Annotated in this window: 38 protein-coding genes and 2 pseudogenes; 9 read left to right on the top strand and 31 right to left on the bottom strand. The window is 72.3% G+C overall.

The features are described 5' to 3' along the window. Nucleotides 1-95, top strand: a pseudogene (locus AB0G14_RS27110) (aromatic acid decarboxylase); the annotation flags it as partial. 1 nt (nt 96) lies between these two features. Further along, nucleotides 97-1,905: pseudogene (locus AB0G14_RS27105) on the top strand (PhoX family phosphatase); the annotation flags it as partial. A 184-nt stretch (nt 1,906-2,089) separates the two neighbouring features. Here AB0G14_RS27105 and AB0G14_RS27100 read toward each other — a convergent pair. Then, on the bottom strand, nt 2,090-2,872 hold the full coding sequence (locus tag AB0G14_RS27100) for an IclR family transcriptional regulator C-terminal domain-containing protein (protein ID WP_357702056.1): 783 nt from the start codon (nt 2,870-2,872) through the stop codon (nt 2,090-2,092). A 154-nt stretch (nt 2,873-3,026) separates the two neighbouring features. Here AB0G14_RS27100 and AB0G14_RS27095 point away from each other — a divergent pair, with 154 nt between their 5' ends. Genes AB0G14_RS27095 through AB0G14_RS27085 form a run of 3 tightly spaced genes read left to right on the top strand, consistent with a single transcriptional unit; the run spans nt 3,027 to nt 5,086 of the window. Continuing rightward, complete coding sequence (locus tag AB0G14_RS27095; protein ID WP_357702053.1) at nt 3,027-4,208, top strand: MFS transporter; 1,182 nt, start codon at nt 3,027-3,029, stop codon at nt 4,206-4,208. Nucleotides 4,209-4,253: 45 nt separating this feature from the next. Further along, nucleotides 4,254-4,613 carry a hypothetical protein gene (locus tag AB0G14_RS27090; RefSeq protein WP_357452455.1) on the top strand — a complete coding sequence of 120 codons (360 nt, stop codon included), beginning with the start codon at nt 4,254-4,256 and terminating at the stop codon, nt 4,611-4,613. Next, entirely contained in the window at nt 4,610-5,086 is a 477-nt protein-coding gene (locus AB0G14_RS27085) for a hypothetical protein (protein ID WP_357702050.1), read from the top strand. The genes AB0G14_RS27090 and AB0G14_RS27085 overlap by 4 nt, the downstream gene beginning before the upstream one ends. A 46-nt stretch (nt 5,087-5,132) precedes the next feature. On the opposite strand, the gene AB0G14_RS27080 is transcribed toward AB0G14_RS27085, so the two are convergent. From AB0G14_RS27080 to mqnC, 22 genes are all read right to left on the bottom strand, one after another. Continuing rightward, complete coding sequence (locus tag AB0G14_RS27080; RefSeq protein ID WP_357702048.1) at nt 5,133-6,218, bottom strand: polyprenyl synthetase family protein; 1,086 nt, start codon at nt 6,216-6,218, stop codon at nt 5,133-5,135. 90 nt (nt 6,219-6,308) lie between these two features. Further along, a complete protein-coding gene (nuoN, locus tag AB0G14_RS27075) occupies nt 6,309-7,862 on the bottom strand; it encodes an NADH-quinone oxidoreductase subunit NuoN (protein WP_357702047.1) in 1,554 nt (517 codons plus the stop codon). Further along, on the bottom strand, nt 7,859-9,394 hold the full coding sequence (locus AB0G14_RS27070; RefSeq protein WP_357702044.1) for an NADH-quinone oxidoreductase subunit M: 1,536 nt from the start codon (nt 9,392-9,394) through the stop codon (nt 7,859-7,861). Before AB0G14_RS27070 ends, nuoN begins: the two co-directional genes overlap by 4 nt. 64 nt (nt 9,395-9,458) lie before the next feature. Next, nucleotides 9,459-11,417 carry an NADH-quinone oxidoreductase subunit L gene (gene nuoL, locus AB0G14_RS27065; protein WP_357702041.1) on the bottom strand — a complete coding sequence of 653 codons (1,959 nt, stop codon included), beginning with the start codon at nt 11,415-11,417 and terminating at the stop codon, nt 9,459-9,461. 11 nt (nt 11,418-11,428) lie between these two features. Beyond that, the gene (gene nuoK, locus AB0G14_RS27060; RefSeq protein ID WP_357702039.1) at nt 11,429-11,728 is read right to left on the bottom strand and encodes an NADH-quinone oxidoreductase subunit NuoK; all 300 of its coding nucleotides are present in this window, start codon (nt 11,726-11,728) and stop codon (nt 11,429-11,431) included. Then, the gene (locus tag AB0G14_RS27055; RefSeq protein WP_357702037.1) at nt 11,725-12,495 is read right to left on the bottom strand and encodes an NADH-quinone oxidoreductase subunit J; all 771 of its coding nucleotides are present in this window, start codon (nt 12,493-12,495) and stop codon (nt 11,725-11,727) included. Before AB0G14_RS27055 ends, nuoK begins: the two co-directional genes overlap by 4 nt. Further along, nucleotides 12,492-13,133, bottom strand: coding sequence for an NADH-quinone oxidoreductase subunit NuoI (gene nuoI / locus AB0G14_RS27050; protein ID WP_357702034.1), 642 nt, complete (start codon nt 13,131-13,133; stop codon nt 12,492-12,494). Before nuoI ends, AB0G14_RS27055 begins: the two co-directional genes overlap by 4 nt. A 1-nt stretch (nt 13,134) precedes the next feature. Continuing rightward, complete coding sequence (gene nuoH / locus AB0G14_RS27045; RefSeq protein WP_357702031.1) at nt 13,135-14,490, bottom strand: NADH-quinone oxidoreductase subunit NuoH; 1,356 nt, start codon at nt 14,488-14,490, stop codon at nt 13,135-13,137. After that, on the bottom strand, nt 14,487-16,997 hold the full coding sequence (locus AB0G14_RS27040) for an NADH-quinone oxidoreductase subunit G (protein ID WP_357702029.1): 2,511 nt from the start codon (nt 16,995-16,997) through the stop codon (nt 14,487-14,489). Before AB0G14_RS27040 ends, nuoH begins: the two co-directional genes overlap by 4 nt. Next, the gene (gene nuoF / locus AB0G14_RS27035) at nt 16,997-18,313 is read right to left on the bottom strand and encodes an NADH-quinone oxidoreductase subunit NuoF (RefSeq protein ID WP_357702027.1); all 1,317 of its coding nucleotides are present in this window, start codon (nt 18,311-18,313) and stop codon (nt 16,997-16,999) included. Before nuoF ends, AB0G14_RS27040 begins: the two co-directional genes overlap by 1 nt. Continuing rightward, nucleotides 18,310-19,470 carry an NADH-quinone oxidoreductase subunit NuoE gene (gene nuoE, locus AB0G14_RS27030; RefSeq protein ID WP_357702059.1) on the bottom strand — a complete coding sequence of 387 codons (1,161 nt, stop codon included), beginning with the start codon at nt 19,468-19,470 and terminating at the stop codon, nt 18,310-18,312. The genes nuoF and nuoE overlap by 4 nt, the downstream gene beginning before the upstream one ends. Before the next feature lie 106 nt (nt 19,471-19,576). Further along, nucleotides 19,577-20,902, bottom strand: coding sequence for an NADH-quinone oxidoreductase subunit D (locus AB0G14_RS27025; RefSeq protein ID WP_357702024.1), 1,326 nt, complete (start codon nt 20,900-20,902; stop codon nt 19,577-19,579). Further along, the gene (locus tag AB0G14_RS27020) at nt 20,899-21,633 is read right to left on the bottom strand and encodes an NADH-quinone oxidoreductase subunit C (protein ID WP_357702022.1); all 735 of its coding nucleotides are present in this window, start codon (nt 21,631-21,633) and stop codon (nt 20,899-20,901) included. The genes AB0G14_RS27025 and AB0G14_RS27020 overlap by 4 nt, the downstream gene beginning before the upstream one ends. Further along, nucleotides 21,630-22,304, bottom strand: coding sequence for an NADH-quinone oxidoreductase subunit B family protein (locus AB0G14_RS27015; protein ID WP_350701880.1), 675 nt, complete (start codon nt 22,302-22,304; stop codon nt 21,630-21,632). The genes AB0G14_RS27020 and AB0G14_RS27015 overlap by 4 nt, the downstream gene beginning before the upstream one ends. A gap of 14 nt (nt 22,305-22,318) precedes the next feature. Next, nucleotides 22,319-22,684, bottom strand: a complete 366-nt coding sequence (locus tag AB0G14_RS27010) for an NADH-quinone oxidoreductase subunit A (protein ID WP_350701881.1) — start codon at nt 22,682-22,684, stop codon at nt 22,319-22,321. Between the two features lie 134 nt (nt 22,685-22,818). After that, nucleotides 22,819-24,096: a geranylgeranyl reductase family protein gene (locus AB0G14_RS27005; protein ID WP_357702018.1), complete on the bottom strand. Its 1,278-nt coding sequence runs from the start codon at nt 24,094-24,096 to the stop codon at nt 22,819-22,821. Between the two features lie 181 nt (nt 24,097-24,277). Further along, nucleotides 24,278-24,508 carry a hypothetical protein gene (locus AB0G14_RS27000; protein ID WP_357702016.1) on the bottom strand — a complete coding sequence of 77 codons (231 nt, stop codon included), beginning with the start codon at nt 24,506-24,508 and terminating at the stop codon, nt 24,278-24,280. A gap of 178 nt (nt 24,509-24,686) precedes the next feature. Next, nucleotides 24,687-25,397 carry a demethylmenaquinone methyltransferase gene (locus tag AB0G14_RS26995; protein WP_357702014.1) on the bottom strand — a complete coding sequence of 237 codons (711 nt, stop codon included), beginning with the start codon at nt 25,395-25,397 and terminating at the stop codon, nt 24,687-24,689. A 108-nt stretch (nt 25,398-25,505) separates the two neighbouring features. Then, complete coding sequence (locus tag AB0G14_RS26990; RefSeq protein WP_357702012.1) at nt 25,506-26,729, bottom strand: cell wall anchor protein; 1,224 nt, start codon at nt 26,727-26,729, stop codon at nt 25,506-25,508. A 205-nt stretch (nt 26,730-26,934) separates the two neighbouring features. Then, nucleotides 26,935-28,149, bottom strand: coding sequence for an LPXTG cell wall anchor domain-containing protein (locus AB0G14_RS26985; protein ID WP_357702010.1), 1,215 nt, complete (start codon nt 28,147-28,149; stop codon nt 26,935-26,937). 236 nt (nt 28,150-28,385) lie between these two features. Then, nucleotides 28,386-29,558, bottom strand: coding sequence for an LPXTG cell wall anchor domain-containing protein (locus AB0G14_RS26980; RefSeq protein ID WP_357702008.1), 1,173 nt, complete (start codon nt 29,556-29,558; stop codon nt 28,386-28,388). A 343-nt stretch (nt 29,559-29,901) separates the two neighbouring features. Continuing rightward, nucleotides 29,902-31,092 carry a cyclic dehypoxanthinyl futalosine synthase gene (gene mqnC / locus AB0G14_RS26975; RefSeq protein ID WP_357702006.1) on the bottom strand — a complete coding sequence of 397 codons (1,191 nt, stop codon included), beginning with the start codon at nt 31,090-31,092 and terminating at the stop codon, nt 29,902-29,904. Nucleotides 31,093-31,239: 147 nt separating this feature from the next. Between mqnC and AB0G14_RS26970 the strand changes: the two genes are divergently transcribed. Further along, nucleotides 31,240-31,917 (top strand): hypothetical protein, encoded by a 678-nt coding sequence (locus AB0G14_RS26970; protein ID WP_357702004.1) that lies wholly within the window; start codon nt 31,240-31,242, stop codon nt 31,915-31,917. Between the two features lie 74 nt (nt 31,918-31,991). Here AB0G14_RS26970 and paaE read toward each other — a convergent pair whose 3' ends face one another. The 5 genes from paaE to paaA form a co-directional block, all read right to left on the bottom strand. After that, entirely contained in the window at nt 31,992-33,101 is a 1,110-nt protein-coding gene (gene paaE / locus AB0G14_RS26965) for a 1,2-phenylacetyl-CoA epoxidase subunit PaaE (protein ID WP_357702002.1), read from the bottom strand. Next, entirely contained in the window at nt 33,098-33,574 is a 477-nt protein-coding gene (gene paaD, locus AB0G14_RS26960; protein ID WP_357701999.1) for a 1,2-phenylacetyl-CoA epoxidase subunit PaaD, read from the bottom strand. The genes paaE and paaD overlap by 4 nt, the downstream gene beginning before the upstream one ends. Then, the gene (paaC, locus tag AB0G14_RS26955) at nt 33,571-34,296 is read right to left on the bottom strand and encodes a 1,2-phenylacetyl-CoA epoxidase subunit PaaC (RefSeq protein ID WP_357701997.1); all 726 of its coding nucleotides are present in this window, start codon (nt 34,294-34,296) and stop codon (nt 33,571-33,573) included. The genes paaD and paaC overlap by 4 nt, the downstream gene beginning before the upstream one ends. Before the next feature lie 76 nt (nt 34,297-34,372). Continuing rightward, nucleotides 34,373-34,684, bottom strand: coding sequence for a 1,2-phenylacetyl-CoA epoxidase subunit PaaB (paaB, locus tag AB0G14_RS26950; protein WP_357701994.1), 312 nt, complete (start codon nt 34,682-34,684; stop codon nt 34,373-34,375). Next, nucleotides 34,681-35,748 carry a 1,2-phenylacetyl-CoA epoxidase subunit PaaA gene (paaA, locus tag AB0G14_RS26945; RefSeq protein ID WP_357701992.1) on the bottom strand — a complete coding sequence of 356 codons (1,068 nt, stop codon included), beginning with the start codon at nt 35,746-35,748 and terminating at the stop codon, nt 34,681-34,683. Before paaA ends, paaB begins: the two co-directional genes overlap by 4 nt. A 360-nt stretch (nt 35,749-36,108) precedes the next feature. Here paaA and AB0G14_RS26940 point away from each other — a divergent pair, with 360 nt between their 5' ends. Continuing rightward, the gene (locus tag AB0G14_RS26940; protein ID WP_357701989.1) at nt 36,109-37,065 is read left to right on the top strand and encodes a hypothetical protein; all 957 of its coding nucleotides are present in this window, start codon (nt 36,109-36,111) and stop codon (nt 37,063-37,065) included. Beyond that, nucleotides 37,065-38,018, top strand: a complete 954-nt coding sequence (locus tag AB0G14_RS26935; RefSeq protein WP_357701987.1) for a hypothetical protein — start codon at nt 37,065-37,067, stop codon at nt 38,016-38,018. Before AB0G14_RS26940 ends, AB0G14_RS26935 begins: the two co-directional genes overlap by 1 nt. A gap of 37 nt (nt 38,019-38,055) precedes the next feature. Here AB0G14_RS26935 and AB0G14_RS26930 read toward each other — a convergent pair whose 3' ends face one another. The 3 genes from AB0G14_RS26930 to AB0G14_RS26920 are packed head-to-tail and all read right to left on the bottom strand — an operon-like array spanning nt 38,056 to nt 40,879. After that, nucleotides 38,056-38,907, bottom strand: a complete 852-nt coding sequence (locus AB0G14_RS26930; protein ID WP_357701985.1) for a menaquinone biosynthesis protein — start codon at nt 38,905-38,907, stop codon at nt 38,056-38,058. Nucleotides 38,908-38,940: 33 nt separating this feature from the next. After that, the gene (locus tag AB0G14_RS26925) at nt 38,941-40,254 is read right to left on the bottom strand and encodes an MFS transporter (protein ID WP_357701983.1); all 1,314 of its coding nucleotides are present in this window, start codon (nt 40,252-40,254) and stop codon (nt 38,941-38,943) included. A gap of 43 nt (nt 40,255-40,297) precedes the next feature. Then, nucleotides 40,298-40,879, bottom strand: coding sequence for a metalloregulator ArsR/SmtB family transcription factor (locus AB0G14_RS26920; RefSeq protein WP_357701980.1), 582 nt, complete (start codon nt 40,877-40,879; stop codon nt 40,298-40,300). A gap of 275 nt (nt 40,880-41,154) precedes the next feature. On the opposite strand from AB0G14_RS26920, the gene AB0G14_RS26915 reads away from it, so the two are divergent. Continuing rightward, on the top strand, nt 41,155-43,371 hold the full coding sequence (locus AB0G14_RS26915) for an AAA family ATPase (RefSeq protein WP_357701978.1): 2,217 nt from the start codon (nt 41,155-41,157) through the stop codon (nt 43,369-43,371). Nucleotides 43,372-43,493: the final 122 nt, after the last annotated feature.

The raw sequence follows: 43,493 nt of genomic DNA, 5'->3' as shown, positions 1-43,493 counted from the left end.
ACGCGGCGGCCGTCGTGCGGGCGCTGATCGACGCCGGGGAGCCGGTGGACCTGATCGTCTCCCGGGCCGCCCGGCTGACGGTCCTGGACGAGACCCGTCGGCAGCGGTGCGCTGACCTTCAAGCCGGTCCCGCCGAACACCCTGGACACCTTCGTCGTCCCCAACGGGTACGACCACGCGGTCGTCATCCGCTGGGGCGACCCGGTCGTCCCGGGCGCGCCCGAGTTCGACCTGCACGGCCAGACCGCCGCCGCGCAGGCCAAGCAGTTCGGCTACAACAACGACTTCGTCGGGGTGCTGCCGCTGGACGGGCGCGGGCAGCGGGCGCTGCTCGTGGTCAACCACGAGTACACCAACGAGGACCTGATGTTCCCCGGCTTCACCGGCCAGGACGCGCTGACCGTGGAGCAGCTCCGGGTCGCGATGGCCGCGCACGGCATGTCCGTGGTGGAGCTGGAGCGGGTCGAGGGCACCGGGCAGTGGCGGCCGGTCACCAAGGGCCGGCGGCCGTACAACCGGCGGATCACGGCGCTGGCCACGAAGTTCGAGCTGACCGGGCCGGCCGCCGGTTCGGCCCCCCTGAGGACCGCCGCCGACCCGAAGGGCCGCACGGTCGTCGGCACCCTCAACAACTGCGCCGGCGGGGTGACCCCGTGGGGCACGGTGCTCTCCGGCGAGGAGAACTTCAACCAGTACTTCGTCGGCGGCGACGGCGCGCCGGAGGCGGACAAGCCGAAGCTGGCCCGCTACGGCATCACCACCACCGCCCGTTACCCGAGCGGCAGCCGCAAGTGGGAGCGCGCCGACGAGCGGTTCGACCTGGCCAAGCACCCGAACGAGGCCAACCGGCACGGCTGGATCGTGGAGATCGACCCGTTCGACCCGGAGAGCCGCCCGCGCAAGCACACCGCGCTGGGCCGGTTCAAGCACGAGGGCGCGAACGTCATCGTCGCCGCCAGCGGACACGTGGTCGCGTACATGGGCGACGACGAGCGGTTCGACTACCTCTACAAGTTCGTCTCCGACAAGAAGTTCATGAAGGGCAACTCCTGGGTCGCCCGCAGGCACAACCTGACCCTGCTGGAGTCGGGCACCCTCTACGTCGCCCAGCTGGAGCAGACCAGCGCCGGCGAGATCGACGGTTCCGGCAAGCTCCCCACCGACGGCGCGTTCAACGGCCGGGGCCGCTGGATCAAGCTGGTCAGCGGCAACCGCTCGTACGTCGACGGGATGACCGCCGCCGACGTGCTGACCTTCACCCGGCTCGCCGGCGACAAGGTCGGGGCGACCAAGATGGACCGCCCGGAGGACGTCGAGCCGAGCCTGCTCACCGGCAAGGTGTACGTGGCGCTGACCAACAACACCGACCGGGGCAAGGCCGGCAAGCCGGCCGCCGACGAGGCCAACCCGCGCAACCTGAACAAGCACGGTCAGGTGCTGGAGCTGGTCGAGGACCGTGGCGACAACTCCGCCGAGACGTTCGCCTGGTCGCTGCCGATCGTCTGCGGCGACCCGACCGACCCGTCGACGTACTTCGGCGGGTACGACAAGGCGGCGGTCTCCCCGATCTCCTGCCCGGACAACGTGGCGTTCGACGCCACCGGGAACCTCTGGATCTCCACCGACGGCAACGCGCTGGGCAGCAACGACGGTCTCTTCGCGACCGCCGTCGAGGGGCCGGAGCGGGGCCACCTGAAGCAGTTCCTGACCGTGCCGGTGGGCGCGGAGGCCTGCGGCCCGTTCATCACCGGGGACAACCGCTCGGTCTTCGTGGCCGTGCAGCACCCGGGTGAGATCAGCGGCGCGTCGGTCGAGAAGCCGGCCTCGAACTGGCCGGACGGCGACTACGCCAAGCCCGGCGTGGTGGTGACCTGGCGTCTCGACGGCGGGCCGGTCGGCAGCTGACTCCTCCTCGGGCGGTCCGGCGCCGGACCGCCGCCGAGGGCCCTCTCCCAGCCGGGGTGAGGGCCCTCGGCCGTTACCGGGCACGGCGCGCCCGTCGAGCCGAATCGGCGGAGCCGGGCCGGGAACGGTCGGCGCGGCGGAGCCGGGCCGGGAACGGCCGCTGCGGCGGTGCCCGCCGGCCGGGTCAGCTCTCCGACGCCAGGCCGTCGGCGATGGCCCGGGCGGCGGTGAGCAGCTTCGCCCGGACCACCCGGGCGGAGGTCATCATCTCGCCGGCCGGCAGGGCGCAGGCCAGCACCACCCGGCGCTCCATGTCCTTGTCGGGGCTGACCAGCACCGCGGCGCACGCCACCCCCTGCCGGAACTGCCCCAGCTCCAGCTGCATGCCGCGCCGGTCGCCGGCGGCCAGGTCGGCCTCGAACGCCTCCGTGCTGGTCAGGGTGGCGGAGGTGAACGGGCGCATGCCGTACTCACGCAGGTAGCGGAAGCGCTGCTCGGCGGTCAGCGTGGCGAGCAGGGCCTTGCCCAGGGCGGTCGCGTGCGCCCCCTCGTCGAACCCGGGCACCAGGTCCTCCAGGTAGGGCGAGCGGGGGCCCTCGGCGACGGCCGTAACGGCCACCTGACCGCCCACGAACCGGCCCAGGTAGTGGCTGTAGCCCGTGTCCACGGCGGCCCGGCGCAGGCTCTCCCCGACCGCCGGCGGCCCCCGGAACGCCGTCACCAGCTCGCGGTAACGGTCGGCCACCTCCAGGCCCACGATGTACGTGCCGTCCTCGCGCCGGATCACGTAGCCCTCGTAGGCCAGGGTGCGGACCAGGTGGTAGGTCGTCGCCACGGTCAGCTCACACCGCCGGGCGATCTGCTTGACGGTCAGCCCCTTCGGGGCGCGACCGACCGACTCGAGCACTCGTAGCGCGCGGGACACGCTCCGGATGAGATCCGAAGGTTCCGCCAAGGGGTCGCGCACAACCACCTCCGCCGCCGGGGACTTACACCATATGAAATACAGGCCCGGTGCGAAATGCCTGTTCGGGTGGAGGATGCCAGATCGTGGCGGACAGCGCGTACCCGCACCGGCACGGTGCGTGACCTGAGACGACCTCGCGTAGGTTTGCCGCACCATGACCCGCCCCGCGCTCCACCCCGCCCCGGACGTCGCGCCGCCCCGTCCCGCCCGGGCCGCCGCCGGTGCCGTCGCCGTCACCATCGCCTCCGTCCTGCCGGTCTTCCTGGTCGGCGGGCTCGCCGTGCAGTTGGGCGACGACCTCGGCTTCTCCCCCGCCGGGCTGGGCCTGGCGGTCTCCGTCTACTTCGGGGTCGGGGCACTGGCGTCGGTGCCCTCCGGGAGGCTCGTCGACCGGTACGGGCCGGCGGTGGTGGCCCGCTGCGCCATCCTGCTCTCCGCCGGGGCGATGCTCGCCGTCGCCACCCTCGCCCGGTCGTACGCCGTGCTGGTGGGGCTGCTGGCGCTCAGTGCCGCCGCCAACGCCCTCGGCCAGCTCGCCAGCAACGCCGCGCTGGCCCGGCACGTGCCGGCGCGGCGGCAGGGGCTGTCGTTCGGGGTGAAGCAGGCCGCCATCCCCGTCTCCACCCTGCTGGCCGGCGCGGCGGTACCGACGGTCGCGCTGACCGCCGGCTGGCGGTGGGCGTTCGTGGTGGCCGCCGGGGCGGCCCTGGCGGCGCTGCCCGCCGTGCCCGCGCGGGAGCCGCGCCCGGGCCGGACGGCCGCGCCCGCCCGCGCCGGCCGCGCCACGGCGGCCCTGCTGGTGGTCGGGGCCGCCGCGATGCTCGCCGCGGCGGCCGCGAACGCGCTGGGCACCTTCGTGGTGGACTCCGCCGTCGACCGGGGGCTCACCCCCGGCCTGGCCGGGCTGACGCTGACCCTCGGCAGCGCGGTCTGCGTCACCGCGCGGGTCTGCGCGGGCTGGCTGGCGGACCGCCGCCCCGCCGGGCACGTGGCCGTCATCGCCGGCATGCTCGTGGTCGGTGCCGCCGGGCTGGGCCTGCTCGCCGTCGCCGGCCCGGCGCCGCTGGTCCTCGGCGTGGTGCTCGGCTTCGGCCTGGGCTGGGCGTGGCCGGGGCTGATGACGTTCGCGGTGGTCCGGCTGCACCCGCAGGCCCCGGCCGCCGCCACCTCGATCACCCAGACCGGGGTGTACGCGGGCGGCTGCCTCGGCCCGCTGGGCCTCGGCGGGGTTGCCGCCCACGCCGGCTACCCCGCGATGTGGCTCACCGCCGGGGCGGCCATGCTGGCCGCCGCCGCCCTGATGCTCACCGGCAGCCGGCTGCTCACCCGCCACTGAGCGGGCCGGGCCGATCCTGTCGGTGCCGACGGCTAGTTGTCGATCATGAATTCGTGGCACCACGCGCAGTCGGCGGCGCGCAAGTGGGGCGGCACCCCGGAGGACTACCTGCCGATCGAGGAGTTCATCGACTCCTCCAAACAGATCATCGGGGACGTCCGGCACCGCGCGATGTACCACCACACCGCCGGCATCTACCTCTGCCAGCGGATCTTCGGCGACACCCTGCAGGTCGGCCGCAAGCGCGTCCCGGTCCGCCTGATCGCCGAACGGCACGTGCTGGAGGACCTGGGCTGGCTGCCCAGCCCCGCCGACTACCTCGACGGGATGCCGATCCGTCCCTGGATGTCCGGCGCCCAGCGCAAGGACCTGCCCCTCTCCACCCTGCTCGGAGGCGACCAGTGAGTCACGTCAGTTTTCTCGGCATCCCGGTCGAGGGTGAGATCACCCAGGGCCACCGGGTCCCGCAGCGGCCCCTGGAGGAGCTGCGACCGCTCCTGCGCGCCCTGCTCGACGACGAGGCCGTCACGGAGTTCGGCTGGCGGCAGTACACGCCCTACTTCAACGACGGCGAGCCGTGCGTCTTCGGCGTACAGGACGTGTGGGTACGCACCACCGCCGACGGGCCGCAGGCCGACCCGGACGACCTCTGCGTAGGCGAATACGCCGACCGGCATCCGACCCTGGGCGGTTGGGCCTCCTCGAGACGGGAGACGTACCGAGGGCACGACGAGGCCCGCTACCTGCGGGCGGACGCCTTCGCCGAGGCTCTCGAGCAGGGCGGCTTCGACGACGTGCTCCTGGAGACGTTCGGCGACCACGCCGACGTGATCGTCCGTCGAGCGGGAATCCAGGTCCAGTACTACGAGCACGACTGACCGGCCGCACCGGGCCGCCCCGGCTCCGGGGCGGCCGGGACGGGCGTCAGCTCGTGCGGTCGGCGATGTAGTCGCAGAGGGATTCCAGGGCGCGGCGGGCCGGGCCCTCCGGGAGCGGCGCGAGCTGCTCCCGGGCCTCCTCGGCGTAGCTGCGGACCGTCTCCCGGGCCCGCTTGAGCGCCGGGCTCTCGCGGAGCAGGCCGAGCGCCTCGGCGTGCAGGTCGTCGTCGGTCAGCGGGCCGGTGGCCAGGATCTCCCGCAGCCGCACCGAGGCGGCGTCGGCGTCGTCCGAGGCGAGCGCGTAGAGCACCGGCAGGGTCGGCACGCCCTCACGCAGGTCGGTGCCGGGCGTCTTGCCCGACTCCACCGACTCCGACGCGATGTCGAGCAGGTCGTCGGAGAGCTGGAAGGCCACCCCGATGGTCTCGCCGTAGCCGGCCAGCGCCTCGATGTGTTCCGGGGCGGCGCCGCCGAACATGCCGCCGAAGCGGGCCGAGGTGGCGATCAGCGAGCCGGTCTTCCCCGCGATCACGTCCAGGTAGTGGGCCACCGGGTCGTCGCCGGGGCGGGGGCCGACGGTCTCGGCGATCTGGCCGTGCACCAGCCGGGCGAAGGTGCGCGCCTGGAGGCGTACGGCGTCGATGCCCAGGTCGGCCGCGATGTCGGCGGCGCGGGCGAAGAGGTAGTCGCCGACGAGGATGGCGACCGAGTTGGTCCACCGGGAGTTGGCGCTGGGCGCCCCCCGGCGCACGGCGGCCTCGTCCATCACGTCGTCGTGGTAGAGCGTCGCCAGGTGGGTGAGCTCCATCACCACCGCGGCCGGCACGACCTGGGCGCTGGTCGGGTCGCCGAACTGCGCGCCCAACGCCACCAGCAGCGGGCGGAACCGCTTGCCGCCGGCCTCCACGAGATGCCGGGCGGCCTCGGTGACGAACGGGTCGGCACTGGCCACACTGGCCCGCAACTCGACCTCGACGCCCTCCAGCAGGCCCAGCACGGACGCCTCGACGCGGGGATCGGCGAGATAGAGGCCGAGCGCGCCGAACTGACTCGTGCTCACCCTGGTCCGACGGCCGCCGGACCCGATGGCACTTGAACGCTCGCCAGCCGGATTCACCACGCCTTCAACCATGCCACACCCCTCCGACCTGCCCGGGACGGGGGATACGGCGCGGGGGCCGGCACGCCGTGGCGTACCGGCCCCCGCGGGCCCGAGCGTCGGTCATCTGACAAATTCGGCGGCGCCGGTGGCCAGGTCGAGCAGCGGCGCCGGGGCGACGCCGAGGACCAGGGTGGCGATCACGCCGATCATCAGCGCGGCCGAGGTCAGCCCGCCCGGCACGGCGACGGTCGGCGTCGACTCGCCCGGCTCGGAGAGCCACATCATCACCACGACCCGCAGGTACGGGAAGGCCAGCACCATGCTGGTCAGCACGCCGGCGATCACCAGCCACGCCTGCCCGCCGTCGAGCGCCGGCCCGAAGACCGCGAACTTGCTCGTGAAGCCGCTGGTCAGCGGGATACCGGCGAAGGCGAGCAGGATGAAGGTGAAGACGCCGGCGTAGAACGGCGAACGCCGACCCAGCCCGGCCCAGCGGGACAGGTGGGTGGCCTCCCCGTCGGCGTCGCGCACCAGGGTCACCACGGCGAACGCGGCGAGCACCGAGAAGCCGTACGCGACCAGGTAGAACATCGTCCCGGAGACCCCGTCGGCGCTCGGCGCCAGCACGCCCACCAGCAGGTAGCCGGCGTTGGCGATCGAGGAGTACGCCAGCAGCCGCTTGATGTCGGTCTGGGTGACCGCCAGCACCGCGCCGATGAGCATGGTCAGCACCGCCACCGCGCCAAGGACCGGGGTGAAGTGCCACCGCGCCCCGTCGAAGGCGACGTGGAACACCCGCAGCAGGGCGCCGAACGCGGCGACCTTGGTGCAGGCGGCCATGAAGCCGGTGATGGGGGTCGGCGCGCCCTGGTAGACGTCCGGCGTCCAGACGTGGAACGGGGCGGCCGCGGCCTTGAAGAGCAGACCGATGGCGAGCAGCGCCATGCCGGCGAAGAGCAGCACCGGGCTGGCCGGGGAGTCCGCCACGGCCGCGTGGACGGTGGCGAAGTCGACGCCCGCCTGCCGGCCCGGGACGCCCGCGGTGAAGCCGTACACCAGGGCCACGCCGAACAGGAAGAAGGCCGAGGCGTACGCGCCGAGCATGAAGTACTTCAGCGCGGCCTCCTGGCTCAACAGCCGCCGGCGGCGGGCCAGCGCGCAGAGCAGGTACAGCGGCAGCGAGAAGACCTCGAGCGCGATGAACATGGTCAGCAGGTCGTTCGCCGCCACGAAGATCAGCATGCCGCCGATCGCGAACGTGGTCAGCGGGTACACCTCGGTGAGGCCGTTCTTGCCCTCGGCCTGCCGCCGGTCGTCGGCCGACTCGGCGGTGACCGCGGCCTGGGCGACGAACGCCCCGCCCCGCTCCACCGAGCGCTCGCCGATGAGCAGCAGCGCCATCGCGGCGAGGACCAGGATCGCGCCCTGGAGGAAGAGCGTCGGCCCGTCGACCGCGATCGCCCCGCCGATGGTGATCGACCGCTCGTCCGCCGCCAGCACCACCATGGTCAGCGCGGCAAGCACCGCCAGCAGGGCCAACGAGAGCTGCACCACGTGCCGGAGCCGGCGGGGCACGAACGCCTCGACCAGCACGCCGAGCAGCGCGGCACCCAGCATGATCAGGGTCGGCGCGAGCGCCGCGTAGTCGATCGACGGCAGTTTCAGCTCATTCACTTTGCCGCCTCCTGGACGGTGCCGCCCGAGGTCGGGGCGGGGTCGGTCCTGCCGATGTCCTGCATGGTCGCCTGCACGGCCGGGTTGATCACGTCGGTCACCGGCTTCGGGTAGAAGCCGAGCAGCACGATCAGCACGATCAGCGGGGCGACCACGAACTTCTCGCGCAGGTTGAGGTCCCGCCGCATGCCGTCGACCTCGGTCAGCGCCGGATTGAGCGTGCCCTGCGTGGTGCGCTGCACCATCCACAGCACGTACGCGGCGGCCAGGATGATGCCGAGCGTCGCGATCACCGCGACCGGCTTGTTCACCGTGAACGTGCCGATCAGCACCAGGAACTCGGAGACGAACGGCGCGGTGCCGGGCAGCGCGAGCGAGGCCAGACCGGCGAAGAAGAGCACCCCGGCCAGGATCGGCACCAGCTTGCCGGCGCCGCCGAAGTCGCTGATCAGCGCCGAGCCGCGCCGGGCGATGAGCATGCCCACCACCAGGAAGAGCAGGCCGGTGGCGAGCCCGTGGTTGACCATGTAGAGCACCGCGCCGGTGCCCGCCTGGGTGGTGAAGGCGAAGATGCCCACCCCGATGAAGCCGAAGTGCGCGATCGACGTGTACGACACCAGCCGCTTGAGGTCGTTCTGGCCCACCGCCAGCAGCGCGGCGTAGATGATGCCGATCAGGCCCAGCGCCAGCGCCCACGGGGCGAACCACTTGGCCGCGTCCGGGAACAGCGGCAGGCAGTAGCGCAGGATGCCGAACGTGCCGACCTTGTCCAGCACGCCGACGAGCAGCGCCGCCGCGCCGGCCGGAGCCGCGCCACCGGCGTCCGGCAGCCAGGTGTGGAACGGGAAGAACGGCGCCTTGATCGCGAACGCGAGGAAGAAGCCGAGGAACAGCCAGCGCTCCGTGCCGGTGGAGATGTCCACCTGGGACAGCGCCTGCCAGTCGAAGGTCTTCCCGCCGACCACCCAGAGGCCGATCACCGCGGCGAGCATGAACAGGCCGCCGACGAGCGAGTAGAGGAAGAACTTCACCGCCGCGTACTGCCGCTGGTGGCCGCCGTAGCTGCCGATGAGGAAGTACATCGGCACCAGCATGACCTCGAAGAACACGTAGAACAGGAAGACGTCGGCGGCGGCGAAGACGCCGATCATCGTGCACTCGAGGACGAGCAGCAGCGCGAAGTAGACCGGCACCGACCGCTTCGACGACTCGGCGTCGTGCCAGGACGCCAGGATCACCAGCGGCACCAGCACCGCGATCAGCATCAGCATGACCAGCGCGATGCCGTCGGCGGCGAAGGTGAAGCTGACGCCCCAGTTCGGGATCCACGGGTACGACTCGCGGAACTGGAAACGGTCACCACCGACCTGGAAGGTCACCCACATGACCACCGACAGCGCCAGCACCAGCAGCGACCAGCCGAGCGCCACCTGCTTGGCCAGTTCCGGCCGGCTGCGCGGCAGGAAGGCCACCACCAGGGCACCGACCAGCGGCGCCACGGTGAGCACCGAGAGGAACGGGAAGTCGGACATTATGCGGCCTTACCTCCGTCGTCACTGCGCGGTCCGCCGACGACGGCCGCCTGGAAGAGGTCGATCACGCCAGCCACCCCGCCTCGACGGCCAGGAACGCCGCCACCACCAGCAGCGCGCCGGTCAGGATCGAGGTGGCGTACGACCGGACGAAGCCCGTCTGGAGCCGCCGGAGCCGGCCCGAGCCGCCACCGATCCCCGCCGCGAGGCCGTTGACCAGCCCGTCGACGCCCCGGTTGTCGAGGTAGACCAGCGCCCGGGTGAGGAAGATGCCCGGCTTCTCGAAGACCGCCTCGTTGAACGCGTCGGTGTAGAGGTTGCGCCGGGCTGCGGTGACCAGCACCCCGGCCGGCTGCGGCGCGGTGGCCGTGCCGCCCCGGAACAGGAACCAGGCCAGCCCGGCACCGAGCACGGTCACCAGGATCGACAGGATCGTGACCACGGCGTGCGAGAGCACCGGGTGGTGCTCGGCCTCCTGGCCGCCCAGCCCGGCGGTGGCGGTCAGCCAGTCCGGCACCGAGGTGGAGAGCAGGTAGCCGGCCCCGACGGAGCCGATCGCCAGCAGGACCAGCGGGACGGTCATCAGCTTCGGCGACTCGTGCGGGTGCTCGATGTCCTCCGTCCAGCGCTTCGGGCCGTGGAAGGTGAGCACGAAGAGCCGGGTCATGTAGAACGCGGTCAGCCCGGCGCCGAGCAGGGCCGCGCCGCCGAAGAGCCAGGCGGTCCAGTCCTCCCGCTCGAACGCGGCCACGATGATCGGCTCCTTGGAGAAGTAGCCGGACAGCGGCGGGATGCCGATGATGGCGAGCCAGCCCATCATGAACGTGATCCAGGTGACCTTCATGTGCTTCGACAGCCCGCCGAAGCGGCGGATGTCCACCTGGTCGTTCATGCCGTGCATGACCGAACCGGCGCCGAGGAACATGTTGGCCTTGAAGAAGCCGTGCGCCAGCAGGTGGATGATGGCCAGCGCGTACGCGCCCCCACCGAGGCCGACACCGACGAACATGTAGCCGATCTGGCTCACCGTCGACCAGGCCAGCACCCGCTTGATGTCGTCCTTGGCCGCGCCGATGACACAGCCGATCAGCAGGGTCAGCGCCCCGACGCTCACCACCACGAGCTGGAGGGTGGAGTTGGCCGAGAAGATCGGGTTGGAGCGGGCGATCAGGTAGACGCCCGCCGTGACCATGGTGGCGGCGTGGATGAGCGCCGACACCGGGGTCGGACCCTCCATCGCGTCCGGCAGCCATGCCTGGAGCGGGAACTGGCCGGACTTGCCGGTCGCGCCGAGCAGCAGCAGCAGGCCGAGCACCAGCACCGTGGTCGCGGTCAGCGAGCCGACGCCGTTGAAGACCTCGTCGTACTGGGTGGTGCCGAGGGTGGCGAACATGATGAAGATGCCGATCGCCAGGCCGGCGTCGCCGACCCGGTTCATCAGGAACGCCTTCTTGCCGGCCGTGGCGGCGCTCGGCCGCTCGTACCAGAAGGAGATCAGCAGGTACGACGCCAGACCGACGCCCTCCCAGCCGAAGTAGAGCATCACGTAGTTGTTGCCGAGCACCAGCAGGAGCATGGCGGCGACGAACAGGTTGAAGTACCCGAAGAACCGCCGGCGCCCCGCGTCGTGCGCCATGTACTCGACCGCGTAGAGGTGGATCAGGAAACCCACCCCGGTGATCAGCAGCACGAAGACGGCGGCCAGCGGGTCGAAGAGCAGGCCGAAGTCCACCCGCAGGTCGCCGACCGTGATGAAGTCCCACAGGCTCAGCTCGACCGACTTGTTCTCCAGGCCACGCAGCTGGAAGAAGTAGGTCAGGCCCAACACGAACGCGGCGCCGATGGCGGCCACCCCGAGCCAGTGCCCCCAGCGGTCCGCCCGCCGGCCGAGCAGCAGCAGGATCGCCGCGCTGACCAGCGGGATCGCCACCAGCAGCCAGACGCTGCCCAGCAGCCCGTCCGCCGTCGCGTAGGCGACGGTGCCCACCGGCTCAGCCGGGGCGTTCGTCAGAATCGTTCCCACCGCAGGACCCCTCAGTACTTCAGCAGGTTGGCGTCGTCGACGCTCGCGGAGCGCCGGGTCCGGAAGATCGCCATGATGATGGCGAGCCCGACCACGACCTCGGCCGCCGCCACCACCATCACGAAGAACGCCATGATCTGGCCGTTGAGGTCACCGTTGATCCGGCTGAAGGTGACCAGCGTCAGGTTGGCCGCGTTGAGCATCAGCTCGATGCACATGAACAGCACGATCGCGTTGCGCCGGATCAGCACACCGGCCGCGCCGATGGTGAACAGCACCGCGGCCAGCACCAGGTAGTAGTCGGGCGTCATTTCTCGGTCCCCTTCAGCGAGGTCTCCCGGTCGGTGAGCTCGCGCACCGGCAGGATGTCGGGGGTGCTCACCTCGGTCAGCCGGCCGTCGGGCAGGCGGGCCGGGGTGGCCACCGAGGACGAGGTCGCGTAGACGCCCGGGCCGGGCTTCGGGCCCGGGTAGTTGCCAGGCCGGAAGCGCGCCCGCATGGTCGTCGGCTGGTCCAGCTTGTCCTGCTTGCGCCGCTCGATGTGCGCCAGCACCATCGCGCCGACCGCGGCGGTGATGAGCAGCGCCGAGGTGAGCTCGAACGCGAAGACGTACTTGGTGAACAGCAGCCGGGCGATGCCCTGCACGTTGCCCTCGGCGTTGGCCTGCTCCAGGCCGACGGCCGTGGTGCCCTCCAGCGCGCGCCAGAGCCCGCCGCCGACGAGGCCGGCGAAGCCGAGCCCGAGCACCACCGCCGCGACCCGCTGGCCGCGGAGCGTCTCGATCAGCGAGTCCGAGGCGTCCCGGCCCACCAGCATCAGCACGAACAGGAAGAGCATCATGATCGCGCCGGTGTAGACGATGATCTGCACCATGCCGATGAACGGCCCGGCCTGGAGCACGTAGAACACGCCCAGGCAGAGCATGGTCAGCACCAGCCAGAGCGCCGAGTGCACGGCGTTGCGCGCCGCGACCATGCCGATCGCGCCGATCAGCGCCAGCGGGGCCAGGATCCAGAACGTGACCTGCTCCCCACCGGAGACCCCGCCCGCCGCGGCGAGCACCGTCTGCGTGGTCATGCTCCGTCCCCCTTGCCGGCCGCGGCCCGCCGGGCGTGCTGCTCGGCGCCGGGGAAGGTCACGCCGGGGTGCTCCTCCACCTGGTACCGGCCCGGGTTGTTGGCCGAGTGCTCCGCGCCGGCCGAGGTGCCCGGGTTGGTCAGCGCGCCGACGTAGTAGTCCTTCTCGCTGTCGCCCAGCCGCATCGGGTGCGGCGGCTGCTCCATGCCCGGCAGCAGCGGCGCGAGCAGCTGCTCCTTCGTGAAGATCAGGTCCTGCCGGCTGTCCCGGGCCAGCTCGTACTCGTTGCTCATCGTCAGCGAACGGGTCGGGCAGGCCTCGATGCAGAGCCCGCAGAAGATGCACCGGGCGTAGTTGATCTGGTAGACGCTGGCGTACCGCTCACCCGGCGAGAAGCGCTGCTCGTCGGTGTTGTCGCCACCCTCGACGTAGATCGCGTCCGCCGGGCAGGCCCAGGCGCACAGCTCGCACCCGATGCACTTCTCCAGCCCGTCCGGGTGCCGGTTCAGGATGTGCCGTCCGTGGTAGCGCGGCGCCGAGACCGGCGGCTTGAACGGGTAGTCGGTGGTGACGACCTTCTTGAACATGTGCGAGAAGGTGACACCGAAGCCCTTGAACGTTCCGGTGATCGCGCCCACGTCACACCTCCCTGGAGTCCGAGCCGGCGGCGATGTTGGCCGGCTCCCGCTCGGCGACCACGCGCCTGGTGCGCGGGCTCGGTGGTACCTGCAGGTCCATCGGGGGCAGCGGGAAGCTCCCGTGCGGCCGGTTGTCGACCTGTTCCTGGACGGTGGGCTTCGGCTCCGGCTTCCGGCTCGGCCACAGCAGCGTGGCGAGCAGCAGGATGCCGGCGGGGATGCCGACCGCGATCAGCTTGCTGCGCGAGTCCCAGTCCTCGATCGAGCGCAGGCCGGCCAGGACCAGGATCCAGACCAGGTTGATCGGGAGCAGCACCTTCCAGCCGAAGCGCATGAACTGGTCGTAGCGCAGCCGGGGCAGCGTGCCCCGCAGCCAGACGAAGACGAAGACCAGCAGGACGACCTTGGCGAAGAACCAGAGCATCGGCCACCAGCCGGAGTTGGCGCCGGCCCAGATGGTGGTGATCGGCGCCGGGGCCCGCCAGCCGCCCAGGAAGAGCGTCGTGGTGACCGCGGACATGGTGACCATCGAGACGTACTCGCTGAGCATGAAGAGCGCGAACTTCAGCGAGCTGTATTCCGTCATGAAGCCCGCGACCAGCTCGGACTCCGCCTCGGGCAGGTCGAACGGCGCGCGGTTGGTCTCGCCGACCGTGGCGATGAAGAAGATGACGAAGCTGGGCAGCAGCAGGATCGCGTACCAGCCGGGGGCCGGGACCTCGACGCCCGCGATGCTCAGCCGGGTGCCGTCCGCCTGGGCGGCGACGATCCCGCTGGTGGACATCGTGCCGGCGGTCATGAACACCGCCACGATGCTCAGGCCCATCGCGACCTCGTACGAGATCATCTGGGCGGTGGAGCGCAGGCCGCCGAGCAGCGGGTAGGTCGAGCCGGAGGCCCAGCCGCCGAGCACGATGCCGTAGATGCCCATCGACGAGCAGACCAGTAGCACCAGCACCGCCACCGGCACGTCGGTGACCTGCAGCGGCGTCGAGTGGCCGAAGATGCTCACCATCGGGCCGAACGGCACCACCGACAGCGCGGTGACCGCGCAGATCACCGAGATGGTCGGGGCGAAGAAGTAGACGACCTTGTCGGCCGCCTTCGGCAGGATGTCCTCCTTGAAGGCCATCTTCAGGCCGTCGGCGAGGGTCTGCAGCAGGCCGAACGGGCCGACCTGGTTGGGGCCGGGCCGCACGGCCATGCGGCCCACGACCCGTCGCTCGAACCAGACGCCGAGCAGGGTGGCGAGCAGACCGAAGGCGAAGGCGAAGACGATCTTGCCGAGGACCAGCCACCAGGGGTCCCGGCCGAAGTCGGCCAGCGTCGGATCCTGGGCCAGGTAGACCGCGTTCACTGGATTGCACCCCCTGCGTTGAGGAGCGGGCCCGGACGGCCGGCCGCGTCCGCGGCGACCCCGCCGGCCTCCGGCGTCGCCCCGGTCGGGGCGGGAACGGAGATCCGGACGACCGCGCCGGACGTCGCGCCGAGACTGCGCCGCACGGTCGAGCCGGGCGAGTTGGTCGGCAGCCAGACGACGCCGTCCGGCATCTCGGTGATCGCCGCCGGCAGGGTCAGCGCCCCCCGGTCGGTGCCCACCGTCACCGGGTCGCCGTCGGCGACGCCGAGCGCCTCCGCGGTGCCCTTGCCCAGCCGGACCACCGGCGGGCGGGCGGTGCCCGCGAGGTGCTCGTCGCCGTCGGTGAGGCTGCCCAGGTCGACCAGCTGGTGCCAGGTCGCGAGCACGGCCTCGCCGGCGCCCGGCTGCGGCACCGCGGCCGGCTCCACCGCCGGGGCGCCGGGCCGGTCGGTGCGGGTGCGCGGCAGCGCGCCCAGCTCGCGGCGGACGCTGAGCACGTCCCCGGTGCCGAGCTGCACGTCGAGCTGCGCGGCGAGCGCGTCCAGCACCCGGCCGTCGGTCATCGCGGCGGTCCGCAGCACCGCCTCGAAGGTGCGCAGCCGGCCCTCCCAGTCCAGGAAGCTGCCGGCCTTCTCGGCCACCGGGGCCACCGGGAGGACCACGTCGGCCCGGCGGGCCACCGCGCTCATCCGCTGCTCCAGGCTGACCAGGAACGGCACCGCGTCGAGGGCCGCCTCGGCCAGCCGCGGGTCGGCCAGGTCGGCCGGGTCGACCCCGGCCACCACCAGCGCGCCGAGCTGGCCGCCGGCGGCGGCGGCGAGGATGCCGTCGGTGTCCCGACCGGCCTGGCTCGGGATCACCCCGGCCGCGATGTCCCACGCCTCGCCCAGCTCGGCCCGGGCGGCAGGCTCGGTGACCAGGCGACCGCCGGGGAGCAGGTTGGGCAGGCAGCCCGTGTCGACCGCGCCGCGGTCACCCGCGCGCCGCGGCACCCAGGCCAGCTTCGCGCCGGTGCGCCGGGCGACGTCGGCCGCCGCGGAGAGGCCGCCCGGCACGCTCGCCAGCCGCTCGCCGACGATCAGGATCGCGCCCTCGGCGCTCAGCGCCTCGGCGACCGTGGCGTGCTCGGCGAGCACGGTCGCCTCCTCGCCCGGCACCACCCGGGCCAGCTTGGCGCCGAGCTTCTCCAGGCCGCGGGTGGCGAACGGCGCGATCGCGTACACCGTCAGCTTCTTCTTGAGGTGCGCCTTACGCAGCCGCAGGAAGAGGATCGGGCACTCCTCCTCCGGCTCCAACCCGACCAGCACCACGGCCGGCGCGTTCTCCACGTCGGCGTACGTGACGTCCGTGACCCCGGCGACCGAGCTGGCCAGGAAGTCGGTCTCCTCGCGGGAGACCGGCCGGGCCCGGAAGTCGATGTCGTTGGTGTTCAGCGCGACCCGGGCGAACTTCGCGTACGCGTAGGCGTCCTCGACGGTCAGCCGGCCACCGGTCAGCACCGCCGTGCCCCGGCCGTCCCGCGCCGCGCGCAGCCCCTCGGCGGCGACGGCCAGCGCCTCGCTCCACGACGCCTCGCGCAACTCGCCGGTGCGCTCGTCGCGGACCAGCGGGGTGGTGAGCCGGTCGAAGGCGCGGGTGTACTGGAAGCCCCACCGCCCCTTGTCGCAGTTCCACTCCTCGTTGACCTGCGGGTCGTCGCCGGCCAGCCGGCGCAGCACCTTGCCCCGCCGCCAGTCGGTGCGCTGGGCGCAGCCGGCCGAGCAGTGCTCGCACACGCTCGGCGTCGAGACCAGGTCGAACGGCCGGGCCCGGAACCGGTACTGCGTGCCGGTCAGCGCGCCGACCGGGCAGATCTGCACCGTGTTCCCGGAGAAGTACGAGTTGAAGGGCACGTCACCGGAGTCGCCCTCCTCGCCGTACTCCTCGTCCCGGTAGATGTTGATCTCCTCGGCGGACGACCGGCCCATCAGGTCGATGAACTTGTCGCCGGCGATCTCCTCCGAGAACCGGGTGCAGCGCTGGCAGAGCACGCAGCGCTCGCGGTCGAGCAGCACCTGGGTGCTGATCGGCAGCGGCTTCGGGTACTCCCGCTTGTGCTCGTGGAACCGCGAGTCGGCGCGACCGGTCGACATCGCCTGGTTCTGCAGCGGGCACTCGCCGCCCTTGTCGCACATGGGGCAGTCGAGCGGGTGGTTGAGCAGCAGCAGCTCCATGACCCCCTCCTGCGCCTTCTTGGCGACCGGGGAGGTGAGCTGCGTGCGTACCACCATGCCGTCGGCGACGGTCTGGGTGCAGGAGGCGACCGGCTTGCGCTGCCCCTCCACCTCGACCAGGCACTGCCGGCACGCGCCGGCCGGGGCCAGCAGCGGGTGGTCGCAGAACCGGGGGATCTCGGTGCCCAACTGCTCGGCGACCCGGATCAGCAGCGCCCCCTTCGGGGCGGTGACCTCGACGCCGTCGATGGTGAGGGTGACGGTCTCGGTCTGCTTGACGACGTCAGTCATTAGTGCGCTCCCACCAGCTGCTTGTCCGACAGCTTCGGCGCGGTACGTCCCTCGATGTAGTCGAGGTAGTCCTGCTTGAAGTACTTCAGCGACGAGGTCACCGAGCTGGTCGCACCGTCACCCAGGCCGCAGAACGAGCGGCCGAGGATGTTGTCGCAGGTGTCGAGCAGGGTGTCCAGGTCCTCGTGGGTGCCCTGGCCGGCGAGGATCCGCCGGTAGACCCGGACCATCCAGTAGTTGCCCTCGCGGCACGGGGTGCACTTGCCGCACGACTCGTGGTGGTAGAACTCCAGCCACCGGTAGGTCGCGTAGACCGGGCAGTCCTGGTCGGAGAAGATCTGGGTGGCCGTGGTGCCGAGGATCGAACCGGCCGCCGCCACCCCCTCGAAGTCCAGCGGCACGTCCAGGTGCTCGGCGGTGAGCAGCGGCGTCGACGAGCCGCCCGGCGTCCAGAACCTCAGGTTGTGGCCGGGCTGCATGCCGCCGGCCAGCTCGATCAGTTCCCGGAGGGTGACGCCCATGGTGCACTCGAACTGGCCGGGGTTGGCGATCCGGCCGGAGAGCGAGTAGATCATCGGGCCGGAGGACTTCTCCGTGCCCATGGTCTTCCACCAGTCCGCGCCGCCCAGCACGATGTACGGCACGCTCGCGATGGTGCCGACGTTGTTGACGACGGTCGGGCTCGCGTACAGGCCGTGGGTCGCCGGGAACGGCGGGCGCAGCCGGGGCTGGCCCCGGAAGCCCTCCAGCGAGTCCAGCAGCGCGGTCTCCTCGCCGCAGATGTACGCCCCGGCGCCCGAGTGCACCACCAGGTCCAGGTCGAAGCCGCTGCCCTGGATGTTCCGGCCGAGGTAGCCCCGGGCGTACGCCTCCTGCACGGCGTTGCGCAGCCGGCGCGCGGCGTGCACCGCCTCGCCCCGGATGTAGATGTAGGCGCGGTTGGCCCGGATCGCGTACGACGCGATGATCACGCCCTCGACGAGCGAGTGCGGGTCGTGCGTCATCAGCGGCAGGTCCTTGCAGGTGCCCGGCTCGCCCTCGTCGGCGTTGACCACGAGGTAGTGCGGCTTGCCGTCGCCCTGCGGGATGAACCCCCACTTGAGACCGGTCGGGAAGCCCGCGCCGCCGCGACCGCGCAGCCCGGAGTCCTTGACCAGCTGGATGAGGTCGTCCGGGTGGGCCCGGAGCGCCTTGCGCAGCGCCGCGTAGCCGTCGAGCTTCTCGTAGGTGCCGATCCGCCACGCGTCCGGCGACAGCCAGCGCTTGGTGAGCACCGGCGTCAGCTTGGCCAGGGTCTCCGGCCGGGGAGTGGTCACTTCTGGACCCCCGTCTCGCTCGCGCGGGCGGAGCCCGCGCCACCGGCGCCGGCCCCCGCCTCGGCTTCCTTGAGGTTGCGCTCCTGCGCCCTGGCCTCGTCGCCGGCGGGCTTGCCGTCGCCGGCCGGCGCGTTGGCCGCGGCTCCGGCGGCCTCCGCCGCCTGGGCGTCGCGGGGCGCCGGCGGCACGCCGTCGGCGGGGACCTTGGTGCCGGGGGCCTCCGGCACGGCCGTCCGCGCGTCCGGCTGGCGGGTCTCGGCGGCCCGCACCTCTGGCGACTTGTCGTCCGGCGCCTTCACGTCCCGGGTGGTGCTCCCGGCTGCCTCGGCCGCCGGGGCCGGCTCGCCGGCGCCCGCGTTGCCCGCCTTGCCGGCGGGCCCGGCGCCGTTGCCGCTCGCGGCCGGGGCGGGAGCCGGCTTCGCGGCGGCCTCGCTCCTGGCCTTCGCCTCGGCGGCGGCCCTGTCGGCCTCGGCCTTGCTGCGGATCGGGGTGTTCGGGTCGAAGCCCGGCACCGAGATGCCGTGCTGCTGCGCCAGCCGCAGCCCGCGCAGGGTGGGCTCTCCCGGCCCGCCGTCGGCCACCGCGCCCTCGCGCTCGTCGGCGAAGCCGGCGAGCTGCACCGCCATCTCCTTGAGCGTGCAGAGCCGGGCGCCCCGGGTCGGCATCGGCCGGCCCCCGGCGCGCAGCTCGTCGACCACGCCGAGCGCGGTCTGCGGGTCCACTCCGTCGAAGAAGTCGTAGTTGACGGTCATCACCGGCCCGTAGTCGCAGGCCGCCAGGCACTCGGCGTGCTCCAGGGTGATCTTCCCGTCGGTGGTGGTCTCGTCGTGCCCCACGCCGAGGTGCTCGGCGAGGGTGTCGTAGACCTCCTGGCCGCCGAGCACGTTGCACATCGTGTTGGTGCACACGCTCACCAGGTAGTCGCCGGTCGGCCGGCGCTTGTACATGGTGTAGAAGGTGGCCACCGCGCCGACCTGGGCCTTGTTCAGGCCCAGCACCTCGGCGCAGAACTCCACGCCGGCCGGCGAGACGTAACCCTCCTCGGCCTGCACCAGGTGCAGCAGCGGCAGCAGCGCCGACCGGGACCGGTCGGCCGGGTACCGGGCGATGATCTCCCGGGCCCGTTCGCGGGTCTCTTCGGTGAAAGCACTCATCAGCGTCGCCTTCCGTTCGCGACTGCGCAGATCTCTGCCCGCGACTGCGGGGCTCGCTCCGCTCGCTCCTCGCGCGGGCGGCTGGGGCTGGCAAGCTCACTCCTCGCGCTCACCTGTCACACCCACCCATCACGGGGTCCAGCGAGGCGCCGCCGGCGATCACGTCGGCGATCAGGCCGCCCTCGGCCATCGCCGGGAGGGCCTGGAGGTTGACGAAGCTCGGTTCGCGGTAGTGCACCCGGTACGGCCGGGTGCCGCCGTCGGAGACGGCGTGCACGCCCAACTCGCCGCGCGGCGACTCGATGCCGACGTAGACCTGGCCCGGCGGCACCCGGAAACCCTCGGTGACGAGCTTGAAGTGGTGGATCAGCGACTCCATCGACTGACCCATGATCTTCGCGACGTGCTCCAGCGAGTTGCCCATGCCGTCGACGCCGATGGCGAGCTGCGCCGGCCAGGCGATCTTCTTGTCGGCCACCATCACCGGGCCCGGCCGGAGGCGGTCCAGCGCCTGCTCGACGAGCTTGAGCGACTCCCGGATCTCGGCGAGCCGGACCAGGTAGCGGCCCCACACGTCGCCGTCGGTGTGCGTCGGCACGTCGAACTCGTACGTCTCGTAGCCGCAGTACGGCATCGTCTTGCGCAGGTCCCAGGCGAGGCCGGCGGAGCGCAGCACCGGGCCGGTCACGCCGAGCGCGAGGCAGCCCGTCACGTCGAGCACCGCGACGTTCTTCGTCCGCTCCAGCCAGATCGGCTGCCCGGAGAGGAGGTCCTCGTACTCCTTCAGCCGCTTCGGCAGCAGCTTCAGGAACTCGCGGATCTTGACGATCGCCTCGTCCGGCACGTCCTGGGCCACGCCGCCCGGCCGGACGTACGCGTGGTTCATCCGCAGGCCGGTGATGATCTCGAAGATCTCCAGGATGTACTCACGCTCGCGGAAGCCGTAGAGCATCATGTTGATCGCGCCCAGTTCCATGGCGGTGGTGGCCACCCAGACCAGGTGCGAGGAGATCCGGTTCAGCTCCATCATCAGCACGCGGATGGTGGTCGCCCGCTCGGTGACCTGCTCCTCGATCCCGAGCAGCCTCTCCACCGCCAGCGCGTACGCCGTCTCGTTGAACAGCGGGGAGAGGTAGTCCATCCGGGTCACGAAGGTGCTGCCCTGGACCCAGTTGCGGTATTCGAGGTTCTTCTCGATGCCGGTGTGCAGGTAGCCGACGACCGAGCGGGCCTCGCGGACCGTCTCGCCCTCCAGCTCCAGGATCAGCCGGAGCACGCCGTGCGTCGACGGGTGCTGCGGGCCCATGTTGACGACGATCCGCTCGTCGTTGATGGGGTCGGTGCCCGACACGACGCTGTCCCAGTCGCCACCGGTGACGGTGAAGACCTTGCCCTCGGTGGTGTCGCGCTCGGTGGCGTAGTTCGACGTGGTCACTGGTACGACCTCCGCTGGTCCGGCGGTGGAATTTCAGCGCCCTTGTACTCGACGGGCACGCCGCCGAGCGGGTAGTCCTTGCGCTGCGGGAAGCCCTCCCAGTCGTCCGGCATGAGGATCCGGGTCAGGCTGGGGTGGCCGTCGAAGACGACGCCGAACATGTCGTACGTCTCGCGCTCCTGCCAGTCCGCCGTCGGGTAGACCGAGGTGACGCTCGGCAGGTGCGGGTCCTCGGCGGACACCGCGGCCTCCAGCCGCACCCGGCGGCGGTAGGTCATCGAGGTGAGCTGGTAGACGACGTGCAGCCGGCGGGAGTCGGCGCCCAGGTAGTCCACGCCGGACACCGAGGAGCACAGCTCGAAGCGGAGCGCCAGGTCGTCCCGCATCACCTGGCAGACCTCGGCGATCCGCTCGGGGCGTACGTGCAGGGTCAGCTCGCCCCGGTCGACCACGACCTTCTCGATGGCGTCGCCGAAGGCCGGGTACGCCTCCTCCAGCGCGTCGCGGACCTCGTCGAAGTAGCTCCCGTACGGCCGGGGGGCGTCCTCGATGGTCCGGCGCTGCCGGACCAGGCCGCCGAAGCCGGAGACGTCGCCGGAGCCCTGGTTGCCGAACATTCCCCGGCCCGCCGGGCTGGCCGGCGGGTGCTCGGCCGGGGCCCCGCTGGTGGCGCCGGCCGGCGTCACCGGCACCGGCACGCCGTCGTTCGCCTTGTGGTTAGGTGCGGTCACTTGACGCCCCCGTGCTGCAGGTGGTTCTGGGCCTTCATCCAGTTCTCGATCCGCAGCTGCTCCTCGCGGCCCTCGCGGACCGCCTTGGTCCACTCGGCCCGCCGGGCCTTGTCGCTGCGGTACGACGACGGCATCGAGCCGTACGGGACGACCGGGACGTCACCGCGCTCCTTGCGCGCCTCGAGCATCTTGCGGCCGTTCGGGCCGAGCGGCTCGTGCATGATCTTCTCGCGCAGCTTGAGGACCGCGTCGATGAGCATCTCGGGCCGGGGCGGGCAGCCGGGGAGGTACATGTCCACCGGGACGACGTGGTCGACGCCCTGCACGATGGCGTAGTTGTTGAACATGCCGCCGCTGCTGGCGCAGACGCCCATCGAGATGACCCAGCGGGGCTCCGCCATCTGGTCGTAGATCTGGCGCAGCACCGGGGCCATCTTCTGGCTCACCCGGCCGGCCACGATCATCAGGTCGGCCTGGCGGGGCGAGGCCCGGAAGACCTCCATGCCCCAGCGACCCATGTCGTAGTGCGGGCCACCGGCGGCCATCATCTCGATCGCGCAGCAGGCCAGGCCGAAGGTGGCGCCCCAGACCGACGACTTCCGCGACCAGTTGACGAGCTTCTCCACCGAGGTGAGCAGGACACCTGCGGGGAGCTTCTCCTCGATACCCATCTGAGGTTCCTCCCTCAGTCCCAGTCCAGGCCGCCACGCCGCCAGACGTAGGCGTACGCGACGAAGACCGCGACGATGAACAGGACCATCTCCACGAAGCCGAAGATCGGCAGGGCGTCGAACGAGACCGCCCAGGGGAAGAGGAAGATGATCTCGATGTCGAAGACGATGAAGAGCATCGCCGTCAGATAGAACTTGATCGGGAACCGGCCGCCGCCGACCGGCTGCGGGCTGGGCTCGATGCCGCACTCGTACGCCTCGAGCTTGGCCTTGTTGTAACGCCGGGGACCGGCGAAGCGGGCGGCGCCCACGGAGAACAGCGCGAACCCCGCGGCGAGGGCGAACAGCCCGATGATCGGTGCGTAAGGCGAGAGCGACATCGTTTTCTCCTGCTCGTCCTTCCCTGCCCCTGGTCCTTGACGAAAATCACACTATTCACGTCCCCCGCGACGGCTGTCGCCGGGGGGTCGATCTCTGTCCGCGCCGCGGTCGTCGCCGGCCGCGAGCCCGGCCGTCACACGGCTGGTGCCACCTTCGTCATCGCGTTGATGACCCGGTCCATCGCGTCCCCGCCACGGGGGTCGGTCAGGTTGGCCAGCAGCTTGAGCACGAAGCGCATCAACATCGGGTGCGGCATGCCGTGCTTCGTGGCCATCCGCATGATCTCGGGACGGCCGATGAGCTTCACGAAGACGCCGCCGAGCCGGTAGTAGCCGCCGAAGCGAGCCTTCAGCTCCGCCGGGTAGGCCGTCAGGGCGCGCTCGCGCTCGGCGCCGGCCGGGCGCGCGAGGGCCTGCACGGCGATCTCCGCGGCCATCTCACCGGACTCCATCGCGTACGCGATGCCCTCGCCGTTGAACGGGTTGACCATGCCGCCGGAGTCGCCGACCAGCATCACGCCGCGGGTGTAGTGCGGCACCCGGTTGAAGCCCATGGGCAGCGCGGCGCCGAGGATCGGCCCCTCCGCGTTGGCCTCGTCGGTCATGCCCCAGTCCGCCGGGGTGTTGGCCAGCCAGTCGGTGAGCAGCCGGCGGTAGTTCGTCTTGCCGAACGCGGACGAGGAGTTGAGCACGCCGAGGCCGACGTTGACCCGGCCGTCGCCGAGCCCGAAGATCCAGCCGTACCCGGGCAGCAGGTTGTCGCCGCTGTCCTTGCTGCGCAGTTCCAGCCAGGACTCCAGGTAGTTGTCGTCGTGCTTGGCACGCGAGCGGTAGTAGCGCCGGACGGCGACCCCGATCGGCCGGTCCTCCCGCTTGGCCAGCCCGAGGGCGAGCGGGAAGCGGCCGGAGACCCCGTCGGCCGCGACCACCAGCGGGGCGTGGAAGGTGGCGGGCTCCTTCTCCGGGCCGACCTCCGCCTCGACGCCGACGACCCGGCCGTCCGGGTCGAGCACCGGGCCGGTGACGTTCACGCTGGTGCGCAGCTTGGCGCCGGCGGCGACAGCCCGCTGGGCGAGCAGGTCGTCGAAGTCCAGCCGGGTGCGCACCAGGCCGTAGTTGGGGAAGCTCGCCAGGTCGGGCCAGTCCAGCTCCAGCCGGACGCCGCCGCCGATCACCCGCAGGCCCTTGTTCTGGAGCCAGCCCGCCTCGGGCGAGGTGTCCACGCCCATCCGGATCAGCTGCCGCACGGCACGCGGGGTCAACCCGTCGCCGCAGACCTTCTCCCGGGGGAACTCCGTCTTCTCCAGCAGCAGCACCCGTACGCCGTGCCGAGCCAGGTGGTACGCGGTAGCCGACCCACCGGGACCGGCGCCCACGACGATCACGTCGGCGTCATGCTCCACCGTGGTCATCTCGCGCCTCCTCCCGCATGCTCGTGAAATCCTTCACAAGCCAGACGGGGGGAGTCTATGACCGGCGCCATAACCACGCCTGATCAGGGGTACCTAACTTGCCGGAAACCCGCCCGTCGGGGTCGGGACCGGGCGTCGGCCGAGGTCAGAACCGGATGCCGACGATGGTCGGCGCCGGGGGTCAGTGCCGGGCCGGAGCGGCCGCGCCCAGGCCGGCGTCGAGCCGGATCGTCTCGGGCAGGTGCTCGCGCAGCGCGCCGCCGGCGGCGCGGTCCAGCGCGGCCAGCACCTCGGCCACCACCTGCCGGACGTCGGCGGGATCCGCGCCGGCCAGCTCCCTGAGCTGCGCGATGAGTTCCGCGGCGTCGTCGTCGGTGGCATCCACACCGGCCGCCTGCTCTGGTCGCGTCATGGGGGCGAGCTTAACGGCGCAAAGTGGACTAAAAACGGATATTCACGAAACAGCCGCTTTCCCAGCGGGCACGGCGCGCCGATCGGCCTCCCGCCGACACCGGCCGCCGCCCGGAAGCGGGCCGTCCGGCGCGGGCGCCGCCGCTCATGGCGCGGGACCGGCCGGCGCCGTGCCCCGCCTAGTCGCGGACCGCCCGGTGCAGTGCCGCCAGGCCGCCGGTCAGGTTCCGCCAGGCCACCGAGCCCCAGCCCGCCGCCTGGATCCGCTGCGCCAACGCGGCCTGGTCCGGCCACGCCCGGATCGACTCGATCAGGTAGACGTACGCGTCGGGGTTGCTGGAGACCACCCGCGCCGCCGTCGGCAGCCACCGCATGAGGTACGACAGGTAGGCGGTGCGGAAGACGGCGTTGGTGGGGTGACTCAGCTCGCAGATCACCAGCCGGCCACCAGGCCGGGTGACCCGGGCGAACTCCCGCAGCGCGGCCTCGGTGTCGACGACGTTGCGCAGCGCGAACGAGATGGTCACCGCGTCGAAGACGCCGTCGGCGAAGGGCAGTCGCAGCGCGTCGCCGGCCAGCAGCGGCACCGCCGGACGGGTGCGCTTGCCGGCGTGCAGCATGCCCAGCGACAGGTCGGCGCCGACCGCGTACGCCCCGGAACGGGCCAGTTCCTCGGTGGAGACACCGGTGCCCGCGCCCACGTCGAGCACCCGCTCGCCCGGGCGCAACCCGAGCGCCTCCCGGGTGGCCCGGCGCCACGCCCGGTCCCGGCCGGCCGTCATCACCGTGTTGGTCAGGTCGTAACGAGCCGCCACGCCGTCGAACATCGCGGCGACCTCGTGCGGCTGCTTGTCCAGGCCGGCGCGCTGGCCCGGCGGGGTACGGCTCACCCCTCCACTCTGCCAGCCCGGCTCCGGCCGACGCCCGGCGGGTCGGCCGACCGGCGGGTACGCGACAGGGGCGGGGAGGCCGCCCACCCCGCCCCTGCGCGGCGTAGGTCAGTCGGTGGACTTCTCGTCGCCGGGGTTGACCAGGACGACGTCGCGCCGCCGGGAGATCAGCAGCAGCGCGCCGCCGGCCAGCAGCACGGCGGCGCCGATGCCGCCGATCAGGCCGGCCTGCACGCCGGTCACCGGCAGCCCGCCGCCGTCACCGTCGCCGTCACCGCCGCCCGGGGTCGTGGTCGGGGTCGGGGTCGGCTCGCCGCTCGGGGTCGGGTTCGGCGTCGGCTGGGCCGACAGGTCCACGAACGCCTCGAAGGTCGCGTGGTTGTCCATCGGCTCGGCCTCGGTGAAGGTCTTCCGCTGCGCCGGGCTGGCGACCTGCGCCTCCACCTCCGCCTCGCCCTCGGCGGCGTCCAGCCCGTACGCGAAGAGGTCACCCTCCCGGAGCACCGGCTCGGTGACGTCGTCGCCGACCTTCACCGTCACGTCGGCGGTGTAGTACTGCCCCCGGCGGATGATCGCACCGGCGTCCTCGCACAGCGCCCGCGCCCGGCCGAGGAACTCGTCCGCGACGCAGCCCTCCGGCAGCGTCACGAAGCTCACACCCGACGGGAGCATGAGGCCGTAGGAGAGACCGGTCGCGGGCCGGCTGCCGTCGTTGTAGACCGCCCAGTCCAGCGGGACCGTCTCGCCCCGGCGTACGGGCTTCAGGTCGGGCTCGGCGGTCACCGCCCCGTCGACCACGACGTTGGCCTGGACGTCCTGCACCCAGGCGGTGAGGTCGTAGCCCGGCTTCGTCACGGTCACCGGCACTTCGATGTCCTTGTTGTTCTTCAGGTCCGGGTCGCCGGTGGCCGAACTGACCGTCACCTTCAGCACGCCGCCGTCGCCCCTGCCGCCGGTGCTGAACAACGGGATGCCGAAGTCCTCGCTGGTGCCGCCCCGCAGGCCGCCGAGGAGGCAGGTGAAGGTCTTGCCGGTCACCTCGCAGCCGTCCGGCACGACGTAGCCGACCCGCTTGGCCTTGAGGCCGCTGGTGTCGACTTCCACCGTGACGTCCTTGGCGTCGACGCCGTCGGTGAGGTTCTGGACGGTGAACTTGAACGGCTTGGCCTTCGCGGCCTTGACGCCCTTGGCCAACTGGGAGCTGGTCGGCGTCAGGGCGAGGTCCGCCTGGTCGGCGGCGTACGCCGGAACGGCGACGGTGGTCAGGCCGCCCGCCGCGAGGAGCGCCACGGCGCCGGCGCGAGCCAGGGCCGAGCGGTGGAACAGGGTCATCGGTCCCCCGGGGGTTAGGGAAGAAACGAATGGTTGCGGAACCGAGCGGACCGTATCGAAGCTGGACGTGGTGCGCCAGCACGCGGATCATCTTTCACCCGTCCGTCCGGGCCGGTCGAACGGACGGAGGGGGCGGGACGGTCGCCCGTCCCGCCCCCTCCGTCCGCGTCATGCGCCCGACCCGTACGGGCCGGCCAGACGGCCGTCAGGCCGTCGGCTTCTCGTCGCCCGGAGTCACCAGGACGACCCGACGCCGCCGTGCCACCAGGAACATCGCCACGCCGGCGACCAGCACCGCGCCGCCGACCCCGACGACGAGGCCGGTCTGCGCGCCGGTCACCGGCAGCGGACCCTCGTCGTCGCCACCACCCTCGCCACCGCCGGTCACCACGACGGCGAAGTCGTCGCGGTTGTCGGTCGGGTCGACGTCTCCGGCCTGCGCCGCGCGGGAACCGCCCGGCCGGTGCAGGAACGACGGCAGGGCCGAGCGCTTGCGGGCCAGGTTCGCCTCGGTCGCCGGAAGCTCACCGCGCGCGCTGACCGTGACCGCGCCGCCGGCCAGGCTGACCGGCGCCTCGACGCCGGCGGCGACCTTCACCGGGAAGGCGCCGAAAACGCCCTCGCGCGGCGCCAACTGGAGCAGCCCGGCCCGGCAGTCGGCGGACCGCAGGTCGGCGGCGTACTCGCACTCCTTGACCTGGATGCTGTCGTCGAAGGTCACGCCCTTGGGCAGGGCGATCTTGAGGTCGAGGCCGTCGGCGATCCGGTCGCCCTGGTTCTCGACGAACGCGAGGACCGTGGTCGCGTCGCCGGGGTTCAGCGGCCCGGTCGGCGGGTCCTCCTTCAGCACGTCGTCGAAGGCGAGTTGCTCCTTGACGTCGGGCACCACGACGCCGAGGTCGACGCCGCTCTCCTTGCTGATCTCGATCTGGGCGGTCGCCGAGTTGTTGTCGGGGTTGGTGTCGTCCGGCGACTCGACGGTCAGCGTGACCGGGGCGGAGTACGGCTCGTCCACGTCGGGGACCCGCTTGATCATGACGATCGGCAGCTCGACGGTCTCCCCGGGCCCGGGGATCTGCTCCTCGGGCACGACGCAGGTCCACAGCACCGGCTTGTCCGCGCCCTCGCCGGAACAACCCCCGGCGGCCGGGAAGAAGGCCACCTCGCCGTAGTGGTCCACCTTGGAGGTGTCGGCCTTGACGACGAGCGAGGACGGCGTGCCGGGGCCGTTGTTCGTGACCTTGGCGTACGCCGTCTTGATCCGGGTCCCCTCGGCCACCTTGGTGCCGACGACGGCGGTGACGGACAGGTCGGCGGCGCTGCCGGCGGCGTGGGCCGGCGTACCGACGGCGGTGAACGCGCCGGAGGCGAGCAGCGCGGCGGCGCCGAGCCGCGCCAGTGGTCGGTTGTGCGGTTTCATCTCAGGTCCCCCGTGAGGTGTGGCTGCTGGGCCGGACCGCACACTAGCGGCCGGTGCCGCCGTGCGCCGCCCCGGACACGCCCCCGCCCCGCCCGAAAGCCGAGCGTCCCTCCAGGAATGCCCGGTCGGTGGCGGCCGGCGCACGGAACGGACAGTGGGGGCGGGATGGTCACCCATCCCGCCCCCACTGCCGTGCGTTATGTGAACGACCCTCGCGGGTCGATGGAGGACGACCGTCAGGCCGTCGGCTTCTCGTCGCCCGGGGTCACCAGGACGACCCGACGCCGCCGCGCGACCACGAACATCGCCGCGCCCGCGACCAGCACCGCGCCGCCGATTCCGCCGATCAGGCCGGTCTGCGGACCGGTCAGCGGCAGGCCCGGCTCCTCGCCGCCGCCGCCCGCGCCGCCCTTGGCGGTCACGACGACAGCGTACGCGTCGGTGTTGTCGGTGGCGTCCACCTCGGTGGCCGCCACGGCCTCGGCGTTGGCCGGGAGCGCGCTCTTGCCCGCGGCGCGGACGGTGCTCGACTGGCTGCCGAGCGCCTCGACGGTGACCTGGCCGCCGGTCAGGCTGCCGGCCTTGACGTCCTTGCCGACCGAGAGCAGGTGGTAGAACCGGCCGCCCGAGATCAGCTCGTCGCCGTCCTTGTCCTGCGACACCGGGATCAGGTCGGCGTCGCTGTAGGTGCAGACGAGCCCGGTCTTGTCGGAGTCGTACTTGCAGCCGTCCTCGGCCTCGGCGAAGGTCACGCCCTTGGGCAGCTTGACGCTGATCTTCAGCCCGGCGGCGGTGGCGTCGCCCTGGTTGAAGGCGGAGTAGATGAGCTGGGCGGTGTCGCCGGCACGCAGGTCGCCGCCAACCTTGATCTTGTCGCCCTCGACCGTGACGGCCTTGGTCACGTCGCCCGCCACCACGGTCAGGTCCGGGCCGGTGCCCTCGACCTTGACCTTGACGGTCACCTCGTTGTTGGACTCGTCGGGGTCGGTGCCCTCGTGCAGGATGATGGCGCTGATCTGGCCGGCGTCACCCGTCGCGTCGCCCTTGCGGGTCAGCGGGAAGCCCCAGTCGATGTCGCGGCCGGCGGGCAGGACGCCGCCCTCGATCCCGCACAGGATCAGGCCGTCCTCGCGCGGGCTGCAACCGCTCTCGTCGATGTCGACCTTGGTGGTGTCCAGCTTGCTGATGTCGAGGCCGACCAGGACGGCGGTCGCGTCCACCTTGCTCTTGTTGAGCAGGGAGACGGTCGAAATCTTGCCGGGCGCGCCGACCGCGATGGTGGTGCCGGTGGCCTCGATGGCCAGGTCGGCCGAGGTGTCGGCCAGGGCCGGGGCAGCGAAGAGGCCCGCGGCCAGGATCCCGGCGGCGCCGGCGCCGGCGACGGCCAGCGCACGGTTACGGAAGATCATGGAGAGTTTCCCCCCGTTGGGGTGCAGGAAAGGTACGGCCGGGGACGTTAGCGGTCCGCGGTCACCCTCGCCACCCCTCGCCGTCGGCCGGGTTGACCAGTGCGGCTAAGAATCGCTTAAGGATTGCCCGGATTGATATGTCTTGCTGCCCCCCGGCCGCCGGCCCGCCGGCTAAGACGGCAACCGAGTCGAGATCAAAGGCTGACAACCACTCACCCGATCGGCCGGCCGGCGACACCGCCGCCGGTCACGCTCGGTCAACTCCGTGTTCACCGAGCGGTCGACGAACGGCAGACACCCCACCGTCCGTCGACGGTGGGGTGTCGGGTGGTGCGGTGGTAGCTCAGTGGGCGTCGACCAGCGGAAGGGCCTTCCCGGCGCCGCCGCCCGGCAGCGCGATCGAGGAGAAGTGCGACACGACCCGCTCGTCGGTCGGGTCGTCGGCCGGGGTCCGGTGCACCGCCAAGCGGTTGTAGAGGGTGTCCCGCTGGGCGGGGATCCGGTCCGCCGAGCGGATCATGCCGATCAGCTCGTGCAGGTTGGAGCGGTGCCGCGCGCCGGCGGAGGAGATGACGTTCTCCTCCAGCATGATCGAGCCGAGGTCGTCCACGCCCATGTGCAGGGCGAGCTGCCCGACGTCCTTGCCGGTGGTCAGCCAGGACGCCTGCAGGTGCGGCACCGTCTCGAAGAAGAGCCGGGCCACCGCGACCAGCCGCAGGTATTCCAGCGTGGTGGCCTGGGTGCGGCCCTTGAGGTGGTTGTTCTCCGGCTGGTACGTCCACGGGATGAACGCCCGGAAGCCCCGGGTGCGGTCCTGCACGTCGCGGATCATCCGCAGGTGCTCGATCCGCTCGGCGGCGGTCTCGCCGGTGCCCATCATCATCGTGGCGGTCGACTCGACGCCCTGCCGGTGCGCCAGCTCCATGACCTCCAGCCAGCGCTCGCCCGACTCCTTCAGCGGCGCGATCGCCGTGCGGGGACGCGCGGGCAGCATCTCCGCACCGGCGCCGGCGATCGAGTCCAGCCCGGCCGCCTTGATCCGCGCGATGGCCTCGTCCAGGCTGACGCCGGAGACCTTGGCCATGTGCAGGATCTCGCTCGGGCCGATGGAGTGGATGGCGAGCTGCGGGTACGCCTTCTTGACCGAGGAGAACAACTCCTCGTAGTACTCCACGCCGTAGTCCGGGTGGTGCCCGCCCTGGAGCATGACCTGGGTCGCGCCCAGCTCGACCGCCTCGCCGCAGCGGCGCAGGATCTCCTCGGTCGGGTGGGTCCAGCCCTCCTTGTGCTTGGGGGCCCGGAAGAACGCGCAGAACTTGCACGCCGTCACGCAGACGTTGGTGTAGTTGATGTTGCGGTCGATCAGGTACGTGACGATGTTGTCCGGATAGCGCCGTCGGCGTACGGCGTCGGCCGCCTCGCCCAGGGCGTGGAAGGGCGCCTCGGTGTAGAGCAGCAGGGCCTCCTCGGGCGTGATCCGCCCGCCGTCCGCGCCGCGCTGGAGGATGTCGTCGATCTCCCGGCTCTTCGTCACAGCCCGAGAGTACGTGGGGTCTCCGGCGCCGGCACAAGCCTCCACCGTCAGTGATGCCTGCCCCACATGTCCAGCGACGAGCGGGACAACGAGGGTGCGGAACTTCGCCTATCGTGCGGTTCTCACGTTCCTGGTGGAGGAAGAGTCGTGACCGCACCGTTTCCCCACGCACCACACGTCCCGCACGCGGCACAGCAGCCGGCCTGGCCCGGCGCTGCCCTCGCCTGCCGCTTCTGCGGGTCGGTCCCCGCGATCAAGGCGACGCTGCACGGCCACCAGGGCTTCCTCATCTTCATGCGCGTCCTCACCCAGCATGGCCCGTACTGCAAGTCGTGCGGCATCGCTGCCTGCCGGGAGATGAGCGCGAAGACCATCTGGCAGGGCTGGTGGAGTTTCCTGTCCGTCTTCATCGCCCCGGCGGTCCTGCTCGGAAATCTCGTCACCCGGGTCCGACTCAGCCGCCTTGGCGAGCCGATACCAGGTGCTCCGGGCATACCCGCGGTTCCGGGCAAGCCCGTGTTCAAGCGGGCCGCGGCGTTCGGTCTCGTCGTTCCCGTACTGATGGCCCTCGGCATCGGTTGGGCCATTTCCCGTGACCCGGCCTTCGCCGACGTCGGCGCATGTGTCCGTGCCGAAGGCACAAGCACCGATCCGGATGTCAGCGTCGTCGACTGCGGCGACCCCGCTGCCACCTACGTCATCATCGGCAAGGTCGAGGACACCACCGACGACGCGGAGTGCGCGCGGTTCCCCGGCACGGTCGCGAGCTACACCGAGGAGCGGGAGTCGCGGAAGCTCCTGCTCTGCCTCGGTGAGAACGGGTGACGGTCGCCTCCACGGGTCCCGGCCAGCTGTATGACCGGTCCGCCATCACGAGCGGGCCGACACGCAGTTTGGCTTCAGGCGTCGTAGTCGACCGTGAGCCTGTCGGTGGTCGGGCTGGACTGGCACGTGAGGACGTAGCCGGCGGCCACCTCGTCCGGCTCCAGGGCGTAGTTGCGGGCCATCGTGACCGCGCCGTCGACGACCTTGGCCTTGCAGGTCGAGCAGACCCCGCCCTTGCAGGCGTACGGCAGCTCGCCGCGGACCTTCAGCGCCGCGTCCAGCACCCGCTCGTCGCGGCCCATCGTGAAACTCGACGAGCGGCCGTCCAGCACGATGGTCACCTCGGCGCCGGCCCCTGGCTCGTCGGCCGGGCGTCGCGGCGGGGCCGGGGCCTCGTCGACGTGGAACAGCTCCGTGTGGACCGCCGACTCCGGCACCCCGCGCCCGGTGAGCACCTCCCGGGCGTCCACCACCATGCCGTACGGGCCGCAGAGGAACCACTCCTCGATGGCGTCGCCGGGAACGATGGTGGCCAGCAGCCGGCTCAGCCGGTCGGCGTCGATCCGGCCGGAGAGCAGCGGGGACTCGCCCTGCTCGCGGGAGAGCACGTGCACCAGGTGCAGGCGGGTCGGATAGCGGTCCTTCAGGTCGGCGAGTTCCTCGGCGAACATCACCGTGTTGGCCGTGCGGTTGCCGTACACCAGGGTGAAGGTGCTGGCCGGCTCGACGGCGAGCGCCGTCGCGACCAGCGCGAGCACCGGGGTGATCCCCGAGCCGGCGACCACCGCGCCGTAGTGGCGGGCCCGGTCCGGCGCGAAGGCCGTGGTGAAGTTCCCGAGCGGCGGGAGCACCTCGACCGTGTCGCCGCCCCGCAGGGCGCCGCAGGCGAACGCCGAGAAAGCGCCGCCCGGGATCTCCCGCACGCCGATCCGCAGCCGGCCGTGCCGCGCCAGCTCCTCCGGGGTGGAGCAGATGGAGTACGACCGCCGCACGTCCTCCCCCGCGTCGGTGCTCCGCCGGACGGTCAGGTGCTGGCCGGCGGAGAACGCGAAGGTCTCCCGCAGCTCCGGCGGCACCGCGAAGGTGATCGCCACCGCGTCGTCGGTGAGCCGGTCGACGGCGGCGACGGGAAGCGGGTGGAAGACCGGCCGGCGACGGACCGGGCGGGTGATGGTGACAGTCACAGCGCCTTCAGGTGGTCGAAGGGTTCACGGCAGGAACGGCAGCGCCAGAGCGCCTTGCACGCGGTGGAGCCGAAGCGGCTCACCTGCTCGGTCTCGGGCGAGCCGCAGCGCGGGCAGCGGACGGCGAGGGTCAGGGGCACCACGTTGTCGGCGCGCACCGGCGCCGGCGGGGCGATGCCGGCGGCGGCGAGCTTGGCCCGGCCGGCGTCGGAGATCCAGTCGGTGCTCCAGGCCGGGCTGTAGACGGTGCGCACGTCGGCGTCGGGGTGGCCGGCGGCGGCCAGCGCCCGGCGGATGTCGGCGCGGATCACGTCCATCGCCGGGCAGCCGGTGTAGGTGGGGGTGATGGTCACGACGACCCGGCCGGTGGCCGGGTCCTCGTCGACCGCCCGCAGGATGCCGAGGTCGGCGATGGTGACGACCCGGATCTCCGGGTCCACCACCGCCGCCACGGCTGCCCTGGGGTCCGTCACCATGCCGCCCCGGGGTGGGCGCGGTGCAGCACCTGCATCTCGGCGAGCAGGTAGGACAGGTGCTCGGTGTGCACCCCGTCCCGCCCGCCGGCCGGCGCCCAACCGCCCTCCGGCCGGGTCAGCGTGGCCTCGTCGAGCACGGCGGTGACGGTGGCGTCGAAGTCGGCCCACAGGGTGGCCGGGTCGATCGGCGCCGCCGGGTCCGCCGCGAACAGCTCGTGCGCGTACGGCCAGACCTGCTCGACGGCCGCCTGCATGCGCCGGTGCGACTCCTCGGTGCCGTCACCCAGCCGCCTCACCCACAGCGAGGCGTGGTCGAGGTGGTAGGCCGACTCCTTGCGGGCCTTGGCCCCGATCGCGGCCAGCCGCTCGTCGGCGCAGCCGGCCAGCGCGGTGTAGAGCGGGAGCTGGTACGCCGAGAGGAAGAGCAGCTTCGCCATGGTGACCGCGAAGTCGCCGTTGGGCAGCTCCACGAGCAGGCAGTTGCGGAACTCCCGGTCGTCGCGGAGGAACGCCAGCGCGTCCTCGTCCCGGCCGGCGCCCTCCAGTTCCCCCGCGTACGACAGCAGGAGCCGGGCCGCGCCGAGCTGGTCGAGGGCGATGTTCGCCAGCGCGATGTCCTCCTCCATCTCCGGCGCGCGGGTGGTCCACTCGGCCAGTCGCTGCGCCGCGATCAGCGCGTCGTCGCCGAGGGCGAGGGTGAAGTCGAAGGGGCCGGTCACGCCGCCACCTCGCTCCGCTCGGCGGCAGCGCGACGCGCCCCGGTGCTGAGCCGAATGGTTCGCTCGCTGCGCTCGCTCACAGGTGGGCCACCCCGTCCGGCACCTCGTAGAAGGTGGGGTGACGGTAGACCTTGTCGGCCGCCGGGTCGAAGAAGGCGTCCTTCTCGTCGGGGCTGGACGCGGTGATCGCGCCCGCCGGCACCACCCAGATGGAGACGCCCTCCTGGCGGCGGGTGTAGAGGTCCCGCGCGTTACGCAGGGCCAGCTCGGCGTCGGGGGCGTGCAGGCTGCCGACGTGGGTGTGCGACAACCCGCGCCGCGCCCGCACGAAGACCTCCCACAACGGCGAAGGATCCTTCGCGCCGGGCTGTCCGGTTCGCTCGCTCACGCCGCCACCTTCTCCTTCTTCTCCGCCCGCTTGGCGGCGTACGCCGCGGCGGCCTCACGCACCCAGGCTCCGTCGGTGTGGGCGCGGCGACGGTGCTCCGCCCGCTGCCGGTTGCACGGCCCGTCCCCCTTGATCACCCGCATCAGCTCGTCGTAGTCCGGCTGGGTGAAGTCGTACGACTGCCGGGACTCGTTCCAGCGCAGGTCCGGGTCGGGGATGGTCAGGCCGAGGATCTCGGCCTGCTGCACGCACATGTCCACGAAGCGCTGGCGCAGCTCGTCGTTGGAGAACCGCTTGATCTTCCAGGCCATGGACTGCGCCGAGTGGGTGGAGTCGGTGTCCGGCGGGCCGAACATCGCCAGCGACGGGTACCACCAGCGATCGACGGCGTCCTGCGCCATCGCCTTCTGCGCTTCGGTGCCGTGTGACAGTGTGTGCAGGATCTCGTAGCCCTGCCGCTGGTGGAACGACTCCTCCTTGCAGACCCGGATCATCGCGCGGGCGTACGGCCCGTAGGAGCAGCGGCAGAGCGGCACCTGGTTGACGATCGCGGCGCCGTCCACCAGCCAGCCGATCGCGCCGACGTCCGCCCAGGTGAGCGTCGGGTAGTTGAAGATCGAGCTGTACTTCTGCCGGCCGCTGAGGAGCAGCTCGACCAGCTCGTCCCGGCTGATCCCGAGGGTCTCCGCGGCGGCGTAGAGGTAGAGGCCGTGGCCGGCCTCGTCCTGGACCTTGGCCAGCAGGATCGCCTTGCGCTTGAGCGAGGGGGCTCGGCTGATCCAGTTCCCCTCCGGCTGCATGCCGATGATCTCGGAGTGCGCGTGCTGGGCGATCTGCCGGATCAGCGTCCTGCGGTACGCCTCGGGCATCCAGTCGCGCGGCTCGATCTTCTGGTCGGCGTCGATGACCTCGGCGAAGTACGCCGCGAGGTCCTCGTCGGGGCCGGGGGCACCTGTGCGCCGCCCCCGCTCGGCGGCCTCCCGCAGCGCCGCCTCCGCCGCCTCGACCTCGCCGAGCAGGCCACCGCCGGGTGCGTCCTCGGCGGAGAAGTCGTTGCCATACATGAGGTCAGTGTTACAGCTTGCAACTCGCCGCACCAGAGGGGTGTAACAGGTTTCCGAGGACGGTTCGGGACGGGGCGGCGACTCTCCAGCGGGCGGCCAAACTATGACTTGGGTCACGGGGCGAAGACGAATTCCCCCAATGGCCGCATAGCGGGCCGATATCCCGACTTCATGGCAAGTTGCCAGGTGTCATGTTCTGGCGTGCCGCCGATCCGCACGTAGACTTCCCCCGGTCACACCGATCGGCTGTCGACGATCGCCCCCAGGAACACGGAGGCCGCCCCCGGCCTCGGCGAGCCGCCGATCCGTCCGGACAACAAGCCGGTCCCCCCGGCCCTGACATCTGGAGCTCACCCACTCATGCGATCCCGCGTGACCCTGGTGCTCGCCGTCGTGGCGGTCCTCCTCGGTGGCGGCCTGCTCGTGCCCGCCGCGTACGCCCGACTCGCCGGCGACGACGCCGCGAGCGGCGGAAGCGGCGGCGGCAGCGTGGCGGCACCGGCGCCCACCCCGCCCCCGCCGCCGACCCTGGCCGCCGGCCCGGTGTCGGTGAACTTCAAGGGCGAGTTCTTCTCGTGGGCCCTGATGGACCGGGAGACCGGCGAGATCTCCGGCGCCAAGAACATGGCCTCGACCAGCTCCACCGAGTCGATGATCAAGGCCTGGTTCGCGGCCGACTACCTCCGCCAGCTCGGCGACAAGCCCGTGCCGGCCGAGCGGAAGAAGCAGATCTCCGCCGCCATCCGGAACAGCGACGACGACGCCGCGAACGCCCTCTACAACGCGGTGGGCCGCGCCGCGACGATCAAACGGATGACCAGCACCTGCGAGCTGACCGACACCAAGCCGGGCAACGTGCCGGGCTACGTGGGCTGGTGGAGCTTCACCCGGATGTCCCCCCGCGACGCCGTCCGGCTCGGCGACTGCATCGGCGACGGCACGGCCGCCGGCCCGAAGTGGACCGAATACCTGCTGGACGAGATGAGCAAGGTCAAGGGCACCACCGCCGCCAAGGACCAGAAGGCCCGTTCGGGCGGCGGCCGTTGGGGCATCATCGACGGGCTCCCCCAGTCGATCCTCAGCCAGGGCCCGGTCAGCATCAAGAACGGCTGGACCCCGCTGAACTACGACGGCAACTGGCACGTCAACTGCCTCGCGGTCACCGACCGGTGGAGCCTGGCGGTGATGCTGCGCTACCCGCAGAAGAGCGGGCTGGACTACGGCGCGCAGACCTGCGCCTCGGTCGCCAGCCAGCTGGTGACCCCGCAGCCGGGCGCGGCCCTCAAGGTGCCGCAGCAGCCGGTCGGGAAGCTCTGATGGCCGGGCAGCGCCGGAACGACCGGCACGGCGACGCCTCCCCCGTCAAGCTGATCGCCGTCGCGGTGGTCCTGGTCGGCCTGGTGCTCGTGTCCCTGCGGCTGCTGCCGGGCTCGCCGTTCGAGTCCACCGCCGCCGCCCGGTGGGGCGACCCCGCCGTGCCGGCCGACCGCGGCGCGAGCACGCCGGGCGACCGCAGCTCGCGGCAGTCCCCGTCGCCGTCGCCGTCGCCCAGCGCGACGCCGGAGCCGCTGCCGTTCGAGGCGAGGGACCTCGACCTGGACATCGAGGGCTGGTACTCCTGGAGCGTCCTCGACCGCCGGACCGGCGAGATCATCGGTTCGGACAACATGGACGAGACCAGCACCACCGCCTCGCTGATCAAGGCCTGGATCGTGGCCGACTACCTGCGCCGCGCCGCCGATGCCGGCCAGACGCCGAGCGACGCCAAGCTCGCCGACGCCACGAAGATCATCCGGGACAGCGACAACACCCGGGCCGAGCAGTTCTACAACACCGTCGGCCGGTCCGCCTCGATCAAGCGGCTGATCTCGCTGTGCGAGCTGACCGACAGCAAGGTCGCCCCCGACGGCGGATGGAGCCGCACGGCGCTCTCCCCCCGCGACACCGCCCGGATGGGGGCCTGCATCGCCGACGGCCGGGCCGCCGGGCCGAAGTGGACGACCTGGCTGATCAAGGAGATGCGGCTGGTCCGGGGGGCGGGCGACTTCGGCATCCGCAAGGCGTTCCCGGCCGCGGAGCGCAAGACCATCGCCATCAAGAACGGTTGGATCGACCGGACCAGGGAGCAGGAGATGCACATCAACTGCCTGGCCATCGGCGACACCTGGACGATGGGCGTGATGGTCCGCTACCCGATCGGCAAGGGCTACGAGTACGGCATGAAGAACTGCCAGAAGATCACGGAAGCCCTCCTCCGCGACCCCGTCTGACCTCGCCGCCGATCGAGGCGGTCGCGGGCGGGCGGGGTCAGCCCGTGAAGAAGTCGGGGCCCGTGTCGGGGAGTGACGGCGCGGCGCCGAGGGCGGCGGCGCGGCGCGCGAACTCGCGCAGGCCGGCCACCTGGCGGTCGCCGAGCGAGAAGTCCAGCGCCCGGAAGTACGTCGCCAGGGTCTCCGCGTCGAACGGCTCCCAGCGCGCGCCGGCCTCGGCGACCTGGTCCAGCTCCGCGAGGCAGAGGTCCCGGGAGCGCAGGAACGCGTCGTGCACCTCCTTGACCAGACCCGGATGGGCGGCGGCGAAGTCCCGGCGTACGGCCCACACGGCGAAGACCATCGGCAGGCCGGTCCACTCCCGCCACGCCTGCCCGAGGTCGGTGACCTCCAGCCCGCGCTTCGGCGCCTCGTAGAGCGCGCGCAGCGCCACGTCGCCGATCAGCACCCCGGCGTCGGCCTCCAGCAGCATCTGGGTCAGGTCCGGCGGGCAGCGGAAGTACTCGGGGTTCACCCCGTACCGCTCGCCGAGCAGGAGCTGGGCCAGGAGGACCCCGGTCCGCGAGGTCGAGCCCAGCGCCACCTTCCCGTGGTCGAGTTCGGCCAGCGGGCGGGTGGAGACGATGTTGACCGACAGCACCGGACCGTCGCTGCCGACCGCCAGGTCGGGCAGGAGCAGCAGTTCGTCGGCGTGGCGCAGGTACTCCACGTGCGAGATGGGGCCGATGTCCAGGTCACCGGCGACCAGCGCGGCGCTCAGCCGGTCCGGTGAGTCCTTGTGCAGGTCGACGTCGATCAGGGCGCCGGAGCGCATCAGCCCCCAGTAGATCGGCAGGCAGTTCAGGAACTGGATGTGTCCGACCCGGGGGCGCGCGGCGTGCTCAGCCATGCCCCGACCGTATCCCCGCCATTCGGCCGGGGCTCAGCGGGTCGGCGCCGGAGTGGCCAACCCCGCACCCGCGTCGGACGTCGGTGCGCCGCAGACCGGTGCGCCCGACGCGGCACCCGGGTCCGGCGGACCGGCGGTCGTCGGCGCGGGGGCCGCGCGGGCCGCGCGGCGGAGGGGGACCGATACGGCGGCCACCGCCAGCAGCCCGGCCAGCCCGCACCCGGCGACCAGCGGCCGGGGATCGGCCGCCTCCAGCAGGAGACCGCCGGCCAGGAAGCCGACCATCGCGGCGCCCTGGACCGCCGCGCCGAAGGAGGCGAAGGCGCGACCCCGCGCCGCCTCCGGCACCCGGCGGGCCAGCAGCACGTTGTTGAAGACGTTGCTGCCGCCGTTGAAGATGCCGCCGGTCAGCCAGATCGGCACCAGCAGCAGGGCCGTCGGCACGGCCCCCGAGGCCAGCACCATCGCGCAGCACGCGCCGAGCAGCGCCAGGCTGGCCCGGACCAGCCCGGCGTCGCGGTCGAGCCGCCGGACCACCCGCGCGAAGAGCCACGCGCCGGCCAGGACGCCGAGCGTCCAGGCGCCGGTCACCAGCCCGTACATCGTGGTCGAGCTGCCCAGCGTCTCCCGGATGAAGAACACCTCGATCACGTTGATCGCCCCGACGGCGCCGAACACCCCGGCGACGCTGGCGACCATCGCCACCAGCAGCGGGTCGTGTCGCAGCCGCCAGGCCGGGGGCACCGCCGCGCCGCCGGCCGCCGCCGGCCCACGGCTTCCTCTGCGGGTACGGATCAGCAGCCCGGCCGCCACCAGCGCCAGATAGCTGCCGGCGCCCACGAGCAGCGGCAGGCGCATGCCGAACTCGCCCACCAGCAGCCCGGCCAGCGCCGGGCCGGCGAGCGAGCCCAGGGTGCCGGCCGACTGGTTGAGCGCGCTGGCCCGGGGCAGGTCCTCGGCCCGCACCATCGCCGGTACCAGCGCCGAGAGCACCGGCTGGGTGACGGCGAGGCCGGTGGCGAGCAGCGCCACCAGCGCGATGACCAGAACCGGGTGCCCGGCGTACGCGAGCGTGAGGCAGATGCCGGCCTGGGCCAGCCCCGCGGTCACCAGCAGGATTCGGCTGTCCACCCGGTCCGCGAGGCGACCGGTCAGCGGCGCGAACGCCACCAGCGGCAGGCTCGCGGCGAGCAGCAGGCCGGACACGGCGAGCCCGCCCGCGCCGGCCGACTGCAACGCCAACGTGAGCGTGCTGGCGGCGAGGAAGTCACCGCAGGTGGCCACGCCCCGGGCGGTGGTGGCGAGCCAGACGTCCGGCCAGCGCGACGGACCAGATGTGAAGGACATACTTCGAAAATAATCCTTCACATCTGCCGGATGCAATCCCCTTTCAGTCGACCGGCAACGCCTTGTAGTGCACCGAGACGGTGCGCGCCCCGGCCGGCGGGTCCACCCGCGACCGTTTGCGGTACGGCTCGAACAGGCGGTCCACCGCCTCGTTCAGCTCGCTCAGCTCCGCTGCGGTGAGCAGCAGCTGCGAGTCGGCGAGCCGGCTCGCCTCGTACCACTCGGCCGGCTCGTCGGGCGCGCGCCGCAACCAGTCGCGGCTGCGCTCCAGGTCGCGGGCCAGCCACGCCTCCACCAGCGCACGCTCGGCCGCCCGGGCCTCCGGCGCCGTCCCGCGCCCGGCGTCGACGGTCCAGCTCGGGCTGACCGCCCGCCAGACACGCTCCCGCGCGTCGCCGCGGTTCGGCGCCTCCTCCACCAGGCCCGCCTTCGCCAGCTCCCGAAGGTGGTAGCTGGTGGCGCTCGGCGACAGGCCGACGATCTCCGCGCACTCCGTGGCGGTCGCACCGGCCTCGATCGAGCTGAGGTGTTCCGTGATCGCGAGTCGGGCCGGGTGGGCCAGCGCCCGCATCACCTGCGGATCGCTGATGGTCACCCGGGGTCGCTCGGCAGGCGGCTCGGTCATCCCCCCATGATCCCGGCCGCCGGTCGTCGACCACCACCGGCAACGGCAGGACGGTGCGCCGGAGCCGGCGGCGACGACCGGTCCGCACGCCTGCGCATGGGCGCCGGGCCCGGAGGCGGTGAATTCGGTGGAGCGGGAGCCGGTGTGCGCGTAAGCTGGCAGGCCGCTTGACGGCCAGGGTGAGGTGAGCACCGCATCGGACGTCCCGCGCCGGGGGCGGCCATCCGCCCGCCGGACACGCGAGCGATCAGCAGATGACCTCGATGGGATTCAGCGTGACCGCAGTCGACCTCGACCTCGACACCGACCTCGCCGCCGAGCGCGAGCACCTCGCCACCTCCCGGGCCGCCCTGGCCCGGATGCGGGAACGCGCCGAGGCCCTCTTCGCCACCGGCGACCAGGTGGCCGGCGACGCCTACGCCGCCGAGACGCTCGGGCGCACCCTGGCCCGCCGGGTCGCCGAACTCGCCGACGACCCGACCACGCCCCTCTTCTTCGGCCGCCTCGACTTCGGCCCGCCCACCGGCGCCGCAGCCGCCGGCTCGGCCGCCGACGGCTGGACCGCCAACCCGTCCACCGCCGGCACACCCGCCGACGGCACGCCCGGTGGCGGCGACGACGGGGTGGGTCCCGGGCACCCCGACCACGCCGGCCGGCGCTACCACGTGGGGCGGCGGCACGTCACCGACGAGCGGGGCGAGCCGCTGGTGCTGGACTGGCGGGCACCCGTCTCCCGGTCGTTCTACCGGGCCAGCGCCCGCGACCCGCAGGGCGTGGCGGTACGACGCCGCTTCGGGTTCAGCAGCGGGACGCTCACCAGCTTCGAGGACGAGCGCCTCGACCGGGGCGAGGAACTCGGCACGGCCAGCCGGATCCTGACCGCCGAGATCGAGCGGCCCCGCGTCGGGCCGATGCGGGACATCGTCGCCACCATCCAGCCGGAGCAGGACGAGCTGGTCCGGGCCGACCTGGCCGACTCGATCTGCGTACAGGGCGCGCCGGGCACCGGAAAGACGGCGGTCGGCCTGCACCGGGCCGCGTACCTGCTCTACCTGCACCGGGAGCGGCTGCGCCGCGCGGGTGTGCTGATCGTCGGGCCGAACCGGGCCTTCCTGTCGTACATCGCGGCGGTGCTGCCGGCGCTCGGCGAGGTCGAGGTCGAGCAGGCCACGGTGGAGGACCTGGTCGCCCGCGTGCCGGTGCGGGCGGTCGACGACCCGGCGGCGGCGTCCGTCAAGCACGACGTGCGGATGGCCGAGGTGCTGCGCCGGGCGATCGACGCGCACATCGGCGAGCCGACCGAGCCGATCACGGTCTCGGACGGCTCCTACCGCTGGCGGATCGGGCTGGACCCGCTGCACCGGCTGGTCGAGGAGACCCGCCGGGAGCGGTTGCCGTACGCCACCGGGCGGGAACGCGTCCGGGCCCGGGTGGTGGCTCTGCTCCAGCGGCAGGCCGAGTCGCGGCGGGCCGAGTCGCCGAGCGACGCCTGGCTGCGCCGGATGGGCAGGTGCGCGCCGGTCGCCGCCTTCCTCGACGCGGTCTGGCCGGCGCTCACCCCGGAAGGGCTGGTCCACCGGCTGCTCACCGACGCCGAGCTGCTGGCCGCCAGCGCTGACGGGTTGCTGACCGCCGACGAGCAGGCGCTGCTGCGCGGGACACCCGACCTGGTGGCGGCAGGCGGCGCGGCGGATGCCCCGCGTCCGGCGCGTCGCGCCGCGGCAGCCGGGACGAAGCTCGGGCGCACCCCGAAGGCCACGAAGTGGACGGCGGCGGACGCGGTGCTGATCGACGAGGCGGCCGGGCTGGTCGAGCGGCCGGCCGGCTTCGGCCACGTGGTGGTCGACGAGGCGCAGGACCTGTCGCCCATGCAGTGCCGGGTGATCGCCCGACGCAGCGAGCACGGGTCGATCACGCTCCTCGGCGACCTGGCCCAGGGCACCGCACCGTGGGCCGCCGCCGACTGGCGGGAGTCCCTGCGCCACCTGGGCAAGCCGGACGCGGTGGTGGTCCCGCTGACGGTCGGCTTCCGGGTGCCCGCCGCCGTGGTCGCGTTCGCCAACCGGCTGCTGCCGGCGCTCGCCGTCGACGTGCCGCCGGCGGAGTCGCTGCGCCGCGACGGCGCGCTCGACGTGCGTACCGTCGCCGACCTGACCGCCGCGACGGTGGCCGAGGTGCGCGCGGCGCTGGCGTTCGACGGCTCGGTCGCGGTGATCGCCGCCGACGACGCCGTCGACGGGCTGCGGGCCGCCCTCGCCGCCGCCGGGGTCGAGACCGCGACCGTCGACGACCCGGCCGCCGCGGCGCGCGTCACGGTGGTGCCCGCGACGCTGGTCAAGGGCCTGGAGTACGACCACGTCATCGTCGTCGAGCCGGCGGCGATCGTGGCGGCCGAGCCGCGCGGCCTGCACCGGCTCTACGTGGTGCTCACCCGGGCCGTCTCCCGCCTCGCCGTGCTGCACGCCGCCCCACTGCCCGCGCCGCTCGGCTGACCGGCCCTCGGTCGGCGCGGTTGACGGGGCGGATTCAACCGGTGGTCGCAACACCGGGTTGTTGGAGCGATTGTAGGTGTTCGTCGAGGGCTTCGGCGGGTGTCTTCCAGCCGAGGGTTTTC

The sequence above is a fragment of the Micromonospora sp. NPDC023814 genome (genome assembly GCF_040639595.1).
Taxonomy (GTDB): Bacteria; Actinomycetota; Actinomycetes; order Mycobacteriales; family Micromonosporaceae; genus Micromonospora.
This window is presented reverse-complemented; position numbering and strand designations above follow the sequence as displayed.

Excerpts from the sequence above, each read along its gene's own strand:
- AB0G14_RS27095 (WP_357702053.1), top strand. The coding sequence starts at position 3,027 with ATGACCCGCCCCGCGCTCCACCCCGCCCCGGACGTCGCGCCGCCCCGT.
- AB0G14_RS27090 (WP_357452455.1), top strand. The coding sequence starts at position 4,254 with ATGAATTCGTGGCACCACGCGCAGTCGGCGGCGCGCAAGTGGGGCGGC.
- AB0G14_RS27080 (WP_357702048.1), bottom strand. The coding sequence starts at position 6,218 with ATGGTTGAAGGCGTGGTGAATCCGGCTGGCGAGCGTTCAAGTGCCATC.
- AB0G14_RS27070 (WP_357702044.1), bottom strand. The coding sequence starts at position 9,394 with ATGTCCGACTTCCCGTTCCTCTCGGTGCTCACCGTGGCGCCGCTGGTC.
- nuoK (WP_357702039.1), bottom strand. The coding sequence starts at position 11,728 with ATGACGCCCGACTACTACCTGGTGCTGGCCGCGGTGCTGTTCACCATC.
- AB0G14_RS27055 (WP_357702037.1), bottom strand. The coding sequence starts at position 12,495 with ATGACCACGCAGACGGTGCTCGCCGCGGCGGGCGGGGTCTCCGGTGGG.
- AB0G14_RS27040 (WP_357702029.1), bottom strand. The coding sequence starts at position 16,997 with ATGACTGACGTCGTCAAGCAGACCGAGACCGTCACCCTCACCATCGAC.
- AB0G14_RS27015 (WP_350701880.1), bottom strand. The coding sequence starts at position 22,304 with ATGGGTATCGAGGAGAAGCTCCCCGCAGGTGTCCTGCTCACCTCGGTG.
- AB0G14_RS27010 (WP_350701881.1), bottom strand. The coding sequence starts at position 22,684 with ATGTCGCTCTCGCCTTACGCACCGATCATCGGGCTGTTCGCCCTCGCC.
- AB0G14_RS27005 (WP_357702018.1), bottom strand. The coding sequence starts at position 24,096 with ATGACCACGGTGGAGCATGACGCCGACGTGATCGTCGTGGGCGCCGGT.
- AB0G14_RS27000 (WP_357702016.1), bottom strand. The coding sequence starts at position 24,508 with ATGACGCGACCAGAGCAGGCGGCCGGTGTGGATGCCACCGACGACGAC.
- AB0G14_RS26990 (WP_357702012.1), bottom strand. The coding sequence starts at position 26,729 with ATGACCCTGTTCCACCGCTCGGCCCTGGCTCGCGCCGGCGCCGTGGCG.
- AB0G14_RS26985 (WP_357702010.1), bottom strand. The coding sequence starts at position 28,149 with ATGAAACCGCACAACCGACCACTGGCGCGGCTCGGCGCCGCCGCGCTG.
- AB0G14_RS26980 (WP_357702008.1), bottom strand. The coding sequence starts at position 29,558 with ATGATCTTCCGTAACCGTGCGCTGGCCGTCGCCGGCGCCGGCGCCGCC.
- paaA (WP_357701992.1), bottom strand. The coding sequence starts at position 35,748 with ATGTATGGCAACGACTTCTCCGCCGAGGACGCACCCGGCGGTGGCCTG.
- AB0G14_RS26940 (WP_357701989.1), top strand. The coding sequence starts at position 36,109 with ATGCGATCCCGCGTGACCCTGGTGCTCGCCGTCGTGGCGGTCCTCCTC.
- AB0G14_RS26935 (WP_357701987.1), top strand. The coding sequence starts at position 37,065 with ATGGCCGGGCAGCGCCGGAACGACCGGCACGGCGACGCCTCCCCCGTC.
- AB0G14_RS26930 (WP_357701985.1), bottom strand. The coding sequence starts at position 38,907 with ATGGCTGAGCACGCCGCGCGCCCCCGGGTCGGACACATCCAGTTCCTG.
- AB0G14_RS26925 (WP_357701983.1), bottom strand. The coding sequence starts at position 40,254 with ATGTCCTTCACATCTGGTCCGTCGCGCTGGCCGGACGTCTGGCTCGCC.
- AB0G14_RS26920 (WP_357701980.1), bottom strand. The coding sequence starts at position 40,879 with ATGACCGAGCCGCCTGCCGAGCGACCCCGGGTGACCATCAGCGATCCG.